A 56,308-nucleotide genomic window follows, 5' to 3' on the forward strand; every position below is an offset into this window, starting at 1 on the left:
GGCTGGGCCAGGCGCTCGGAAGCGCCGGCGTGGCGCTGCTGGACGGCGCGCCTGCCTGGCGCGTCGCGGCCGCCTCCGGCGCGCCCGGCGGCCTGCCCGGCGCGGCGGACGGGCCGGCGGCGCTGGTCCCGCTGGCCGAGGGCAAGGCGCTCGTCGCCTGGCGCGACACGCCGGCCGACGATGACGAACTCGCCCTGCTCGCTGCCCTCGGCCCCTCGCTGTCCGGCCTGCAGGAGGAAGCGGCGCGGCAGCAGGCGCTCGACCAGGCCGCGCGCACCGACCCCCTGACCGGCCTGCTCAACCGCCGCGGCTTCGCCGAGGCGCTGCAGGACGGGCGCCTGCATCAGCCGGAGGGCGTGCTCGCCTATCTCGACATGGACGGGCTGAAGCGGCTGAACGACCGGCACGGGCACCAGGCCGGCGACGGCGCCATCCGCGCCATGGCGGCGCGCCTCGCCGGCGTCGGCCATCCCGGCGCGCTGGCCGCGCGGCTCGGCGGCGACGAATTCGCGCTGTGGCTGCCGGGGCTCGACCAGGACACGGCCTGGCGGCTGGCCGCGCCGCTCGGCGCGCCGGCGCCGCTGCCCGGCCTGCCGGCGGCCGGGGAGACCGCGGTGGCCGCCAGCATCGGCCTGGCCGTCGCCTCCGCCACCGACGCGGACGACCAGCTTCTCTCCCGCGCCGATGTCGCGATGTACCGGCGCAAGACCGACCGGAGGGCGGCATGAGTGTCGCGCTGCGGGAATCGAGGCTCGGCGATGCCGCGTCGCGCGCGGCGCTCGCCGCGGACCAGGCGACCGCGCCGGAACTGCTGACCTGGCTCGCCGGCGACGCCGCGCCCGAGGTCCGCGCCGCCGTCGCCGCCAACCGCGCGACGCCGGCCCAGGCCGGGCTGCTGCTGGCGGAGGATGCCGACATCGCCGTGCGGGAGGCGCTGGCCAGGCGCGTCGGCCGGCTCGCGCCCGGGATCAGCGCGCCCGACCGCCTGGCCCGCATGACGCAGGCGACCATCGCCCGCCTGGTCGAGGACGCCGCGGTCGAGGTCCGCGCCGCGCTGTCGGCTGCCGTCGCCGGCCTGCCCGATGCGCCGCGCGACCTGATCCTGAAGCTCGCCGGCGACGCCGCCATCGCGGTGGCGGGCCCGGTGCTGCGCCTGTCGCCGCTGCTGACCGAGGCCGACCTGCTGGCCCTGGTCGCGGAGCCGCCGGGCCCGGGCACCCGCCGCGCGATCGCGGAGCGCGCGCAGCTGAACGAGATCGTCGCCGAGGCAGTCGCGGCCAGCGCCGACTCGCCCGCCATCGCCGCGCTGCTCGGCAACGGCTCCGCCGCGATCCGGGAGGCGACGCTGGACCGCCTGGTCGCCGGCGCCGCCGAGCAGCCGGCCTGGCAGGCCGCCCTGCTGCGCCGGCCGCGCCTGCCGCAGGGCGCGTCGCGGGCGCTGGCGCTGGTCGTCGCCGCCCATCTGCTGGAGGTGCTGGCCGCAAGGCCCGACCTGCCGGAGGACCTCTCGGCCACCGTCCAGGCCCGCATCGCCGCGCGGCTTGCCGCCGCCGAGCCCAGCGAGGCCGCGGCGAAGGAGGCCGCCGCGGCGGGCGACCGCCCTGCCCTGCTGTCGCTGCTGGCGGATGCGACGGGGCTCGAGACAGGGCGGCTCGAGGCCGCGCTGGCGCTGCGCAGCCCCCGCGTGATCGTCGCGCTGTGCTGGCGCGCGGGCTGGAGCGCGGCGCTGGCGGAGGAGGTGCAGCTCGCCCTGGGCGTGTCCCGCACGCGGCTGGTCAAGGCGAATATCGAGGGCAGCTGGACCCTGTCGGCCGGCGAGATGCAGTGGCAGATCGATCTGCTCGAGGAGTTGCCGGCCTGAGCGTCCGGGCCCCAGACCGGCGCGCCTGCCGCCGGTCCCGGTCCGGCGGCCGTGTCGTCACCCGCCCGTGAGCGCGGAGAACCCGGGCGGTCCCCCCGGCTTCGCCCCGGCGCGCGGCTTCGCTAGTCTGGCCGCCTGGGCAGGAGCCACGATGGCTGACGAAGACTGGAGCATCCCCGAGGAGTTGCGGCCCGACCCGGCCGACTACGACTTCGATCTTCCGCGCGCGCTCGGCAGCGTCGTCGCGCTGAAGTCGCGCGTGCCGTCGGACGCCTTCTCCGCCCGCACGCTCGGGACCGAGCGCGAGGGCAGCGGCGTGATCATCCGCGCCGATGGCCTGGTGCTGACCATCGGCTACCTCGTCGGGGAGTCCGAGAGCATCTGGATCACCACGGCGAGCGGCCGCGTCGTGCCCGGCCACGCGCTGGCCTATGATTTCGAGACCGGCTTCGGCCTGGTCCAGGCACTCGGCCGGCTGGAGGCGCCGGCGATGGAGCTCGGCGGCGAGATCTCGCCCGAGACCGGCGTGTCCACCGTGCTGGCCGCGGCGGCCGAGGATCCCGGCGGCGGCGCCATCGCCAATTCCGTCGTCGCGAAGGAGCCCTTCGCGGGCTACTGGGAATACCTGCTGGAGGAGGCGCTGTTCACCGCGCCCGCGCATCCGTCCTGGGGCGGCGCGGCGCTGATCGGGCCGGACGGGAAGCTGATCGGCATCGGCTCGCTGGTCCTGCAGCACCGCGACAAGCGCGGCCGACGGCTTGATCTCAACATGTGCGTGCCCATCACGCTGCTGCACCCCATCATGGGCGACCTGCTCAGCTATGGCCGGGTCAACAAGCCGGCGCGGCCCTGGCTCGGCCTTTATGCGGCGGACCAGGAGGAAGGGATCGTGGTCGCCTCCGTCGCGTCCAAGGGGCCGGCGGAGCGCGCGGGGCTGCGCGCGGGCGACCGCATCCTCGGCATCGACGGCAGCGAGGCGGCGGATCTGGCGGCGCTGTGGCGCAGCCTGTGGGCGCGCGGCAATGCGGGGGTGAAGGTGCAGGTCGCGGCCGAGCGCGACGGCCGCCGCTTCACCGTGCCGGTCGCGAGCGTGGACCGCGTCACCATGATGAAGGCGCCGCGGCTGCACTGAGCGCGCATGACGGTGTTCCACTGCCACATCGCGGTGTCGCTCGATGGCCGGATCGCGCGGCCCGACGGCGAGATCGATTGGCTGATGGACCAGGCGCCGCCCGAGGAATTCGGCGTGGACGCTTTCTACGCGGCCGTGGACGCCATCCTGATGGGCCGCGGCACCTATGACGCAGTGCGCGCGATGGGCGACTGGCCCTATCCCGGCAAGCCCGTCGTGGTGGTGACGAACCGTGCGCTGGACGATGCGCCCGACGGCGTGGAGGCGCGGTCGGGCGCCTTCGGCGCCATCGTCGCGGAACTCGAATCGCGCGGCTTCGCGCGGGTCTGGGTCGAGGGCGGCGGCGAGATCATCCGCCAGATGATCGCGATCGGGCGGCTCGACGTGCTAGAGATGGGCGTGATGCCGCGCGTGCTTGGCGCCGGGATCCCGCTCTTCCCGGAGGGCACGCCGGATACGCGCTGGCGGCTGGTGTCGAGTGCGGTGCGCAGCGGCGGCGCGCTGCATGTGGTCTACGAACGCGCGTAGCTCGACACGTTGAAGACGGGAGGCGGGCCCTTGCCGCCGCGGAGCTGCTCCGCGATCAGCTCCCCGATCACCGGCGCCAGCGTCCAACCGTTGAAGGTGACGGCGTGGAAGAGGCCCGGCACGCGCGGATCGGCGCCGAGGATCGGGCCCGGGATCAGCACGTTGATGCCCGTCCAGGCGCGGATGACGTGCAGCCCGTCGATCGCCGGCAGCACGCTGCGCGCGACGAAGAGGTTGCCTTCGATGCTGGCGCGCCGGTTGCGCGGGCGGCCCTGTACGTCGAGTTCGCCGGGCCAGGCGCCGCCCAGGATCAGGTGCCCGCCATCCCCCTGCTTCAGCGACAGATGGCGCGAGGCATGCAGCACCAGCGGGCGCAGCAGCTCGCGCGGCGCGGCCTCGGTCACGATGACCTGTTGGACGGTGGCGCGGACGGGGATCGGCGCGCCGAGCATCGCGGAGAGATTGGCCGACCACGGGCCGGCGGCGTTGACCACCCGCGCAGCGCGGATCGTGCCGCGCGGCGTCGTCGCAACGAAGCGCGCGCCATCGCGTTCGATGCGCTGCACCGGTTCGCGCGCGCGGATCTCGACGCTGGTTCTGCGGGCGAGGCGGAGCAGCGCGGAAAGGCCGCGCAGCGGGTCCATCTGGCCTTCCTCGGCGCAGAAGGCGGCTCCGGCGAAGCCCGGCGCGAGCCAGGGCGCGGCGGCGTAGAGCTCGTTGGCGCCGAGCAGCGAGGAGGTCACGCCGAAGTCGCGCTCCAGCGCGACCTTGTCGGCCAGCGCGCGAAGCTGGTCCGGCGTTTCCGCCAGCATGAGGCCGCCTTCCGTGCGGATCGCCAGCGCCTCGCCGGAATCGCGGGCGATGTCGCGCCACAACGAGATGGACCGCGGCCCGAGCGAGAGGATCTGCGCGGCTGCGCTGTCAGGCCCTTCCGCCGCGCCGGCGCTGTCATAGGCGTGGAGCTGGACGTGCAGGCTGCCCGCATTGGCGGTGGAGGCGCCCTGCCCGGGCTCGCCGCGATCGAGCAGGATGGTCGCGATGCCCTCGCGCGCCGCCGCGCGGGCGACGGCGACCCCGACCACGCCGCCGCCGATGACGAGGAGGTCGGTGTCGCACTTCGTAAAGTCGCGCGCCCTCCCCCGCTCCGCCGCCCCCTCCCCCGCAAGCGGGGGAGGGATGGGGTGGGGGTGCGAGAATGAGGGCGCGCTGCACGACGCACCCCCACCCCGCCCTCCCCCGCTTGCGGGGGAAAAACGAGTACGCGCGGGCTCGGGCAGATCCCACGCCTCCACCTCCGTCCACTCCGGCCGTTCCATCGCCAGCGCCATCGCCGGCACCGGCTTCACCGGCGCGCGCGGTGCGGCCCAGCCGTCGTCCTCCACCGCTCCGGCAAACCGCGCCACCGTCGCGCCGCACATCCGCCCCTGGCAGCGCCCCATCCCCGCGCGTGTCGCCTTCTTCAGCGCGCCGAGGCCCACAGCGCCGTCGGCCATCGCGGCGCGCAGCGCGCCCGCGGTCACTTCCTCGCAGCGGCAAATGACGGTCTCGTCGGCGACCTGCGTCACGTCGAAGCCCGGCACCTCGAACATCCGCCACAGCGCGTCCTGGAAAGCGATCGCGCGCGACAGCGCGCGGCGCGTCTGGGGCTCCTCCGGTGCGGCGCGGCCGAGATCGCGCGCCGCGGCGAGCCCCGCCAGGCGCCCGCGCGCGAAGGCGATGCGCGATCCGCCGATCTGCGCGCCGTCGCCGAGGGCGAAGACGCCCTCGACATCGGTGCGTCCATCGGCGTCGGTGATCGTCTCCAGCCGGCCGAGGCCGGCATCCACGAAGCGATGCGCGCAACCCAGCGCGCGGGCGAGCCCCGTCTCGGGCTGGAAGCCGAGGTTCAGCGCGACGCAGTCGGCGTCGAGGGCCAGCGCGCCGCGGGTCGTGGCGGCGTGCAGGGTCAGGCCCGCCTCCACGCGCTCCGGCACCGCGCCCCAGATCACGGGCACGCCGGCGCGGCGCAGCACCGCGAGATACCGCGCGCCGTCCCAGGCGAGGTCGGGCGCGCTCGCCGCAAGCCGCAGCGCGCTGCGCCACCGACGAAAGCCGGGCTTCGGCGCGGCCTCCAGCACCGCCGCGACCTCGGCGCCGCCCTCCACCAGTTCGCAGGCAAGCTGCAGGTTCAGCGGGCCGTTGCCCGCGATTACTACGCGCCGCCCCGGCGAGACTCGGTTGGCGCGCGCCAGCGTCTGCAGCGCGCCGGTCGTCATCACGCCGGGCAGCGTCCAGCCCGGGAGCGGCGCCGGCCGCTCATGCGCGCCAGGCGCCAGCACCAGGCGCTTCGGCCGCACCACGAGATTGCGCCCGTCCACCAGCGCCGCGATCTCGGTCGGGCCGAAGGCACCCCAGACCGTCGCGCCGTGGCGGAAGACGACGCCCGCGGCCTGTGCCCGCGCCTGCAGCGCGGCGGATTGCCGGAACTGCGCATCGGGCGCGGCGTGGGCGTGGCTCGCCGCGAGCGGCTTGAGATACTGCCCGCCCGGCGTGTCGCGCTCGTCCAGCACCAGCACGGCGCAGCCGGCCTCGGCCGCCGCGATGGCAGCCGACAGCCCGGCCGGGCCAGCGCCGACGACCAACACATCGGGCGCGATCTCCTCGGCCGCCGGCGCGGGCGGCGGCGCCAGCGGCGCGGCGCCGGGCGCGCTTTCCACGACCATGCCCGCCGCGACCTTCGCCAGGCAGGCCCGTTGGCTGGCGCGGCCGTCGATGGTCACCAGGCAGTCGAAGCACGCGCCCATGCCGCACCACAGGCCGCGCGGCGCGCCGCTCGCGGTCCTGCGGTAGGCCAGGATGCCGGCGGCCGAGAGGGCGGCGGCCACCGTCTCGCCCGGCAGCGCGGAAATGGGGCGGCCGTCGAAGCTGATGCCCACGGCTTCGGCAACGGGCCGGATGGCCTTGTGCGTCAGGCGCATGTCAGGGGGGTTGCCGGCATCATCGAATAACGGTCCGATGCTGCCACGAGAAAGGGACCCCGACCATGCCCGCCGAGCCATTCCGGGGCTGCTATACAGTCCTGATCACGCCCTTCACCGAAGACGGCGCCGCGGTCGACCTGAAGGCGCTGGAGCGCCTGGTCGAGTTCCAGATCCGCGAGGGCATCCGCGGCCTGATCCCGCTCGGCTCGACGGGCGAGTTCCTGTCCGTCTCGCCGGAGGAGCGCACCGCGATCGTCGAGACCGTCGTAAAGACCGCGCGCGGTCGCGTCCCCGTCCTGATCGGCACCGGAGCCGAGGACACGCGCGAGGTCGTGCGCACGTCCAAGGAAGCGGAATCGCTCGGCGCCGACGGCGTGATGATCATCCCGCCCTTCTATTCCGTGCCGACATTCGCCGAACTGGTGCATCACTACGACACGGTGGCCAAGGCGATCGGCATCCCGATCATGGTCTACAACAACCCCGCGACCGCCAACGTGGACATGACGCCGGCGATGCTGGCGGAGATCTCTCGCATCCCAAACTGCCGCTACGTCAAGGAAAGCACGCTGGAGGTGACGCGCGTGCGCGACATCGTCGCCCTGTGTGGCGACCGGATGGAGGTCTTCGCGGGCGTGCTGGGATACGAGAGCGCGTGGCTCGGCGCGATCGGCTGGGTCGCGGTGTGCAGCAATCTCGCGCCGAAGCTGTCCACCGAGATGTTCCACGCCGCCGCCTTCGACAAGGACATGGAAAGGGCGCTGGCACTGTACCGGAAGCTGGCGCCCCTGCTGCCCTGGGTGGGCGGGCCGCGCTACGTCTCCGGCACCAAGGCGGGGTTCCGGCTAATGGGGATGGCCATGGGCGACCCGCGCCCGCCGCGCCTGCCGCTGCCTGCCCAGGACGTCCCGGCGCTGGCCGGCGTGCTGCAATCGCTGGGCCTGCTGTCCGAAGGGGCGCGGCAGGCCGCCTGATCCAAGGAAGAGGGAGAACCACCATGCGTCGTCTTCTGCTGGCCGCCGTCGCGGCCCTGGTGCCGGGCATCGCACTCGCCCAGAACTGCCCCGCGCCGATCCCGGCGAGCGAGCTGGTCAAGCCCGGCACCCTTGTCATGTCCACCAATCCGACGCTGCCGCCGCTGCAGTTCGTCAACGCGCAGGGCCAGCTGCAGGGCATGCGCATCGAGCTCGGCAACGAGATCGCGAAGCGGCTCTGCCTGCAGCCCGAATATGTCCGCATCGAGTTCAGCGCGATGATCCCGGGCCTGGCGGCGCGCCGCTGGGACGTGATCAATACCGGCATTTTCTACACCGAAGAGCGCGCGCGGATGATGCAGATGATCCGCTACGAGAACAACGCGGTCGCGATCTCCGCCGCGCGCGGCAATCCGCTGAACATCCGCACGCAGGACGACCTGGCGGGCAAGACGGTCGGGGTCGAGCTCGGCGGCTTCGAGGAACGGACGCTGCGCAGCATGAGCCAGGCGCTGGTCGCCGCCGGCAAGCCCGCGATCGAGATCCGAACCTTCGACAACTTCGCCGTCGCCTTCCAGGCCCTGCGCGCGGGCCAGGTCCAGGCCGTGACGAGCATCGACGCGGTGGCCGCGGAATACGACCAGCGCGGCGACTTCCCACGCGTGCTGCACGGCATCAACGCGACGCCGGCGGCGCTGGCGATGCGCTCTCGCCCGCTGGCGGAGCAGGTGTCCTGGGCGCTGCAGCAGATGCTGGCGGATGGCTGGCTGACCAACCTGTTCACGCGATACGGCGTGGAGATCGCGGACCGGTCCTTCTCGATCGCCGGGCCGCAATAGTCTCCCCACGACAACGCTGCGCGTTGCCGCGGGGGCCCCGGTTGGCGCCAAGTCCTGCAAGGACGGCGCCGCCTTCCGCGGCACAGCCGCGGAAGGGCACCGGGGGGCGGCCACCGGCCAAGGCACGGCCGGGATGCGCGAAGTCGCACCGGCGGCAATAGAGAAACATGCACATCTGGTCCTGGTCGGGTTTCCTCGACTACCTCTTCAACCCCTTCCTGCTGGAAGGCGCGCTGGTCACGCTGTGGCTGACCGCGGCGTCGCTTGCCTGCGGGCTCGTGCTCGGCGTTGTGGTGGCGCTCATGCGACTGTCGGGCAACCGCGCGGTCTCCAGCATCGCGGCGACCTATTGCTGGCTGTTCCGCGGCACGCCGTTGCTGGTGCAGTTGCTGATCATCTACACGGGCCTGCCGCTCTTCGGCGTCCGCTTCAGCGTCTGGCAGGCCGCGCTGCTCGGCCTCTCGCTGAACGAGGCCGCGTACCTCAGCGAGATCGTGCGCGCCGGCATTCTCGCCGTGAACAAGGGGCAGAAGGAAGCCGGCATCGCGCTGGGTCTCTCCAAGGTCCAGGTCTTCCGCACCATCACCTGGCCGCAGGCGCTGCGCATCATCATCCCGCCGCTCGGCAATTCCGTGAACGGGCTTCTCAAGACGACCTCGGTCGCCTCCGTCATCTCGATGGAGGAGCTGCTTCGCCGGACGCAGATCCTGATCCAGGAACGCTTCATGGTGCTGGAGCTCTTCATCGCGGCCGCGATCTGGTACCTCGTCATGACGACGGCTTGGGAGTTCGTGCAGCGCCGGCTGGAGGAGCGCTACGGTCGCGGCTACGCGACGGACGCGGCCGATCACCGCTAGCATACAGGAGAGACACGATGCCCGACTACGATCTCGCGATCCGCGGCGGCCTGGTCGCCACCGGCTTCGGCGCGACGCGCTGCGACATCGGCGTCAGGGACGGCCGCATCGCCGCCATCGGCGAGGCGATCGCCGACGCCGCGCAGACGATCGACGCCGACGGCCTCTTCGTCCTGCCCGGCGGCGTGGACAGCCACTGCCACATCGAGGAGACCTCCCGCGGCGGCTACACCATGTCCGACGGCGAGCCGCAGGTCACGGTGAACGAGGAGAGCTTCGTCACTGCCTCGACCTCGGCCTTTGCGGGCGGCACGACCTCCGTCGTCTGCTTCATTCCGCAATGGAAGGGCTTCGGCATCTGGGAGCGCTACCAGGATGCGCGGAAGCGCGGCGAGACCGGCATGCTGGACTTCGCCTTCCACCAGATCATCAGCGACCCCTCGGACAAGGTGATGAACGAGGAAGTGCCGAAGGTCGTGGCGGAGGGCGTGCGCAGCCTCAAAGTCTTCCTGACCTACGAACCGCTGCACCTCAGCGACGCCGAATACATCAAGGTCCTGCTCGCGGCTCGCAAGCACGGCTGCCTGGTGACCGTGCATTGCGAGAATTACGACGCGATCGGCTGGCGGACGCAGGCGTTGCTGGCCGCCGGGATGACCGCGCCGAAGTACCACGCATGGTCGCGGCCACGCGTGGTGGAGCGGGAGGCGACGCACCGCGCCATCGCGCTGGCCGAGCTCGTGGACCAGCCGATCCAGGTCTTCCATGTCTCCTGCGAGGAAGCCGCCGAGGAGATCGCGCGCGCCCAGGCGCGGGGGCTGAAGGTATGGGGCGAGACCTGCCCGCAATACGTCGCGCTCACCGCGGCCGACATGGACCGGCCGGGCTTCGAGGGCGCGAAGTTCATGTGCAGCCCCTCGCCGCGCGACAACGCCGAACATCTCAGGATCTGGGAGATGATTCGCCGCGGCACGCTCGACGTCGTGTCGTCGGATCACTGCGGCTTCAGCTACGAGGGCGACCGCGGCAAAGCCGTCTCCGGCCGCGACGCGAGCTTCGAGAGGATCCCGAACGGCATCCCCGGGCTCGCCGCCCGCCTGCCAATCGTCTTCAGCGAGGGCGTGTCGAAGGGCCGCATCGGGCTCGAGGAGTTCGTAAGACTCACCGCGACCAACCCCGCGCGGATCATGGGGCTTTATCCCAGGAAGGGCGTGATCCTGCCCGGCAGCGACGCCGACATCGTGCTGTGGGATCCCACGAAGAAGGTCACCATCACGAACAAGCTGATGCAGCACGCCATCGACTACACGCCCTATGAGGGGCTCGAGGTCACGGGCTGGCCGGTCGCCAGCATCCGCCGCGGCGATGTCGTGATGCGCGACGGCACGGTGCAGGCGGAGCCCGGCACGGGACGCTTCCTGCCCCGCGGGCCTTATGACCTGGTCAAGCCTCGCGGCATCACGCCGGAGGGGTTCGGTGCCTAGCGCCGGATCCGCGAAGGCGGAACGCCGGAGCGGTGAATCAATCGCTCAAGCAATGCTTCAGCGCGGCCGCAGGCCGCGGAGCAGCGCTGCGAGGCCCGGCTCCGCGACCAGCGCGGCCGCGGCTTCGGGCCTGAAGAGCCGGCGCGTGCGTTCACGCCGCTCCGGCCAGTCGTGCAGAAGCCTCGCCACACGCAGGCGGAAGACAAGCACCTCCGTCGTCTGCACGACGCCACCTGCCAGGCGCTTCGGATAGAGATAGGAACCGAGCGGCTCGGCGTCGGCTTCGCCCTGGATCCCGGCTTCCTCGGCCGCCTCGCGCGCGGCCGAGCGGTGCGGCGGCTCCTGCGGCTCGATCCAGCCTTTCGGCACAACCCAGCGTCGCGTCTCGCGGCTGGTGATCAGCACGACACGCAGCGCGGCACCCGCGCCGATGACCGGCAGGGCCGCGCTTTGGCGGCGCAGGCTATTCCTTGGCAGCGGCTCCCCGGCCTGGCCGTCGGGCATTCCCGGCTTTGCACTCCGCCTCGCGCACCAAGGCGCCGGCAGACGCATCAGCGGCACGCGAGTCATGCCACGGGATTAGGAGACGCGGCCGCGCCGGAACAAGGAAAAAATCGATGCACACGCCGACAGAGCGCCGACAAATCAAGGATTTGTCGAGAAACGTCGTCGCGGCCGGCCGGCGTCAGAACCTGAGCCCCATGGCGCGGACCATCGCGCTGTCCTCCTCGTAGAACTCGCGGGCATAGGCGGCATAGGCCGCGCCGTCCGCATACATCAGCGGCATGTCGAAGCGTTCCAGCACGGCGAGATGCGCGGGGTCGTTCAGCGCGGCGCGGAAGGCGTCGTGCAGGATGCGCACGACGTCCGGGTCCATGCCGCGTGGGCCGGCCAGGCCGTAAGGCGAGGAGTTGACGATGTCCACGCCGGCCTCGCGCAATGTCGGCGCATCGGGGAAGCGCGGCGCCCGGCGCTCGCCCCAGGTCGCGAGCAGGCGCAGGCGGCCGTCGCGCACCAGCTCGGCCCAGACGCTGCTCTCGGCCGAGACGTTGATCTGGCCCGCGAGCAGCGCCTGGATGTTATCGGCGCCGCCGCGGAACGGGACGTGCACCCATTGGATGCCGCCCGACAGCTGCGCCATGCGCTCCATCGTGACGTCGAGCGTGGCCACGCCGGGCGAGCCATAGGTGATCCTGCCGGGATTGGCGCGCGCATCGGCCAGCAAATCCTGCAGCGTGCGCCAGGGCGCGTCGGCGCGCACGACGACGCCGAAGGTGTAGCCCACCAGGCGGATGATCCAGGTGAAGTCCGTCATAGGGTCGTAGGGCGGGCGCGCCATCATCACCGGCACGCGGAAGACGGAGTTCGGCATCACCGACAGCGTGTAGCCGTCGGGCCGCGTGCCGCTGGCGATGGCGGTGGCGCCGAGCGTCCCGCCGGCGCCTGCGCGGTTCTCGATCACGATGGGCTGGCCGAGCCGGCGCCCGGCGCCCTCGGCGAGCGCGCGCATCTGCAGGTCAGTCGTGCCGCCCGGCGGGAAGGGCAGGAAGACCCGGATCGGATGGTCCGGGAAGCGGGTCTGGCCGAGCGCGGGCCGCGCCAGCAGTCCGGCCCCGACAGCAAGCGTCATGCGGCGCGGGATCGGCATCGTTGTTCTCCCGTTCGTTGCGGACCCAGTCTAGTCGGGCAGGCCGCCCGCTGCCACCACCCGCCGGAGGTGATGATCCACGTCGCCGAACAGCACGCCGATCATGGAGAGCCGCTTGAAGTAGTGGCCCGCCTTGTATTCCTCGGTCATGGCGATGCCGCCATGCAGCTGGATCGCCTCCTTGCCGAGCTGGTCCGACAGCTTCCCGACCAGCGCCTTTGCCGCCGAGAGCGCGGTGGCGCGCGCCGCAGGATCGGGATCCTGCACCATCATCGCGGCGTACATCGTCATGCTGCGCGCCTGCTCGGTCGCCACGAGCATGTCGGCGGCGCGGTGCTGCAGAGCCTGGAACTCGCCGATCGCGCGGCCGAATTGCTGGCGGGTCTTGAGGTAGTCCACGGTGAGGTCACGCAGCGTCTCCATCGCGCCGACGGCCTCGGCACAGAGCGCGGCGATCGCCTCGTCCGCAACGAGTTCGATCAGCGGCAGGGCGTTGGCCGAGAGCAGCGTCGCGCGCGCGCCTTCCAGCACGACCTCCGCGCCGCGCAGCCCGTCCTGGGTGGCGTAGCCGCGGCGCGCGACGCCAGGTGCAGCGGGGTCGAGGAGGAAGAGGCCGATGCCGTCGCGCTCGCGCCGGCCGCCTGACAGCCGCGCGGAGACGATCAGCCGGTCCGCGCTGTCGCCGCTCAGCACGACGCCCTTGGCACCGTCGAGGAGCCACGTGTCGCCATCGACGCGTGCGGTCGTCGCGACGTCGTGCCAATCATGGCGAGCCTGGCGTTCCTGATGCGCGAAGGCCAAGGCGACCTCGCCGGCCGCGACCTGCGCCAGCAGATCGTCCTGCCCCGGCACGCGGCGAAGCAGGCCGAGGCCGAGCACGACGGTCGCGAAGAAGGGCTCCAGCACCAGGCCACGGCCCAGCGCCTCCATGACGATCATCGTCTCGACGGGGCCGCCGCCGAAGCCGCCCTGCTCTTCGCTCAGCGGCAGGGCAAGCAGCCCGAGCTCGGCCATCGTCGCCCAGTTCGCGTCGGCGTAGCCGCGCGGTCCCGCGCGGTAGGCCTTCCGCTTCTCGAAGTCGCCGTAGCGGTCGGTGACGAAGCGATTGACGCTGTCGGCGAGCAGGCGCTGGTCGTCGGAGAGATCGAAATCCATGACGCGTCAGAGCCCCAGGAACGCCTTGGCGATGATGTTGCGCTGGATCTCGTTCGAGCCGCCGTAGATCGAGACCTTGCGGTAGTTGAAGAAGAGCGGCGCTGCCGCGTCCGCCCATTCCGGCCCGACGGAGGGCAGGTTCAGCCCGTCCTCGTCGCGGTCGGGACGAGGCATGGCGTAGGGGCCGGCGACCTCCACCAGCAGCTGCGTGGCCTGTTGCTGCAGCTCGCTGCCCTTGATCTTGAGGATGGAGCTCGACGGGTCGGGCTTGTCGGCCGCGCGCGTGCGCTGCGCCGCGACGACGCGCATCTGGGTAATCTCGAGCGCCTTGAGTTCGATTTCGCTCCACGCCAGGCGCCGACGGAAATCCGGGTCGTCCCAGACCATGCCCTCGCCCGCCGGCGTCTCCTGCGCCAGGCGCTTCACGCGCGCCAAGCGTTCCTTCGTCAGGCCGATGCGGGCGATGCCGATGCGCTCGTTGGACAGCAGGAACTTCGCGTAGTCCCAGCCCTTGTTGAGCTCGCCGACGAGGTTCTCGGCCGGCACCTTCACCTCGTCGAAGAAGACTTCGTTCACCTCGTGCCCGCCATCGATGGTGATGATCGGGCGAATGGTGATGCCGGGCGTCTTCATGTCGATCAGCAGGAAGGAGATGCCCATCTGCTTCTTCGCCGCGGGGTCCGTCCGCACCAGGCAGAAGATCCAGTCCGCGTATTGCCCGAGCGTCGTCCAGGTCTTCTGGCCGTTGACGATGAAATGTTCGCCCTCGCGCCGCGCCGTGGCCTTGAGGCTGGCGAGGTCGCTGCCCGCCCCGGGCTCGGAGAATCCCTGGGCCCACCAGATGTCGAGACTGGCCGTCGGCGGCAGGAAGCGCTGCTTCTGTGCCTCGCTGCCGAAGGTCGCGATGACCGGGCCCACCATGTTGACGTTGAACGACAGCGGCTGCGGGACGGCCGCGGCCTGGATCTCCTCGCTGAAGATGTAGCGCTGGACGGGCGTCCAGTCCTTGCCGCCCCATTCGACGGGCCAGTTTGGCACTGACAGCCCATGCGCGTGCAGCACGCGCTGCGTGGTCACGATGTCCTCGCGCGAGAGCTTGCGGCCCTCGCTGACCTTGCGGCGTATCTCGGCCGGGATCTCGCGGCGGAAGAAGGCGCGGAGCTCGTCGCGGAAGGCGATCTCGTCCGGGGTGTAGCGGAGGTCCATCAGGCGGCTCCTTCGATTTCTGCGCGCAGCGCCGAGGCCAGCAGCTTGCCTGCGGGACTTTTCGGCAGCGCGTCGCGAATTTCCAGCGCCGCCGGCATCTCGTGCTTCCCGAGCCTGTCGGCCAGGAACAGCCGCAGCTCCTCCAGCGTGAAGCCGCGCGCGCCGGGTTTCAGCGCGACATAGGCCTTGGCGGCCTGGCCGCGATAGGCGTCGGAGATGCCGATGACGATGCATTCCGCGACGTCGGGGTGTTCGTAGATCGCGCCCTCGACCTGCGCGGGATACACGTTGAAGCCGCCGGACAGGATCATGTTCTTGCGGCGATCCACCAGCGTGAAATAGCCGTCCCCGTCCATCCAGCCCATGTCGCCGGTCAGGAACCAGCCATCCGCGAAGGCGCGCGCGTTCTCGGCAGGCCGATTCCAATAGCCCTGGAAGACGTTGGGGCCGCGCACCGCAATCTCGCCGGTCTCGCCCGGCGGCAGCGCGCGGGTCGGCGCGTCGGGATCGACGATGCGGAGTTCGACCCGCGGCAGCGGCAGGCCAACCTGGCCCGCGCGCCGCGGCGCGTGGGGCGGGATGCGCGTGCCGGCGGGGCAGGTCTCGGTCATGCCCCAGCCGCCGCCGATGCGGATGCCGATCAGCGCCTCCAGCTTCTGCTGGACGTCGAAGGGCATGGGCGCGCCGCCGGAGCTTGCGATTCGGAGTGAGGCGAAGCTTTCCCGCTTAACGCCGGGCAGGTTCAGGATGCCGATCCACATGGTCGGCACGCCGTTGAGATGGGTGATGCGCAGGTGCTCGATGTCGCGCACCGCCTCGGCGGCGTCGAAGCGCAGGCGCAGGTGGCAGGTATTGCCCTCGGCCAGGTTGCGCAGCAGCACCGTGGTCAGCGCGAAGATGTGGAACAGCGGCAGGACGAGCAGCACGCGCCCTTCGCCGTCCGGCACGGTCCCGCTGTCGCGCCAGGCGCGGTAGATGGCGACCGCGGAGGTCAGGTTGCCGTGGCTCAGCATCGCGCCCTTGGGCGTGCCCGTCGTGCCGCCGGTGTATTGCAGCAGCGCGATGTCCGCTGGCGCGACGGGCGGCCAGGACGCCGGCGGCTCGGCTTCCGGCAGCGGCGCGAAGCCGTGCGCGGCGTCCTCCCCACCCCATTCGGCATCGGGCGCGAGCAACACGCGCGTCACCGCGCCCCCCTTCACCAACCATTCGGCATTGGCGACGAGCGAGCCGAGCCCGGTCGTGACCAGCAGCGTCGCGCCGGCGTCGCGCATCTTGTGCGCAAGCTCGCGCTTCGCATCGAGCGCCGAGAGCATGACCACCCGCGCCCCGCAACGCAGCGCGGCGAAGAGGCAGATCGGATGCCACATGGTATTCGGGAGATAGAGCGCGACGCAGTCGCCCGGGGCCACGCCCGTCGCCATCAACCCCGCGGCGACGCGGTCCGCGCGCGCCTTCAGTGCCGCGAAGGACAGCACGCGGCCGCGGTATTCCAACGCCGGCCTGTCGCCGTGGCGCACCGCGATGTCATCCAGCAGGGAAGGCAGCGTCCCCTGCGCGATGGGCACGTCCCACCGGCATTCCTTGGGGTAGCTGGCCTCCCAGGGGCGCATCAGGCTAGCCTGAGGCCCGCGAAGGTCCCGCCCTCAGCCGCGAGGCGCGCCAGCAGCGGCGCAGGCGCCAGGCTCTCGTCGCCGGTCGCCTTCGCGTAACCCGCCAGGCGGTCGGCGATGGCGCCGAGCCCCTGCGCATCCGCCCAGTGAATCGGGCCTCCGGTGAAGGCGGGCCAGTTGTAGCCATGCAGCCAGACCACGTCGATGTCGCCGGCGCGCGCGGCGATGCCTTCGTCCAGGATGCGCGCGCCCTCGTTCACCATGGGCAGCAGCAGGCGGTCGAGGATCTCCGCCTGGCCGATCGGGCGGCGCGCGACGCCGTGCTGCGCGGAAAGCCCCTCGATCAGTGCCGCGACTGCGGCGTCCGGCACGCCGGCGCGCGCGCCTTCGGGATAGAGATAATAGCCCTTGCCCGTCTTCTGGCCGAGGCGCCCGGCCTCCACCAGCGCGTCCGCCACCGGCGCCTTCTTCCCCGTGGCCTGGCGGATGCGCCAGCCGATGTCGAGGCCCGCCAGGTCGCCCATCGCGCAGGGCCCCATGCGGAAGCCGAAATCGGTCAGCGCCTTGTCCACCTGATCCGGCAGCGCGCCTTCCAGCAGCAGCGCCTCGACCTGCGCGGTGCGCTTCGCGAGCATGCGGTTGCCCACGAAGCCGAAGCAGACGCCGACCACGACCGGCACCTTGCCGAGCCTGCGGCCGATCTCGGCGGCGGTCGCCAGCGCGTCCGGCGTGGTGTGCTTCGCGCGCACGACCTCCAGCAGCTTCATCACGTTGGCCGGCGAGAAGAAATGCATGCCCAGCACGTCGCCGGGCCGCGATGTCGCGGCGGCCATCTCGTCGATGTCCAGATAGGAGGTGTTGGAGGCGATGACCGCGCCGGGCCTGGCCACGCGATCCAGCGTGCCGAAGACCTGCTTCTTCAGGCCCATCTCCTCGAAGACGGCCTCGACGATGATGTCGGCCTCGTTGGCGGCTTCCAGGCCGACGGCGCCCTCGATCAGCGCCATGCGCGCGTCGCGCTTCTCGGGGGTCAGGCTGCCGCGCTTCACGCTCGCGTCGTAGGTGCCGCGGATGCGCTCGATGCCGCGCTGCATCGCGGCCTCGTCGGTCTCGATGACGCGGACGGGGATGCCGGCATTGGCGAAGCACATGGCGATGCCGGCGCCCATGGTCCCGGCGCCGAGCACGGCGGCGCGCCTGACCTCGCGCGGCCTGGTGCCGGCGGGGACGCCCGCGATCTTCGCGGCCTCTCGCTCCGCGAAGAAGACGTGGCGCAGCGCCTTGCTGCGGGGGTCCTCCAGCAGCGAGAGGAAGGCCCTGCGTTCCTTCGCCAGCGCCTGGTCGAAGGGCAGGTCGAAGCAGTCGCGCACGCTCTCGATCATGGCGGCGACCTGCGGCTCGGTCGCCGCGCGCTTCGCCAGTGCCGCGGCCTCCTTCTCGAAGGCCTCGCGGTCGCCGAGGCGGTCCTTGCGCTGCGACACCGGCGTGGGCAGCGGGCCCGCGGCCCTGGCGCGTGCGGCGGCGATCACGTCGTCGGCGACCTCGTCCACCAGCCCCGCAGCCAGCGCGGCCTTCGCGTCCAGGGGATCGCCGCCCGCCATCAGCTTCAGCGCCGCGGCCGCGCCCATCAGCCGCGGCGCGCGCTGCGTGCCGCCCGACCCCGGCAGCAGGCCGAGCTTCACCTCCGGCAGGCCGAGCTTCGCCCCGGGTACAGCGACGCGCGCAGCACAGGCCATCGCGACCTCGAGCCCCCCGCCCAGCGCCGCCGCGTGGATCGCGGCCACCACCGGCTTCGTCGCGCCGTCGATCAGCGCGATCAGTTCCGCCAGCGTCGGCGAAACCGGCGGCTTGCCGAATTCCGAGATGTCGGCGCCGGCGATCCAGGTCCGGCCCTCCGCCGCGATGACGATCCCGCGCACGGCGGCGTCGGCCATCCCGGCCTTCACCGCGTCCGCCAGGCCGCCGCGCATGGCGGCCGACAGCGCGTTCACCGGCGGGTTCGCGATGGTGGCGACGGCGATGCCGTCCACGACGTCGTACCGCACCGGCCCGGCCATGCGCCTGTCCCTCCCTCGACTTCCCTCTCCTTCGCCCAGCCCCCCAGGCCGGTCAAGGCGCACGGCATGGACGGCGCCGCGCCCGGGCGGCATCTTCCGACCGCCCCATCAGCCGGACCCGTCCATGGCGCTGCCGCCCGTCCTGTCCTCCCTCGCGCTGCCCGTGATCGCGGCGCCGATGTTCATCGTCTCCAACCCCGATCTCGTGATCGCGCAATGCAAGGGCGGGGTCGTCGGGTCCTTCCCCGCGCTGAACGCGCGCCCGAAGGAGGAGCTGGATGGCTGGCTGTCGCGCATCGGCGAGGCGCTGAGACCGGGCGACGCGCCCTTCGCGGTCAACCAGATCGTCCATCACACCAACGACCGGCTCGACCACGACCTGCAGGCCTGCGAGCGCCATCGCGTCCCGATGATTATCACCTCGCTGCGCGCGCCGGGTGAGGTCGTGGACGCCGTCCACGCCTGGGGCGGCATCGTCTTCCACGACGTGACCAACATCCGCCACGCCGCCAAGGCGCTGGAAGCCGGGGTGGACGGGCTGATCCTGGTCGCGGCCGGGGCCGGCGGGCATGCCGGCATGCTGTCCCCCTTCGCCCTCGTGGCCGAGGTCCGGAAGATCTGGGACGGCCCGATCGCGCTCTCGGGAGCGATCACCCGCGGCAGCCAGGTGCTCGCCGCGCAGGCCATGGGCGCTGACTTCGCCTATGTCGGCACGCGATTCATCGCGACCGCCGAGGCCAACGCGGCCGAGGGCTACAAGCGGATGATCGTCGAGGCCAGCGCGGCCGACGTCGTCTACACCCCCTACTTCACCGGCGTGCACGGCAACTACCTCAAGCCCTCGATCGCCGCGCAGGGGCTGGACCCCGACAACCTTCCCGCGGCCGACAAGACCAAGATGAGCTTCGGCTCCGGCCATGTCCGGGCCTGGCGCGACATCTGGGGCTCGGGCCAGGGCGTCGGCTCGATCGAGGACGCGCCGCCGGCAGCCGAGGTCATCGCGCGCCTCAAGCGCGAATACGCCGAGGCCAAGACAATGCTTTGCGCGCCTCCGGCGCGACGTTGACCCGCGGCGCGTCGCACGCGTAGCGTTTCCCCCAGGGGCACCAGAACCCAGGAGGAAGCGCATGCACCGTCGTTCGTTCATGGCCGGCACCGCCGGCCTGGCCGCCGCGCCTTTCGCGCCGGCCATCGCGCAGCCCGCGCGGGCCGCCACGCTGCGCTTCGTGCCGCAGGCCAACCTCACCGCGCTCGATCCCATCTGGACGACGGCGATCGTCACCCAGATGCATGGCTACCACGTCTGCGACACGCTCTATGCGCTGGACAGCAACCTCCGGCCGCAGCCACAGATGGCGCAGGGGCACGAGGTCACGCCGGACGGCCGGACCTGGAAGATCACGCTGCGCGAGTCCTTACGCTTCCACGACGGCGAGCCCGTCCGCGCGCGGGACTGCACGGCCTCGCTCTCGCGCTGGGCGAAGCGCGATCCGTTCGGCCAGATCCTGGCCGCGGTCGTGGACGACTGGGGCGCGCCGTCCGACCGCGTCATCGAGATCAAGCTGAAGCGCCCCTTCCCACTGATGCTCGATGCGCTCGCCAAGCCGGACGCCAACGTCCCCTTCATCATGCCCGAACGCCTGGCGCGCACCGACGCCAATACCCAGGTCAGCGAGGTCGTCGGCAGCGGCCCGTATCGCTTCGTGCCCGGCGAGTTCGTCTCGGGCAGCCGCGTCGTCTACGTCAAGAACGACGCCTATGTCCCGCGCGGCGAGCCCGCGAGCGGCGCGGCGGGCGGAAAGGTCGCAAACTTCCCGCGGATTGAGTGGCACATCCTGCCCGACCCCGCGACCGCGGCCGCTGCGCTGCAGGCCGGCGAGGTGGACTGGCTGGAGCAGCCGCTGTCCGACCTGATCCCGACGTTGCAGCGCAACCGCAACATCGAGATCGGCGTGCTGAACGAGCCCGGCATCATGTCGATCATGCGGCTCAACCACCTCCAGGCGCCCTTCAACAACCCGAAGGTCCGCCAGGCCGTCGCCCTCGCGGTGGACCAGGACGAGTACATGCGGGCCACGCTCGGCGACGACCGCAGCGTCTGGCGGCAGTGCCGGAGCCTCTTTCCCTGCGGCACGCCGCTCGGCACCGAGGATCTGTCGGAGCTCAACGCCCCGCCGCGCAGCCTGGACCGCGCGCGGGCCGCGCTCGCCGCCAGCGGCTACAACAACGAGAAGGTCGTCATCATCAACCCCACGGACTTCCCGCTGATCGGCCCGCACGGCCAGATCACCGCGGACCGGCTGCGGCGCATCGGCTTCAACGTGGAGCTCGCCGAGACGGACTGGGGCACGGTGGTGCAGCGCCGCGTGCGGACCGAGCCCACGGACCGCGGCGGCTGGTCCATCTTCCACACCTTCGGCTCCTCGCTCGCCTACCTGAACCCGGCCGTCAGCAGCCTGGTGAAGGGGCCGGGCGCGGTCGGCTGGTTCGGCTGGTACGACAGCCCGCGCGCGCAGGAACTCGTCCAGGCCTGGCTCGATTCGACCGACGCGGCCCAGCAGCTGCGGCTGGCGAACGAGCTCAACAAGCTCGCCCAGGACGACGTGGCGACCATCCCGCTCGGCCAGTTCCAGATCCGCAACGCCTGGCGGCGCAGCATCACGGGGCTGCTGAAGGGGTCGATGCCCTATCCCTGGGGCGTCAGGCCGGCTTGACGAAGGCTTCGCGCAACTATCCGCGCGGTGAAGAGTAGGACAGGGGCGGGGTAAGGCCGAGACAGGCCGCCCGCAGCCTCGTTACGAAAGGGCTGTCATGGAAACGTCCAAGCCCGGCCTGGCGGCGTCCGCCGCCCACCCCCCCTGGTGGAAGCACCTCTATGTCCAGGTGCTGATCGCGATCAGCATCGGCATCCTGCTCGGCCATTTCTACCCGAGCTACGCGGTGGAGATGCGCCCCTTCGGCGACGCCTTCATCAAGCTGATCAAGATGCTGATCGCGCCGATCATCTTCTGCACGGTCGTGCACGGCATCGCGTCGATGTCGGACATGAAGAAGGTCGGCCGCGTCGGGCTGAAGGCGCTGATCTACTTCGAGGTCATGACGACGGTCGCGCTGATCATCGGCCTGATCGTGGTGAACGTCATGCAGCCCGGCCATGCGATGCATGTGGATGCGGCCTCCATCGACACCCGCGGCATCCAGACCTTCACCCAGCGCGCCGCCCAGCAATCCGTGGTCGGACAGCTCATGCACATCATCCCGGATACCGTCGTCGGCGCCTTCGCCGAGGGCGAGATCCTGCAGGTGCTGCTGATCGCCGTGCTCTTCGCCTTCGCCCTGCATGCGCTGGGCACACGCGGCGAGCCGCTGCTGCACATAATCGACAGCGTGGCCCATGTCTTCTTCAAGATCGTGGGCTATGTGATGCGGCTTGCGCCGCTCGGCGCCTTCGGCGCGATGGCCTTCACCATCGGCCGCTACGGGCTGGCCACGCTGCTTTCGCTCGCGCAGCTCATGCTGTCGTTCTACGCGACCTGCCTGATCTTCGTCTTCGTGGTGCTCGGCGCGGTCGCCTGGTGGTCCGGCTTCTCGATCTTCAAGTTCGTCCGCTACATCAAGGAGGAGCTGCTGATCGTGCTTGGCACCTCCTCCTCGGAATCCGTGCTGCCGCGGATGCTGGCGAAGATGGAGAATCTCGGCGCCGACAAGTCGGTGGTCGGGCTGGTCATCCCGACCGGCTATTCCTTCAACCTGGACGGCACCTGCATCTACCTCACCATGGCCGCGGTGTTCCTGGCGCAGGCCACCGACACGCCGCTGAGCTTCGGGCAGCAGCTTGGCCTGATCGGCGTGCTGCTGCTGACGTCGAAGGGCGCGGCGGGCGTCACGGGATCGGGCTTCATCGTGCTGGCGGCAACGCTGGCCTCGGTAGGGTCGGTGCCGGTCGCGTCCATCGCGCTGATCCTCGGCGTGGACCGCTTCATGTCGGAAGCCCGCGCGCTGACCAACCTGGTCGGCAACGGCGTCGCGACCGTCGTCGTCGCGAAGTGGGAAGGGGCGCTCGACGTCGTGCGGATGCGGGCGCTTCTCGACGGCGAGACCGTCGAGGAAGCGGACGCGCCCGAGGATCTGCTGGTGCGCGAGGAGGAGGCGGTCGCGAGCCGCGAGATGCGGCCGGCCGAGTAGGTCAGCCCCGGCGGGCGATCACCGCGACGGGCCCGCCGCCGTCGGGGCCCTGGTGCTCGGCGCCGCCGCTGACGAAGAGGTCAGTGCGGCCGACCGCCGCGGCGATCACGCCGCCGACCAGCGCGCGGGCGTGGCGGGTCGCGTTGATGTCGCTATCGTCCCACATGATGTGGCGGCGGCCGCGGATGACGCCGGAGGAGGACGGCTCCGCCTTCGCCAGCACGGCGACCACGCGGTCGCGATCGGCTTCGGCAAGCTGGCCTCCGTTCGGATCGAGGCCGGCGGCGCGCAGCGCGGCGTGCACAGCGGGGAGGTCGATGGCATCCGCCATGACGTCGTGCGCGATCACAAGGTCGCCCGTCCAGTCGCGGCTGTTGCCCATCACCACGATCTCGTTGCGCAGCAGCTCGACGCCGGCCGAGCAGCTCGCGCGGCCGGAGAAGAGCGACCAGTCGGCGCCGACCGCGGCGTCCGACAGCGCGGCCTCGTCCACCTCGCCCAGCGCCAGCGCGACGCCGAGCGCGGAGGCCCCGCGCGAGAGGCCCATGGAGTGGTAGGTGTCGTCCGTCGCGACCGTCTTGCCGCGCCGCCTCGCCGCCGCAATGCGCTCGCTGGTCAGCAGCGGGCATTTCACCTGGACGTAGTGCACGTCGGCGGGGTCCGCGATGCCGGCCTCGCGCATGGCCTGGCGCACCGCATCCGCCGTGGCGCGCACCTGCGCCAGGCGCCCCAGCTCCTCCGGCGCGAAATCCGCGGTGAAGGCGGTGCCGAGCGCGAGCGCCGGCGGGCCCGCGGGCGCGGCCTCCTCGCGCACGGCGAAGACGAGGAAATGCGGGGACAGGCCGCCCTCCGTCCCGCCCGACATCACCATCGCAACGCGCGCCGCGACGGCCTCTGCCGTCGAGCCCGTCCGCGCGGCGAGCATGTGGCTGAGCGCCTCGACGGCATAGGCGCGGGTGAAGTCGTTGACGCAGCCATTGCCCTCGGTCTTGCCGAGGATGGCGACGACCTCCTCCGGCTTCAGTGCGCCTGAATCGAACAGGGCGGCGACGGCGGCGGCGTCGCCGGGGTGGCGCGCGGCGACGCGGTGGACCAGGGCACGGCGGGGCATCCCGGTTCCTTCAGTCCATCCGCTCGGGCTTGCGCCAGGCCCGCAGCATCACGAGGCCCACGGCCAGCAGCACCGGCCCGATGAAGAGGCCGAGGAAGCCGAAGGCGACGAAGCCGCCGAAGACGCCGATGATGACGATGCTGAGCGGCATGTCCACGCCGCGCCTGATCAGCAGCGGCCGCAGCAGGTTGTCGCTGGACGAGATGGCGCCAACCCCCCACAGCCCCATGAAGATCGCCCATCCCAGGCTGCCCTGGTCGTAGAGCCACCAGGCCGCGCCGCCCCACAGCACCACGATCAACGGCGAGAGCACCTGGCTGATCGAGAAGACGAAGGTCAGGAAGCCCAGCAGCGGCGCCGCCGGGATGCCCGCGATCGCGTAGCCGATCGCCGCCATCACCCCCTGCCAGATCGAGGTCCCGACCACGCCATAGGCCACGCTGCGCACGGCTCCCCCGGCGGTTTCGAGGGATTCCACCCCGGTCGGGCCGCCGAGCCTGGCCGCGGCGTCGCGCAGGCTGTCGGCGATCTCCTCGCCCGTGGTCCAGAACATCGCGGCGACGACCAGCGCCAGCAGCATCTGAAGCAGGCTGTCGGCCAGGCCGCTGGCGACGTTCAGCAGGATGGTCTGGAAACGCGCGAGGTAGGGCGTTGCCAGCGAGGCAAGATTGCCGCGGGCATTCGCGACATGCGTCCAGGCCGCGGCGGCGGGTTCGCCGACCAGCGGCAAGGTGGCGATCCAGTCGGGCGCGGTGGCCGGCGCGCTGGCGATGGCCTGCTGGGCCCGGGCCGTGCCGGCATTGATCGCCTCGATCAGGCCCGGCGCGACGGCGATGGTGGGCAGGACGATGGCCGCGACCACGAGGATGCTCAGCAGCGTGGCCGCGAGCGCCGGGCGGATGCCCTTCCCCACCATCCAGTCCCGCACGGGCCAGAGCGCGATGGCCAGGATCGCGCCGAACATGATGGCGGTGGCGAAGGGCTGCAGCGTTGCGAGGATGCCGAGCAGCACCACGCCCACCGCGACCAGCGCCATGCCGCGCTCGATCAGGTGCCTGAGGCCGGGCTCCGCCGGTTGCTGGTCCATCGCGAATCGCAGGCCCCAAGAAGCTACCGGGCGACGATACCGCGACAGGCGCGTCAGCCCAGCAGCTTCTTCACCACCTCGTTCACCAGGGCCGGATTTCCCTTGCCCTGCATGGCCTTCATCGTCTGGCCGACGAAGAAGCCGAAGAGCTTGTCCTTGCCGGAGCGGTATTCCGCGACCTTGTCGGCGTTCTTCGCGAGGACGTCGGCGACCGCGGCCTCGATCGCGCCGGTGTCGGTGACCTGCTTCAGGCCGCGCTCCTCCACGATCGCGCCGGGGGCCTTGCCCGTCTCGATCATGATCTCGAAGACGTCTTTCCCGAGTTTCCCGCTGAGTGTTCCGTCAGCGATGAGGTCGAGCAGCGCACCCAGGCTCTCCGCCGTCACCGGCGGGTCGGCGATATCGCGCTTGAGCCGGTTCAGCGCGGCGAAGAAGTCGCCGGTCACCCAGTTCGCGGCGAGCTTGGCGTCGCGGCCCTTGGCGACGGTCTCGTAGAAGGCGGCGGTCTCCTTCTCCAGCGTCAGGACATGCGCGTCATATGGCGTGAGGCCCATCGCGACGTAGCGCGCGCGGCGGACGTCCGGCAGTTCGGGCAGCGAGGCCTTCAGCTGCTCCACCCAGTTCGGCTCCAGCACCAGCGGGGGCAGGTCGGGCTCGGGGAAGTAGCGGTAGTCATGCGCGTCTTCCTTGCTGCGCATGGACCTGGTCGTGCCGCGCTGCGTGTCGAAGAGCCGCGTCTCCTGCTCCACCGTGCCGCCGCTCTCCCAGACCTCGATCTGGCGGCGCGCCTCGGCCTCGACGGCCTGCATGACGAACTTCACGGAGTTGACGTTCTTCACCTCGCAGCGCGTGCGGTAGCCCTCGCCGGCCTTGCGGACGGAGACGTTGACGTCGGCACGCATGCTGCCCTCGTCCATGTTGCCGTCGCAGGTGCCGAGGTAGCGCAGGATCTGGCGCAGCTTGGTGAGGTACGCGCCCGCTTCCTCGGGGGAGCGCATGTCGGGTTCCGACACGATCTCCATCAGCGCGACGCCGCTGCGGTTGAGGTCGATAAGGGACTTGGTGGGGTGCTGGTCGTGCATCGACTTGCCGGCATCCTGCTCGAGGTGTAGGCGCGTGATGCCGATGGTCTTCTTCGATCCGTCCGCCAGCTCGATCCCGATCTCGCCCTTGCCGACGATGGGGTGCGCGTACTGGCTGATCTGATAGCCCTGCGGCAGGTCGGCGTAGAAGTAGTTCTTCCGGTCGAAGCGGGACCACAGGTTGATCTCGGCATGCAGCCCGAGTCCCGTGCGCACGGCCTGCGCCACGCATTCCTGGTTGATCACCGGCAGCATGCCGGGGAAGCCCGCGTCGATGAAGGACACCTGGCTGTTCGGCTCCGCGCCGAAGGCGGTGGCGGCGCCGGAAAACAGCTTGGAGTTCGAGATGACCTGGGCATGGACTTCCAGCCCGATCACCAGCTCCCAGGGGCCGGTGTTGCCTTCAATGGTGTAGCTCATGGCCTCGTTCCTTCTCGGCCCAGTCGAAGACTTTCTGCTGCTCGTCGCGGAGGAAGGCGACGGGATCTCTCACGCGCACGCCAAGGCGCACCACCATGGCCGTGAAGCCGGCGAGCGTGCGGCCTTCCATGCGCCCCGACGCCACCAGGTGCTTGTTGACCACGATCGCCGAGAGCAGCGGCCCGCCGCGCTCCAGCGACCAGGCGCAGATCGCGAAGAGATGCGGGTCCATGCGCGGACGTGCAGCGTTCCAGGGCAGGAAGCTGGCCGCGGCCACGTCGCTGTAGGAAAGGCAGCGGCGCTGCTCCGCCGCGGCGCGGATGGCCGCGAGGCTGCGGCCGAAGTCGAGGCGGCCCGCGTCAACGGTGGCGCCCAGGGGGTCGGGTGAACCTCTCTCCCCCTGCGCGTCCAAACCCGCTCCCCCTCGCAAGCGGACAGGGATGGGTGAGGGGGTATCAGCCGCCGCAATCATCGCCGACAAGCGTTTCGCGCTTCTCCCCTCGCCCGCTCCGCCTGGGCGCTGCGCGCCAAGGCTGCGCGACCCTCTCTCCCCACCGGGGGGCGAGGGTGCGAAAGAGGACGCGCTGCGGTCGATCGTCACGCCCTGATCCGCGGCTGCGCCGTGAAACCGGCGGCGCGCTCGATCGCCGCGCCGACGCTGAAGCAGGTCTCCTCGTCGAACGGCTTCCCGATGACCTGCAGGCCGAGCGGCAGGCCCTGCGCGTCGAGCCCCGCCGGCACGGCGATGCCCGGCAGCCCCGCCAGGTTGGCCGTGACGGTGAAGACGTCGTTGAGGTACATCGTCACGGGATCGTCCTGCTTCTCGTCCATGCCGAACGCTGCCGAGGGCGTCGCGGGCGTGACGATCGCGTCCACCTTCCCCCAGGCCTGCTCGAAGTCGCGGCGGATCAGCGCGCGGACCTTCTGCGCCTTGAGGTAGTAGGCGTCATAGTAGCCGGCGCTCAGCACGTAGGTGCCGATCATGATGCGCCGGCGGACCTCCTGCCCGAAGCCCTTGGCCCGCGTGCGTTCATAGAGGTCGCGGAGGTCGCTGCCCGGCGCCGTCTCGCGCAGGCCGAAGCGCACGCCGTCGTAGCGCGCCAGGTTGGACGAGGCCTCGGCCGGCGCGACGACGTAGTAGGTCGGCAGCGCGTATTTCGTGTGGGGCAGCGAGATCTCGACCATCTCCGCGCCCTGCTGCTTCAGCCAGTCCAGGCCCTGCTGCCACAGCGCCTCGATCTCCGGCGCCATGCCGTCGAGCCGGTATTCCCTGGGCACGCCGATGCGCAGGCCCTTCACCGGGCGCGCGCAGGCCGCTGCGAAGTTCGGCACCGGCAGGTCGGCGCTGGTCGCGTCGCGCGGGTCGAAGCCCGCCATCGATCTCAACAGGATCGCGCAATCCTCGACGGTGCGCGCGACCGGGCCGGCCTGGTCCAGCGACGACGCGAAGGCCACGATCCCGAAGCGCGAGCAGCGGCCATAGGTCGGCTTGATCCCCGCGATGCCGCAGAAGGCCGCGGGCTGGCGGATCGACCCGCCGGTGTCGGTCGCCGTCGCGCCGAGCGCCAGATGCGCCGCCACCGCCGTGGCCGAGCCGCCCGACGACCCGCCCGGCACCAGTCGCGTGTCGGGATCGTTGGCGCGCGACCACGGGTTCTCCACCGCGCCATACGCGCTGGTCTTGTTCGACGAGCCCATGGCGAATTCGTCGAGGTTGACCTTGCCCAGGAACACCGCGCCGTCGCGCAGCAGGTTCGCCGTCACGGTGGATTCATAGGGCGGCTTGAACCCGCCGAGGATCCGGCTGCCGGCCGTGGTCTGCACGCCCTCGGTGCAGAACAGGTCCTTGATCGCGATCGGCGCGCCTTCCAGCGGGCCCGCCTGGCCCGCCGCGCGCTTCGCGTCGGACGCCTTCGCCGCCTCCAGCGCCTGGTCGGCCATCACCGTGACGAAGGCGTTGAGCCGCGGGTTGAGCTTCGCGATGCCCTCCAGGAAGGCCTCGGTCAGCGCAACCGAGGTCGTCTCGCCGGCATCCAGCGCATCCAGCGCGGAGCGCAGCGTATGGTCGGTCAGGCGCATCACTCCACCACCTTCGGCACGCCGAAGTAGTCGCCCATGCGGTCGGGCGCGTTCGCCAGCACCTTGTCCGCGATGCCGCCATCCGTGACGGCGTCGGCGCGCATGCGCATCGCCGGCTGGCCCTCCGGCGCGCCGCCGGCCATGGGCTCCACCCCTTCCGTGTCCACGGCCTGCAGCTGCTCGATCCAGCCCAGGATGCCGTTGAGCTCGGCCTGCATCCGGCCGACCTCCTCGTCTTCCAGGCGGATGCGGGCCAGCGAGGCGATACGCCTCACCGTGGCGGCGTCGAGTGACATGCGGCGGCAACGTCCAGGGCGTCAGGGATGCCCGGCAGGAAGCGCCCAGGGCCCCGGAAGTCAAGTCCGAGCCGGCCCCATCGACCCGAAGCGCATGCAACACGCGCGAAACGCCCGTGAAACCAGATTCGGCTGAACGCGACATCGCGGCGAAACGCGGGTCGTGCAGAACCCGGGGCCATGCCGCCCCGGAGCCCGACGATGCCGTCCGACCTCTCCCCGCGCCTCGGCCGCCGCGGCCTGATGCTGCTTGCCGCCGCCCTGGGCGCGGCCGGCGCAACCGCGTCCACGACCAGGCCGGAGGGCGCCTGCGCCACGACCTGCGGCGACCTCGTGACGGAATGGAGCCTGGCTGCCCGACACGCCCTGGCGGCCGAGCGCATCGGCCCTCTTGCCGCCGGCCGGATTCTCGCGATCGCCCATCTCGCCATGCACGACGCGGCCAATGCCGCGCTGCCGCGCTTCGCGCCCTATGCCGCGGGCCCGCGCGACCCCGGCGCCGATCCCTCGGTTGCGGCCGCCGCGGCGGCTCATGAGGCGCTGACCACGCTGCTGCCCGGCCAGGCCGAGCGCTTCGACGCGCTGCTGGCGCCCCTGCTGGACGACGCCGGCCCCGGCGCGGCGCGCGCCCGGGCGCTGGGCGTGGCGGCCGCGCAGGCGGTGCTCGCGACGCGCGAGGCGGACGGGGCGGAGACCGCCGTGGCCTACCACCCTTCCGGCCATGTCGGGGCCTATCGCTTCACCGACGCCGCGCCGGCGCTGGAGGCGCCGCATTGGGGGCAGTTGCGCCCCTTCGCCCTCCGCAGCGCCGCCGCCTTCCGGGTGCCCCCGCCGCCGGCTGCCGAGAGCGCGGCCTATGCGCGCGCTTTCGCCGAGGTGAAGGCGCTGGGCGGCCGGGACTCAGCCCTGCGGACGGAAGCCCAGACGCGCAGTGCCCATTTCTGGGCCGAGCCCTCCATCGGCGCCTGGAACCGCATCGCGCGGGAGGTCGTGCGGGACCGCGCGCCCGACCTCTGGGATGCCGCGCGGCTCTTCGCGCTGCTCAACATGGCGCTGGCCGATGCGGCGATCGCGACCCGGGATTCCAAGCGGCTGCACGATGCCTGGCGCCCGGAGACGGCGATCCGGCTCGCTGGCGGCGACTTCAACCCCGCGACGACGGCCGATCCGGACTGGCGGCCCCTGCTGCCGACGCCGGCATCGCAGGGACACCCTTCGGACCAGGCGGCGCAGGCGGCCGCGGCGGCGCTCGTGCTGGGCCGGCTGCTGGGCGAGGCGACGCCCTTCGCGTTTCGCTCGGCCACCGCCCTGCCGGATGAGCCGGAGCGAAACTTCCCCAGTTTCGCCGCCGCCGCGCAGGAAGCGGCCGAGAGCCGGATCCTGGCCGGCGCGCAGTTCCGCTACGGCGTTGATGACGGGCTCGACCTCGGCGAGCGGGTCGGGCGGGCGGTGCTCCGGGCGCGGCTGGCGCCTGTCCAGCCGCGCTACGGCGCTTGACCCGGCGCGGGGGATCGGGTGGGGGTGGGACATGCCCGCCCTGCCGCTCCGCGACCTCCGCGCCGCCCTGTCCCGCGACGCGCGTCTGATCGGCCTCGATCCCGGGGCGCGGGTGATCGGGGTCGCTCTGTCCGACGTGTCGCTGACGCTGGCCTCGCCCTATGGCGCGATCGCGCGGGGGAAGCTGAAGGCGAATGCGGCCGAGATCGCGGCGATCGCGCGGAAGGAAGGCGCGGGCGGGCTGGTGGTCGGGCTGCCGCTCGGCCTGGACGGCTCCTTCGGCCCCGCCGCCCAGGCGGCCAAGGACTGGGGGATGGCGGTGGGCGAGGCGACCGGCCTGCCCGTCGCGCTCTGGGACGAGCGGCTGTCCTCGGCCGCGGTGAACCGGGCGATGATCGAGGCCGACCTGACCCGCGCCAAGCGGGCCGCGCGGGTGGACGCCGCGGCGGCCGCCTGGATGCTGCAGGCCGCGCTGGACGCGACACGGGCATGATCCCTTAGGATCGGGCCATGACCTTGCGCAACGACACGGCGCTGTTCGGCTGGTGGTTCCTGGCGCTCTGGTGGGTGGGCGTCGCGACCTTCACCTGGATCGGCCTGCGTGACGGCGTGCCGGAGGGAGAGTCGCCCACCCAATTCTATCTCTTCCTGGGCGCCTTCTGGGTCGGCGGCGGCATCTGCACCCTCTTCGCCATGCGCGACCGCCGCGTGCGGCTGGATGTCATGCCGGACGGGACCGCGCGGCTCGAGGAGAGCGGGCTGTTCGGCCGGCGCAGCCAGCTCCTCGCCGGCCCGGATATCCTCGCTGTCGGGGTCGAGGAGACGAGGGACAGCGATGGGGCTCCGTACTTCGAGTGCCGGCTGACGCTGCGCGACGGACGCGAGGTGAAGGTCGCGGAAGGGCATCGGCGGGCCGCCGTGGCGGAAAAGGCCGCCCGGTTGCAGGAGGCGCTGCGGCGCTGACGCGAAGGTGGGGCGTCTCTGGCCGAATCCCCGCGCCGTCCCGTATCCTGAGGCCGTGCCCTACCCCCACCGCCATCTCCTCGCCGTCGAGGGCCTCGAGCCGCCCTATATCGCGGAACTCCTCGACCTCGCGGAGAGCTACGCGCTGCTGAACCGGCAGGGGAAGACGCAGCGCGACCTGCTGAAGGGGCGGACGCTGATCAACCTCTTCTTCGAGGACAGCACGCGCACCCGCACGAGCTTCGAGCTCGCGGGCAAGCGGCTCGGCGCCGATATCGTGAACATGTCGGTGTCCACCTCCTCCGTGAACAAGGGCGAGACGCTTCTGGATACCGCGGCGACGCTGAACGCGATGCAGACCGACCTGCTGGTGGTGCGCCATGGCCAGTCCGGGGCGCCGGCGCTGCTGGCGCAGAAGGTGGACGCGGCGGTGATCAACGCCGGCGACGGCACGCATGAGCACCCGACCCAGGCGCTGCTCGACGCGCTGACCATCAAGCGGCGGAAGGGCCGGCTGGAGGGGCTGGTCGTCGCGATCTGCGGCGACGTCCTGCATTCCCGCGTCGCGCGGTCCAACATCCACCTGCTGCTGACCATGAACGCCCGCGTGCGCATCGTCGGCCCGCCGACCCTGATCCCGGCCGAGGCCGCGCGGCTCGGCGTCGAGGTGCATCATTCCATGAAGACCGGCCTGGACGGCGCCGACGTCGTGATGATGCTGCGCCTGCAGAAGGAGAGGATGACCGGCGGCCTGGTGCCCTCCGCGCGCGAGTTCTTCCGCTTCTACGGGCTGGACGCCGAGAAGCTGGCCGTCGCGAAGCCCGACGCCATCGTCATGCATCCCGGCCCGATGAACCGCGGCGTCGAGATCGACAGCGCGGTCGCCGACGACCCCGTGCGGTCCGTGATCGGCGAGCAGGTGGAGATGGGGGTCGCGGTGCGCATGGCCGTGCTCGACGTGCTGGCGCGGAACCTGCGGCGGAACAGCTGAGCGCATCGCCCCGCGTTCAGCGGCGTGTGCTGATAGCCGTCGCCGCCGTCATGCTGGCCGTCTCGGCCGTCGTCACCTTCATGACCGCGGTCGAGGTCGATATCCGCCTGCGCGGCGTCCCCGCCGTCGCGACGATCGAGGAGGTCGGCGCGGCTCAGCGGTCCAAGCAGGGCATGCGCTATCCCGTGCGGCTGCGCGTGGACGGGACCGTCGCCTGGGGCGAGCGGGCCATGCTGGTCACCAGCAGCTGGGAAGGCGGCCCGCGGCGGCCTCAGCCGGGCCAGGGGGTTGAGGTTCTGGTCGTCCCGGACGATCCGCCTCGGCTGGTGCCGATCGGCGCGCTGGACAGCATGTGGGAGAGGCTCGCCTCGGTCGCAGCGGCCTGGCTGATCGCCGGCGGCGCGCTGCTGGCGCTGCGCCGGACGCCCCGGGGCTGAGCGACTTGTGCCGCGGTGACGCGGCGCGTCCGTGCGGTCATGCCAAACGGGCAGCCGCGCCCGGTCCGAGCGGGCGCCGAAGCGATATCGCGATCCATGCAGGCGTCGGCGGAGTAGGCGCGAGCATCGAGGGCTAACCTTCTGACGCGTGACCCCATCGCACGCGCTGCGGCGATCATCAGGCGACGCGCTTACCCCCACCCGCCTCGCTCCGCACCAGCCTGCGCGTCGTCGGCTGAAGTCGACCGCTTCGGCCTTGCGGCAGCGCCGCAAGCCCCCGCAGGCGGGAGAGGGTTCACCGGCGCCACCGCTCCCTCTCCCGCTTGCGGGGGAGGGTTCGGGGGGGGTCGGCGGAGCAACGGCAAAGCTGCCAAGCGTCCAGCGTGACTCGTCGCGCCCGCGCGGCATGGCGGGACTCGCCGCACGGGCTATAAGGGCGCCGATGGCCGAGACGCTGTTCACCAACGCCCGCCTGCTGGACGCCGCCAGCAGCCTCGATGCCCCGGGCGCGCTGCTCGTCCGCGACGGCGTCATCCTGGACCACGGCGCCAATCTGGGTACGCCTGAGGGCGCGACCGTCGTGGACGCCGCCGGCGCCTGCCTCGCCCCGGGCCTTGTGGACCTACGCGCCTTCCTCGGCGAGCCAGGCACCGAGCACCGCGAGACCATCGCGTCGGCCGCCCAGGCTGCGGTCGCCGGCGGCATCACTACGCTCTGCGCCCTGCCCGACACCGACCCGCCGCTCGACGATCCCGCGCTGATCCAGTTCGTGATCCGCCGCGGCGAGCTGACGGGCTGCGTGACGATCCTGCCCTACGGCGCCGCCACCGCGCGCTGCGCGGGCCAGGAGATCAGCGAGTTCGGCCTGCTGAAGGAAGCCGGCGCCATCGCCTTCACCGATGGCCGCCACGCCATCGGCAATGCGCGCACCATGCGCCTCGCGCTGTCCTATGCGCGGGCCTTCGGCAGCTTCATCGTCCAGCACCCGGAGGAACCCGCGCTGGCCAATGGCGGCGCCGCCACGGAAGGCGAGCGCGCGACGCGCATGGGCCTGCCCAGCATCCCCGTCGCCGCCGAGGCGATGATGGTCGCGCGCGACATCGCATTGGCGCGCATCACCAGGGGCCACGTCCACTTCGCCCATGTCTCGACATCGGCCGCGCTCGAGTTGATCCGCGCGGCCAAGGCCGAGGGCCTGCCCGTGACCTGCGACACCGCGCCGCCCTATTTCGACCTGAACGAGACGGCAATCGGGGAATACCGGACCTACGCCAAGCTCTCGCCCCCCCTGCGCGACGAAGCCGACCGCCAGGCCGTCATCGCCGCGCTGAACGACGGGACGATCGATGCGGTGGCCTCCGACCACCAGCCCCGCGACGCCGACGACAAGCGCCTGCCCTTCGCCCAGGCCGAGGCCGGCGGGGCGGGGCTCGCGACGCTGCTCGCGGTCACCCTCGCGCGCGTCCATGGCGGCGACCTGACCCTGCTGCAGGCGCTGGACCTGCTGACCGCGCGCCCCGCGAAGCTCCTCGGCATCGAGGCCGGCACGCTGCGCAAGGGCGCGCCCGCCGACCTCGTGCTGTTCCAACCCGAGCGCGGCTGGCGCGTGGAGGCCGGGAAGCTGCCGGGCAAGGCGCAGAACACCCCCTTCGACGGCCGCGCGCTGGAAGGCAAGGTCGTAGGGACCTGGAAGGCGGGGAGGCGCGTCTTCGGATGACGCTGATCCTCGCTGCTGTCCTGGGATACCTCATGGGCTCCGTGCCCTACGGCCTGGTGCTGACCAAGGCGGCGGGCCTCGGGGACATACGCAGCATCGGGTCGGGCAACATCGGCGCGACCAATGTGCTGCGCACCGGCAACAAGGGCCTGGCCGCGGCGACGCTCGCGCTGGATGCGCTCAAGGGGCTAGTCGCGCTGGTCATCGCCCGCTGGCTCTGGGGCGAGGACGCGGCGCTGGTGGCCGGCGTCGCCGCCATGGCGGGCCACGCCTTCCCCGTCTGGCTCGGCTTTCGGGGCGGCAAGGGCGTCGCGACCGGCGCGGGCGTGATGCTGGGCGCCGCGCCCTGGCTCGGGCTGACGGCGCTGGTCGTCTGGGTCGCGGTCTTCGCGGCGACACGGATCTCCTCGGCCGCCGCGCTCGCGGCCTGCGCGGCGGCGCCGATCGCGGCACTGGTCTTTGGCGACCTCAAACTCGCGCTGCTCGCGCTCGGCCTCGCCGCGCTGATCACCTGGCGGCACAAGGCCAACATCGCGCGGCTGCTCGCGGGCACCGAGCCGAAGTTCGGGAAGAACTAGCCTCCACTTCCGGTTGCGTTCCCACCACCGGACGTGGTGGGCTTCGCTCCGTGCAGGCATCACGCGACAGGACGGAGCAGGCGGAGTCGCTCGCGCGCCTGCGCCTGGCGCGCAGCGAGGGCGTCGGGCCCGCGACCTTCCGCCGGCTGCTAGAGCGCCACGGCAGCGCCCGCACGGCGCTGGCTGCCCTGCCCCGCCTCGCCGCCGCCTCCGGCCGGCCCCTGGCGGCCTGCAGCGAGGAGGACGCGCTCCGTGAAGCCGAGGCGCTGGCGCGGATGGGCGGCCGCTTCGTCCATCTCGGCGACCCCGACTACCCGCCCCTGCTCGCGCTGATCGAGGATGCGCCGCCGGTGCTCTCTGTTCTTGGCGACGCCACCGTCCTGAAGCGCCCGCAGGCCGGGGTGGTCGGCGCGCGCTCGGCCTCCGCGGCCGGGCGGCGCGTGGCCGAGGAGCTCTCGGCCGGGCTGACCATGGGCGGCATTGCCGTCACCTCGGGCCTCGCGCGCGGCATCGACGCCGCGGCGCATCTCGGCGCGCTGAACGCCCATGGCCGCACCATTGCCGTCGTCGCGGGCGGCCTCGACGAGCCCTACCCCGCGGAGAACGCCGCGCTGCAGGCCCGCATCGCGGCCGAGGGCGGCGCGGTGGTCGCCGAGGCGCCGCTCGGCACCGCGCCGCTGGCGCGCCACTTCCCGCGCCGTAACCGGATCGTCGCCGGCCTGGTGCTGGGGCTCGTGGTGGTGGAGGCCGCGCATCGCTCGGGCAGCCTGATCACCGCCCGCTTGGCGCTGGAGGCCGGGCGCGAGGTCTTCGCGGTTCCCGGCAGCCCGCTCGACCCCCGTTCACGGGGGTCCAACGACCTGATCCGCCAGGGCGCACACCTCGTGGAGACGGCCGAGGACGTGCTCGCCCACCTCCCCCAGGCCCCGCGGGAGGCGCCTCTGTTCCGAGTCCGGTCCGAGCCGGAAGCCGAGCCTGCGGTGTCGGAAGACCCTCCGGCCCCCACCGACGCCTCCGGTCAACTCCTTGAATTGATTGGACCGACACCCGTAGCCGTTGACGATCTGGCCCGGCGCTGCCACCTCTCGGCGCCTGCCGTCAGGGCGATGCTGCTGGACCTGGAGCTTTCCGGGCTGGTGGAACCGCTGCCCGGCGACAGGGTTGCGCGCTCCGCCCGGTAGCTCCGCCGCGGATCGAAACAGGGCGAATATCACCGATATGACCGACGTCGTCGTGGTCGAAAGCCCCGCCAAGGCCAAGACCATCAACAAGTATCTCGGGCGCGACTTCCACGTCCTCGCCTCCTTCGGCCACGTCCGCGACCTGCCCCCCAAGGACGGCAGCGTCCGGCCGGAGGAGGACTTCGCCATGGACTGGGAGGCCGACGGCCGCGGCGAGAAGCAGGTCGGCGAGATCGCCAAGGCCCTGAAGGGCGCGCGCCGCCTGTTCCTGGCGACCGACCCGGACCGAGAGGGCGAGGCGATCTCCTGGCATGTGAAGGACATGCTGGCCCGGCGCGGCGCGCTGAAGGGCGTCGAGGTCAGCCGCATCACCTTCAACGAGATCACCAAGCGCGCAATCCAGACCGCGCTGAAGGCCCCGCGCGACCTGGATACGCCGCTGATCGAGGCCTACCTGGCGCGCCGCGCGCTGGACTACCTGGTCGGCTTCAACCTCTCGCCGGTGCTGTGGCGCAAGCTGCCGGGGTCGAAGTCGGCCGGCCGCGTGCAGTCCGTCGCGCTCCGCCTGATCTGCGAGCGCGAGGCCGAGATCGAGGCCTTTCGGGCGCGCGAATACTGGACAGTCGAGGCGCGCTTCCAGACGCCGGCCGGTGCCCCGTTCACCGCGCGGCTGACCCATCACGAGGGGAAGAAGCTCGAGCAGTTCGACCTGCCGAACGAGGCGGCGGCGCTCGCCGCCAAGCGGGCCGTAGAGGCCGGGCGCTTCTCCGTCGTCTCCGTCGAGAAGAAGCGCGTCCGGCGCAACCCGCCACCGCCCTTCACGACCTCGACCCTGCAGATGGAAGCGTCCCGCAAGCTCGGCATGGGCGCGCAGCAGGCGATGCGCACGGCCCAGCAACTCTATGAAGGTGTGGACATCGGCGGCGACACCGTCGGCCTCATCACCTACATGCGCACCGACGGCGTCCAGATGGCGCGCGAGGCGATCTTCGAAATCCGCGACCACGTGAAGCAGGCATTCGGCGCGGACTACGTCCCCGGCGCGCCGCGCGAATACCAGACCAAGGCGAAGAACGCGCAGGAAGCGCATGAGGCGATCCGGCCGACCGACGTCTCCCGCACGCCGGAGTCCGTCGCCCGCTACCTCGATGACCGCCAGCGCCGGCTCTACGAGCTCGTCTGGAAACGCGCCGTCGCGTCGCAGATGCAATCCGCCGAGCTCGACCAGACGACGGTCGAGATCGCCGACGAGACCGGCCGGACGCGGCTGCGCGCCACCGGCTCCGTCATCGCCTTCGACGGCTTCCTGCGCCTGTATCGAGAGGACGAGGACGACCGCGCCGCGGATGCCCGCGCCGGCATCGCGCCTTCCGCCGCGACGGAGGACGACGAGGACCGCACCCTGCCGCCGATGCGCGACAGGGATCCGCTGAAGACCGGCGCCGTCGCCGCGAACCAGCACTTCACCCAGCCGCCGCCGCGCTTCTCCGAGGCGACGCTGGTCAAGCGGCTGGAGGAGCTCGGCATCGGCCGGCCCTCGACCTATGCCTCGATCCTGCAGACGCTGCAGGACCGCGACTACGTGCGCCTCGACAAGCGCCGCTTCGTCCCCGAGGACCGCGGCCGTCTCGTCACCGCCTTCCTCGTCGCCTTCTTCGAGAAATACGTGGACACCGGCTTCACCGCCGGGCTCGAGGAGAAGCTCGACGACATCTCCGGCGGCCGGCTCGACTGGCGCCAGGTCATGCGCGACTTCTGGGAGGACTTTTCCCGCGCGCTGGGGGCGACCACCGACCTCAAGATCAGCGACGTCATCGACGAGCTCGACAAGGAGCTCGGCCCGCATTTCTTCCCCGAGCGCGAGGGCGCCGGCGATCCCCGCGCCTGCCCGTCCTGCGGGAACGGGCGGCTTGGCCTCAGGCTCGGGCGGACGGGCGCCTTCATCGGCTGCTCCAACTACCCGGAATGCCGCTACACCCGCCCGCTGGTCGCGCCCGGCGCGGATGGCGAGAACGTCTCGGGCGGGTTCGAGGGGCAGCGCGAGCTCGGCGCCGATCCCGCGAGCGGCCAGAAGGTCACGCTGAAGCGCGGGCCCTATGGCCTCTATGTCCAGCTCGGCGAGGCCGGCACGGACGAGAAGGGCAAGCCGACCAAGCCGCGCCGCGCCAGCCTGACGAAGGACATGAACCCCGAGACGCTCGATCTCGACGCCGCGCTCGGGCTGCTGTCGCTGCCGCGCGCGATCGGCCGCGATCCCGAGACCGGCGAGGAGATCAGCGCGGGCATCGGCCGCTTCGGGCCCTATGTGCGGCTCGGCAACACCTACCAATCGCTCGAGCCGGGCGACGACGTGCTGGCGCTCGGCATGAACCGCGCGATGGAACTCCTGGCCAAGGCGCGCGCCAAGGTTCGTCTGGTGGGGACGCATCCGAAGGACGGCACACCGGTGGAGATCCGCAAGGGCCGCTTCGGACCCTATGTCCTGCACGGCAAGACGATCGCCAACCTGCCGCGCGACCTCGGCATGGAGGATGCGACGCTGGAGCAGGCGGTGCAGCTGCTGGCGGAGAAGGGCAAGGAACTGCCGCCGCGCGGGGGCGCGAAGGGCAAGGCACGGAAGGCGCCGGCGCGGACGGTGGCGAACGGAGCTGCGGAGGTGGCGCCGGCGAAGAAGGCCGCGCCTCGGAAGGCGGCGCTCAAGCCCGCCGCGAAGAAGCCGGCAGCGAAGAAGAAGCCCGCGGCCAAGGCGCCGGCGCGCAAATCAGCGGCCGCGAAGGCGCGCTGAGGTGGTCCGGCGCGGACCGCCGAAGAAGGGGCATGCGGCGCGGAAGCGGACGGGGCGGGACCTGCCCCCTCCCAACCCTCCCCCGCAACCGCGGGGGAGGGCCAAGGCCTCTCCCGCTGCGCGTTCTTCCCCCTCCCCCGCAGGTGCGGGGGGCCGACGCGCCGCGTCGGCGCCGGAGCGGTCGGCTTCAGCCGACAACGCGCAGGCTGGTCGGGGAGGCGGCCATCCAAACCTACCCACCCTCGCCGACCTCCGCGCCTTCCTCCGCGCCTCCCCCGGCCGCCGCGTGTCCAAGACCGACATCGCGCGCCATTTCGGCCTGACCACCGACCAGCGCCCCGCGCTTCGCGACCTGCTTCGCCAGCTCAAGGATAGCGGGCAGGCCGCGCCCGTCGGCCGCCGCGGCCTCGCCGCCCCCGACCGCCTGCCCGAGATGACCGTGGTCGAGATCGTCGGCACCGACGCCGATGGTGACGCCATCGCGCGGCCCGTGCAGTGGGACAAGGCCCTCGGCCCGCCGCCCGCGGTCTTCATGGCCCCCGAACGCCGCGGCCATCCCGCGCTGGCGCCCGGTGAACGGGTCCTCGCCCGGCTGCGCCACATCGGCGGCACGAAATACGAAGGCCGCACCTTCAAGCGCCTGGCCTCGGCCGATCGCCCCGCCCGCATCCTCGGCGTCTTCGAGGAAGGCCGCATCATCCCGACCGACCGCCGCTCGCGCGCCGAATGGTTCGTCCCGCCCGAACACCGCGGCGAGGCGAAGCCCGGCGACATCGTGCTCGCCGAACCCCTGCCCCAGCACCGCCCCATGGGCGCCCGCCCCGCTGCCGTCGTCGAGGTGCTGGGCCGCATGGGCGAGCCTAGATCGGTCTCGCTGGTCTGCATCCACGCCCATGGCATCCCCGACATCTTCCCCGCCGAGGCCGTGCAGGAAGCCGAGCGCGCCAGGGCCGTCACCAAGCGTGGCCGCGAGGACCTGACGGCGGTTCCCCTCGTCACCATCGACGGCGAGGATGCGCGGGACTTCGATGACGCCGTCTTCGCCGAGCCGCATGAAGGGGGCTGGCGCGTCCTCGTCGCCATTGCCGACGTCGCCCACTACGTGAAGCCCGGCAGCGCGCTCGACCGCGAGGCCTGGGCGCGCGGCAATTCCGTCTATTTTCCCGACCGCGTCGTGCCGATGCTGCCGGAGGCGCTGTCCAACGGCTGGTGCAGCCTGCGCCCGAACGAGAATCGCGGCTGCCTTTTCGTCGAGATGCTCTTCGACAGGTCGGGCACCAAGACCGGCCACCGTTTCGGGCGCGGCCTGATGCGCTCCTGGGCGCGGCTGACCTACGAGAAGGTGCAGGCCGCGCATGACGAGAGCCGCGACCTGGAAGACCTGCCCGAAGGTCATCTCATTAACCTCTACGGCGCCTTCCGCGCCCTGCTCGCCGCGCGGGAACGCCGCGGCACGCTGGACCTGGATGTGCCGGAGCGCCGCGTCGTGCTCGATCCCCACGGCAAGGTGCTGGAGGTCGTGCCGCGCTCCCGCCTCGACAGCCATCGGCTCATCGAGGAGTTCATGGTCGCCGCCAACGTCGCGGCGGCGGAGGAGCTCGAGAAGCGCCGCGCGCCCTGCATGTACCGCGTGCACGACCGGCCGTCGGACGAGAAGCTGGAAGGGCTGCGCCAGTTCCTCCAGCAATTCGGCATCAAGCTCGCGCCGCGCGACCGCATCCACCCCCGCGACTTCTCCCACGTGCTGGAGATCGTGAAGGACCGCCCCGAGGCGCGGATGGTCAACGAGGCCGTGCTGCGCGGCCAGTCCCAGGCCGCCTACTCCCCCGACAACATCGGCCATTTCGGCCTGGCGCTGGCGAAGTACGCGCATTTCACCAGCCCGATCCGCCGCTACGCCGACCTCCTCGTCCACCGCGCGCTGACCAACAGCCTGCCGGACGAGGAAGCCGCCCGCTTCCCCGACACCGCCGAGCACATCACCCAGACCGAACGCCGCGCCGCCATGGCGGAGCGCGACGCCGTGGACCGGTACCTCGCTGCCTTCATGGCAACACGCGAGGGAGAATTGTTCGAGGCGCGCATTAGTGGGGTGACACGTTTCGGTCTCTTCGTGACAGTGGAGTCGAACGGCGCGAGCGGAATCGTTCCTCTCGCGACCCTGCCGGACGACAGATGGCAGTTGGACGAGACCGGTCACGGGATGACCGGCCGCAGCACAGGGCTGAGCTTCGCCCTCGGCCAGCCGGTCGAGGTGCAGCTGGTCTCGGCGACGCCGCGCACCGGCGGGATGGTGTTCCGGCTGATGCAGGGCGATCCCCGCGCGGGGCAGCGCCGTCCGGCCCTCCGCGGCGGTGCGAGACCCGCGGGCAAGCCGCGTGGACGGCCCTTGTCGCGGCGGCGCTGACCCTCCTGCTACTGGCGCCCGTCCGGGCGCAGCATCCCGACGCATTCCCCTTCCCCCGCCAGCAGGCGGAGGAGGTGCTGTCCCAGTCCTTCGCTCTGATCCTCGACCGCCACATCGAGCGCGCGGCGCCGGCCGACATGGCGCTGTGGTCGCTGCGCGGCCTCTCGGCGCTCGACCCGCGGCTCGACGCGGTGCGCGCGGGGGCGGAGCTGCGGCTTATGCTGGACGAGCGCGCGGTCGGCGCCGCGCCGGTCGCGTCGCTCGCGGCCTCGCGCGATGCGGCGCGGATCGCCGCGGCGATCGCGGCGCTGATCGCCCCGCTCTACGACGCGGCCTGGCGCGCCTCGGCGCCGCTGCGCCGGGCGGGGGCGGAGCGCGTCATCGCCTCGGGCTTCGAGGAGGTGTTCAACCACCTCGACCCCTACAGCCGCTACGTCACCCCCGCCGAGGCCCGCGCCGCGCGCGAGCGCCGCGTCGGCCAGTCGGGCCTCGGGCTGCGCGTCGCCGTGCAGGGGGATGCGCTGGCCGTCGTCGCGATCGCGCCGGCGGGCCCGGCCGAGCGGGCTGGCATCCGTCCGGGGGACCGGCTGATCGCGGTGGATGGCCGGCCGCTGACGGGCAGGGAACCCGACCTCGCGGCGAGCCTGATGGAGGGGCCGGAGGGCAGCCCCGTCGTGCTGAGTCTGTCCCGCGCCGGCCGCCGGCGCGACGTGTCGCTGGTGCGCGAGGTCGTGGTGCCGGAGACCGTCTCGGTGGACCGGCGCGACGAGATCCTCTGGATCCGCGTGACCGGCTTCACCGTGATGACGGAGCGCCGCATCGCCGCGGTGCTGTCCGACATCTCCCAGGGGGGATTGCGCGGCGTGGTGCTCGACCTCCGCGGCAACCGCGGCGGGCTGCTGGGCCAGGCCGTGGGCGTCGCCGATCTCTTCCTGGAGGCCGGGGAGGTCGCGCGCACCGCCGGTCGGCACCCCGATGCGGTCCGCCGCTACGATTCGACCGGTCGCGACATGACGGGCGGCGTGCCGCTGGTGGTGCTGGTGGATGGCCGCACCGCCTCCGCCGCCGAGATCCTTGCCATGGCGCTGGCCGAGCGGGGCCGGGCCGTCGTGGTAGGCAGCACGACCATGGGCAAGGGCCTGATCCAGCTGGTCGCGCCGCTGCCCAACGAGGCGGAAATCCTGATCACCTGGTCGCAGGTCGTAGCCCCCTCGGGCTGGCCGGTGCAGGGGATGGGGGTGCTGCCCGCCCTCTGCACGAGCCTCGGGCCCGAGGATGTCGCAGCCGCCCTCGCCCGGCTGCGGGCGGGCGAGGCGCCGATGGCGCGCGCCCTGGCCCGGCAGCGCGCGGCCCGGCCGCCGGTGCCGCCGGCCGACCTCGCCGCGATCCGCGGGGCCTGCCCGCCGGCGGAGGGCCGGCCGGCGGACCTGGCCGCGGCCCGCGCCCTGATCGAGAACCCCGCGGCCTATCGCACGGCTTTGCGGGCCGAGACGCGCTGAAGGGCCCCTTCCCGCTTTGCGCTTGACCTGCGGGCGCGCCTGACTATGGTGCCGCGCTCCGCCGTGCCGCCCCCGGGTGTGCGCGGGCCCCGACTTCGACCGCTGGAACCCCTGAGATGGCCAAGGCCAACACCGTCCTGATCAAGCTCGTGAGCTCGGCCGAGACCGGCTACTTCTACGTCACGAAGAAGAATACCCGTAATGCCACGGGCAAGCTCGAGCTCAAGAAGTACGACCCCGTCGCGCGCAAGCACGTCGTCTTCCGCGAAGCGAAGATCAAGTAATCGCGGCGGGCGTCGCGCCCGCCGTTTCTGACGGAGTTCTGCAAGGGCCCGGCGGAAACGCCGGGCCTTTCGCGTCAGCGGCGTGCCGGCGCCTCGACGCCCGCCGCGGCCTCGACGCGGTTCCGCCCGGCATTCTTGGCGCGGTAGAGCGCGCTGTCCGCCGCCGCGACCAGCGCTTCCACCGACGCCCCGGCCTCGGCCGCCGCCACGCCGACCGAGGCCGTGATGGACAGCCGATCGCTCCCCGCCTCCACCGGCGTGCCGGCGATCGCGCCGCGCAGGCGCTCGCCCACGATCACGGCCTCCTCCTGGCCGGTGGCGGACATCACCACCAGGAATTCCTCGCCGCCGTAGCGCGCGACGACGTCGGAGGCGCGGATGTTGGCGCGCACGCGATCCGCGACCTCCTTCAGCACGGCGTCGCCCGCGGCGTGGCCATGCGTGTCGTTCACCGCCTTGAACCGGTCCACGTCCAGCACCAGCACGGCCGCCCCGCTGGTGCGCAGCACGCCTTCCAGGTGGCGGCGGACGTAGCGCCGGTTGCGCAGCCCCGTGAGCGGGTCCGTCACCGCCATCTCGAGCGAGCGGTCGAGGTCGGCGCGCAGCCTTTCCTGGTAGCGCTTGCGGCGGATCTGGTTGCGCACCCGCGCGCGCAACTCGTTCGGGTCCACCGGCCGCAGCACATGGTCGTTGGCGCCGAGGTCGAAGCCGCGCAGCACCAGCCCCTTCTGCGCGGCGTCGCCGACCAGCAGCAGCGGGATGTCGCGCGTCGTCGCCTCCGCCCGCAGGCGCGACGCCAGCCGGAGCGCATCCGGCCCGCCGAGCGACAGGCTCAGCAGCACCACATCCTGCTCGCCGGTCTGCAGCGCGTCCCAGGCGCTGGCGGGATCGGCGCAGGACGTGACCATCAGCCCGTCAAGGCTCAGCACGGCCGCCAACGCCGCGGCCCCCGACGCCTCGGGGTCCACCACCAGCGCGCACGCGCCGGTCAGGTCCGGGGAGGGATCGTCCTCGGGCTCGACGCCGAGGTCGCGCGCCGTCTCGGCCCGCAGGCGCCAGGCGTCCATCACCTGCTTGACGCGCAGCAGCGCCCGCAGCCGCGCAAAGAGCGTCGCGTCGTCCACGGGCTTGGACAGGAAATCGTCCGCCCCGGCCTCCAGGCCACGCACGCGCTCCGCCTGGTCGGTCAGCGCGGTGACCATGACGACGGGGATATGGGCGGTTGCGGATTGCGCCTTCAGCCGGCGGCAGACCTCGTAGCCGTCCATCCCCGGCATCATGACGTCGAGCAGCACGACATCGGGCAGCCAGTCCCGGACCGCGGCCAGCGCCTCCTCGCCCGAGGCGGCGACGCCGACCTCGTAGTATTCGGCCAGCAGCTTCGCCTCGAGCAGGCGCAAATTGGCGGCGATGTCGTCCACGACCAGCACGCGGGCGGTCATGGCCGCCCCCTCGCGGAAGGGCGCTGTCGCACGAAGCCGGTCGTCATCGACGGGTCAGGGGAATTGCGGAGCCCACCGCCATCGCATCGCATGCCAAGGTGAAGAATACGTCGCCGCGCCGTCGCCCCGGCGCGGCCTGGCGGCCGGCCGGCGCCGGGCGATCCCTGCGCCCGCGGTGATCCTGGACAGCCAGGCGGCATCCCTGCCCTTCCCTCGCGCGGCGGCTGCACCCCGCCGGGCCGTCAAGGCGACGGCGCCCGGCAGACTAGCAGAGGCGACCGCCGAGGGCCACGCCGCGCGAGGCACCGCCGCATTTTCCAACCCTGGGTTGGCTCACCCGCTTGTCAGCACCGCTTCCTTGCCGTCGGCACGGGTGAAGCGCGCGAGCAGCCGCGAATGCGGGCTTCGGCGCAGCCGCAGCGCTTCGTCGAGGCCGCGCTGCGCAAGGGCGTTGCGCAGGGCATCCACCTCCGGGTGCTCGGCTTCGAGCGCAGTCAGCCGGACATGGGAGTCGTGCAGCCGTGGCGCGGCGCCCTTCCCGTCGTCCCACTGGATCAACGCGGGGATCAGGTTCCCCATGTCCTGGTTCTGCGGCGGCATCGCCATCCGCCAGGACAGCTTGCCGCGGTTCATCGGCCGGATCTCGCCGGCATGGTGCACGCCGAGCCGCGTAACGACGGCGTCCAGCACCGGCGTGCGCGCGACCCAGGCGACGAGCCGCGGCCCGGCTTCCAGCATCTGCACCATGGACGGGTCGTCGAGGTCGAAGGGACGGGTATGCGCGGGCTCGGGCTGGGCGGGGTCCTTCGCGATCACCTCGAGGTAGCACTGGGAGCCGAGGCCGAGCAGCATGTTGTGGGTGCCGACGCCGTCGTGCCTGCCGCCGGCCTGCGGGCGCACGCCGAGATGCGCCTCCACATAGGCTGCACCTTCCTCGAGGGTGCGGGCGCCGATGACGATGTGGTCGATCTCGGCCATGGTTCTTCATTTCCTGGCGTGACTGGGACGGAACGGTCCCCACCGTGCCGAGCATGGCCCGCGCCGCGCCCGCGCGTCCAGCCCGCCGCCCCTGGACGCGGCGCGCGGAAAGGGTGTCACTTTCCACGGGCGCAGGGGGCGCCGGAGGACAGGGCATGGGCCGCAACATCGGCAGCCTCGACCAGACCATCCGCATCGGGATCGGCACCGCGATGGTGATGATGTGGATCTTCGGCCCGCTGGGCTGGTGGGGGATCCTGGGCTTCCTCCCGCTGATCACCGGCATCACGGGGGCCTGCCCGATCTATCCTCTCTTCGGCATCTCGACCTGGCGGTCGCCCACGCCGCCCGAGCCGACGCCGCCCGCCGCCTGAGGACCCGCATGCTTTCGATTCTGCAGATCTCCGACGCGCACCTGTCGCCGCGTAACACCCTCTTCCGCGGCAATGTCGAGCGCGTGCGCCAGGCTGTGGCGGACGCCGCGCCCGACCTGGTCGTGGCGACCGGCGACCTGTCGCTGGACGGCGCGGACCGCGACCCCGACCTGGCGCTCGCCGCCGAGATGCACCGCGCCTTCCCGGGGCGGCTGATGGCTCTGCCCGGCAACCACGACATAGGCAGCGATCCCCGGCTGATGGCGAAGCAGCCCGTGGACGACGAGCGCCTGGCGCGCTGGAGGAGGCACCTCGGCCCCGGGCGGGAAGTGCTGGACCTGCCGGGCTGGCGGATCATCGGCCTCAACACCGAGGTGATGGCGACCGGCCATGCCGAGGAAGCCGTCCAGGCCGCCTTCATCCGCGACAGCCTGTCCAGCCTCGGCGAGCGGCGCATCGCGCTGTTCCTGCACCGCCCGCCCTACCTCGAACGCCCCGACGAGCCCTATGGCCCCTGGGTGATCGGGCCGGAGGGGCGCGGGGCGATGGCGCCGGTGCTGGACCACCCCGCGCTGCGCCTCGTGGCGTCGGGCCACCTGCACCTGCACCACGAAATCACCCGCGGCGCCGCGCGGCATGTCTGGGCACCGGCGCTGTCCTTCTACTGCCCGGAGAAGGACCAGGAAGGGATCCCCGGCAGCCGCCGGCCCGGCGCCTTGCTCCACCGGCTGCATGCCGACCACGTCGAGACGGTCCTGATCGCGCCCGAGGGGCTCGAGGCCGTGAACATCGCCGACGTGCAGGAGCAGACCTACCCCCGCTGGTAAGGGGGGGGCGGCCGCCCCCTTGCGCTCCCGCCCGCCGCCGATATGGTCCGCGGCCCTTGGCGCCGATCCGCGGAGGCGTTCACGCCGGAGCGGTGGATCGGTCGCCCCAACCAGACCCGATGCGCGATCCACAGGTGGATCACGCATCGGCGCGGAGACGTCCCATGGCCCGCTTCACGACCGTGTCGCAGCTTCTCGAGGTCGGCGAGGCGTCGCGTTCCGCCATCCGCGCGACGGAAGGCCGCGCCGGCCTGACCTATGCCGCGCTGCGCGATCTCGCCGCGCGCACCGTCGCCGCGCTGAACGGCAAGGGGATCGGGCGCAACGACCGCGTCGCCATCGTGTTACCGAACGGGCCGGAGATGGCGACCGCCTTCGTCGCCATCGCCTGCGGTGCGACGACCGCCCCGCTCAACCCGGCGTATCGGGAAGACGAGTTCGCCTTCTACATCGAGGACCTCAAGGCCAAGGCGCTGGTGGTGGCCAGGGGCGTCGAGACACCGGCCCGCGCCGCCGCGGCCAAGCTCGGCGTGCCGGTCCTGGAGCTCGTGCCGGGCGCCGCCGCCGGCGACTTCACGCTGGAGGGCGGCGCGCCCGGCACGGCGGCGAGCCCGGGCCTCGCGCAGGAGGACGACGTCGCGCTGGTGCTGCACACCTCCGGCACCACGGCGCGGCCGAAGATCGTGCCGCTCTCCCACGGCAACGTCACGGCGAGCGCGCGGCACATCGGGGCGTCGCTGGCGCTGTCCCCCGGCGATGCCTGCCTCAACGTCATGCCGCTGTTCCACATCCACGGGCTGATCGCGGCGGTGTTGAGCTCGCTCGGCGCCGGCGGCGCGGTGTGCTGCACGCCCGGCTTCGACGCGCTGCGCTTCTTCCGCTGGATGGACGAGGAGAAGCCGACCTGGTTCACCGCGGTGCCGACCATGCACCAGGCGATCCTGTCCCGCGCCGAGCGCAACCGGGAGATCATCGCGCGCGTGCCGCTCCGCTTCATCCGCTCGTCCAGCGCGTCGCTGCCGGGCCCGGTGATGGAGCAGATCGAGGCGACCTTCGGCTGCCCGCTGGTCGAGAGCTACGGCATGACGGAAGCCAGCCACCAGATGTGCTCCAACCCGCTGGAGGGCCCGCGCAAGCCCGGGCTCGTCGGTCGCGCCGCGGGGCCCGAGGTCGCCATCATGGCGGACGACGGCACCATCCTGCCGCAGGGCGGGATCGGCGAAGTCGTGATCCGCGGCCCCAATGTCACCAGGGGCTACGAGGCGAACCCGGAAGCGAACGCGAAAGCCTTCACCAATGGCTGGTTCCGCACGGGCGACCAGGGGATGTTCGACGCGGACGGCTTCCTGATGCTGACGGGGCGCCTCAAGGAACTCATCAACCGCGGCGGCGAGAAGGTGTCGCCGCTTGAGGTGGACGGGATCCTGTCCGGCCACCCCGCGGTCGCGCAGGTGCTGTGCTTCGCCATCCCGCATCCGAAGCTCGGCGAGGAGGTCGGCGCGGCGGTGGTGCTGCGCGACGGCATGGCCTGTACCGAGCGCGAGCTCAGGGATTTCGCGGCGAAGTCGCTGGCCGACTTCAAGGTGCCCAAGAAGGTGGTCTTCGTGCCGGAGATCCCGAAGGGTGCCACGGGCAAGCTGATGCGCATCGGCCTGGCCGAGAAGCTCGGCATCACGGCGTGAAGCCGAGGTCCGCCATCGCACAGCTGCGCACGACGGACCTGGCGCGCACGATCCGGTTCTACACGGAGATCCTCGGCTTGGAGCTCGTCTTCCAGTACGAGGATTTCTACGCCGGCCTGCGGGCGGGAGGGCAGATGATCCATCTCAAGCTGGTGGACGCGCCCGATCCCTCCATCGCGTATGTCGCGGCTGGCGACCACCTGCACCTCTACCTCGAGACCGACGACGCCGCGGCGCTGGCGGCCGCGGTCGAGGCCAGGGGCGGCAGCCTGGCGAAGCCGGTGCACGACACGCCATGGGGCACGCGGGAATTCGTCCTGCGCGACGACCAGGGCCATACGATCCATTGCGGACAGCAGGTGTGAGATGAAGCTCTGCGTCTTCGGGGCCGGCGCGATCGGCGGGCTGATGGCGGCGAAGCTCGCCGCGAAGGGCGAGGCCGAGGTCACGGTGATCGCGCGCGGCCCTCATCTGGAAGCCATGCAGGCCAGGGGCCTGACGCTGCGGAGCGAAAGCGCGGAGAGCCTGGTGAAGCTCCGCGCCGTTGCGTCGGCCGCCGAGGCGGGGCCGCAAGACTATGTCGTGGTCACGCTCAAGGCGCATTCGCTGCCGGGTGCGGCGAAGCAGATGCAGCCGCTGCTGGGGCCGGAGACCGCCGTTGTCTCCGCCGTCAACGGCATCCCCTGGTGGTATTTCCACAAGCTTGCGGGCCCCTATGAAGGCCGTCGCGTGGAAAGCGTGGACCCCGGCGGCGTCGTTTCCGAACTCCTGCCGCCCGAGCGCGCCATCGGCTGCATCGTCTATCCCGCGGCCGAGGTCCCCGAGCCCGGCGTGATCGAGCACACCTATGGCGACCGCTTCACGCTGGGCGAGCCCGACGGCAGCCGCAGCGCACGCGTCAACGCGCTGTCCGAGGCGCTGATATCAGCCGGCTTCAAGGCCCCGGTTCGGCCCAAGATCCGCGACGAGCTCTGGGTCAAGCTCTGGGGCAACATGGCGTTCAACCCGATCTCCGCGCTCACCACCGTCACCCTCGACGTGCTGATCGCCGATGACGGGCAGCGCGCCGTCGCGCGGCAGATGATGCTCGAAGGCCAGGCGGTGGCCGAGAAGCTCGGCGTGCGCTTCGCGATCGACGTGGGCAAGCGCATCGCAGGCGGCGCGGAGGTCGGCGCGCACAAGACCTCCATGCTGCAGGACCTGGAGCGCGGGCGCCCGATGGAGATAGACGCGCTGCTCGGCGCGGTGGTGGAGCTGGCGGAACTGGTGGAGGTGGAGGTGCCGACCTGCCGCACCGTCCTGGCGCTGGTCCGCGCGCGCGGCCGCGCGGCGGGGTGCTACTGATGCATGTCGGGCTGATCGTCGGGATCGGCCCCGCCGCGGCGGACTACTACTACCGCCGCATCCTGGACGCGGTCGGCGAGCGCGGCGCCGCGCTCGATCTGACGATGGCGCATGCCGACATCCGCACGCTGCTGCGCAACCTCGCGGCCGACGACAAGCCGGCGCAGGCCGCGATCTACAGGCGCCTGACTGACCGCCTGGCCCGCGCGGGGGCCGAGGCCGTCGCCGTGACATCCATCGGCGGCTCCTTCTGCATCGACGCCTTCAAGCCGGTCTCGCCCCTTCCGGTCATCGACCTGCTGGAGGAGGTGGAGCGCGGCGTCGCGGCGGCGGGCTACCGCAGGGTCGGCGTCATCGGCACCAACGTCGCGATGCGGACACGGCTCTACGGCGCGGTGCGGTCGGCGGCGCTGCTGGTGCCTGAAGGCGAGATGCTGGACCGCGTGCACGACGCCTACACCGCGATGGCGCTGGCCGGCGCCGCGACCGAGGTGCAGCGCTCGACCTTCTTCGAAGCCGGCCACCACCTCATGGCGCGCGGGGCGGAAGCGGTGATGCTCGGCGGCACCGACCTCGCGCTCGCCTTCACCGGCGACCCGCCCTTCCCGCTGTTCGACTGCGCGGGTGTGCATGCCGCCGCAATCGCGCGCGCGGCGCTGCCGTAGCGTTCTCGTCGCACCGCCGCGCTGCTATGCTTCCCACTGCGATATCGAAGGAGCCCGCCATGCGACCGACTCTCCTTGCTGCTCTTGCCGCCGTGGCGATCGTCGGCGTCGCCGAGGCGCAGAAGGGCGGGCCCGCGCCCGCCCCGTCGCGCTTCCCCCCGAAGGAGACCGCCGCCGAGGTCGCGCCGCCGGATTGGCGGGCCGAGCCGCGCTACGCCACGCTGAACCTGCAGGTCGGCTTCGAGCCAGACCCGCGAGAGGTCGCGGTGGACGCCGGCGGCAGCCGCGACGCCGGCAGCTTCAACACGGAATGCGCGGGCTGGATCGACTTCAGCCGACCCGACGTGGACCTCAACTACTCGCCGGGCCAGGGCCAGTTCCCGCTCTACATCTCCGCGGTGTCGCAGGCCGACACGACGATCGTGATCAACGACCCCCAGGGCAATTGGCACTGCAACGACGACCTCGACGGGCTGAACCCGGGCGTCGTCTTCCAGCAGCCGCTGCACGGCAACTACAACATCTGGGTCGGCACGCTGGACCGCGGCCCGACACGCCCCGCGACGGTCCGCATCTCCGAGGTGCCGCCGCGGCGCTGACGATGTCGGGGCATGCCGATTGAGACCTCCGCGCCTGCGGCGCTTCGGTCATCGGAATGCCTCACGCCGGCGCGAACACGTTCCGCAGCGTGCCGATGCCCTCGATCGTGACCTCTACCGTCATGCCCGGGCGCATCGGCAGCGCGCCGACGCTCGTGCCGCAGGCCACGACGTCCCCGGCATCCAGCGTCATCTCGCGCGAGATCAGCGACACGATCCGCGCGGGAGGGATGATCATGTCTGCCGTTGGGTAGTCCTGCCGCACGCGGCCGTTCAGCGCGACCTGCACGCGCAGGGCGGACCAGTCGAGGCCCGTGGCGATTGCCGGCCCTATGGGTCCGAAGCTGTCGCAGCCCTTCGCCCGCGCCCACTGCGCGAAGGACGGGTCGGCGTTGAGCGTGTCCAGCGCGGTGACGTCGTTGACGCAGGTCAGGCCGAAGATGGCTGCTGCGGCCTCCTCCTCGTCGGCGTTCGACACGCGGCGGCCGATCACCAGGCCGAGCTCGCCTTCGTAGATCACGCGGCCGGCATAGCCCGCGGGCGGGGCGATCGCCGCGCCGGGCCCGACCACGCTGCGCGGCGACTTGAGGAAAAAGAGCGGCGTATCGGGGATCGCCAGGTTCTGCTTCGCCGCGGCGTCCCGGAAGTTGTTCCAGAGCCCGACGAAGACCGCCGGCCTCGTAGGCGCCAGCAGCGCGACGTCGGAGAGCGCGACGCTCTCGCCGGTCGGCACGGCGCCGGCGAAGAGGTCGCCGCGATGCACATGGATGGCCTCGCCTTCCAGCGTGCCGAAGCCATCCGCGCGGTCGCGGCCGAAGCGGACCCAGAGCGCCATGCGCCAACTCCCCGATGCCGTGCGACACGGACCATCCGCGGGCGCCGAGGTCCAGCCCCCGAGGTCCGACCCCTGGCGGCCTTTACTTGATTTTCTTTGATTTACAGAGCTTTCCGCCGCAATCCCGCCCGAACGCAACGTCCATCATGGCGTTGCGACACGGCAAATGCGCGCCTTGCAGAACGACCGGGAGATCGACATGCCGCACTCGACGACGCGTCGCCACTTGATGCTGGGACTGGGTGGTCTGGCCGGCGCCGTCGCCTTGGCTCGCCCTGGACTGGCCCAGCGTGGCTGGGAGCCGAACCGTCCGGTCCAGTTCATCGTCCCGGCCGGCACCGGCGGCGGCGCCGACCAGATGGCGCGCGTCATCCAGGGCATCGTCTCGAAATACGGTCTGATGCGGCAGCCCATGGTGGTCGTGAACAAGGCCGGCGGCGCCGGCGCCGAGGGCTTCCTGGAAGCCAAGGGCGCGCGGGCCAACCCGCACGTCCTGGTCGTCACCCTGTCCAACCTCTTCACGACGCCGCTCGCGACCGGGGTGCCGTTCTCCTGGCGCGACCTGACGCCGATCTCGATGATGGCGCTGGACGAGTTCGTGCTGTGGGTGAATGCGGAAGCGCCCTTTGGAACCGCGCAGGACTTGATCGCGGCAGCGAAGCAGAACCGGCTGCGGATGGGCGGCACGGGGTCGAAGCAGGAAGACCAGATCATTACCGCCGCGATCACGCGCGCGACGGGCGCGCAGTTCGCCTATGTCCCCTTCCGCGGCGGCGGAGAGGTCGCGGTGCAGCTCGTCGGCAAGCACATCGACAGCACCGTCAACAACCCCATCGAGGCCGTGACGCATTGGCGTTCCGGCGCGCTGCGCCCGCTCTGCGTCTTCGACAGCCAGCGCCTTTCCGGCGCCGAGAGGATGACGGAGACCATGGCCTGGCGGGACATCCCGACGGCGAAGGAATCCGGCCTCGACGTGGAATACCTCATGCTGCGCGGCATCATGGGCGCGCCCGGCCTGAACGCCGCCCAGATCGCCTTCTACGTGGACCTGCTGGCGAAGGTGCGCGACACCCAGGAATGGCGCGACCTCATGGCGCAGGGCGCCTTCAACACCACGACAATGACCGGCGACGCCTTCCGCAGCTGGCTCGAGGCCGAGGAGACGCGGCACCGGTCGCTGATGCAGGAAGCCGGCTTCCTGGCGGGCCAGGCCTCCTGATGCTGCAGCAGATGACGGGCCGCGAGACGCAGGACGCGCCGCGCGCGCCGGAAGGCCTGACGGCAACAGCCGAGGCCTTCGTCGCGGAGCGCCGCGACGTCGCGGGGGTCTCCACCCGCACGATGGAGATCGCGACCTCCCTTGCCTTCGCGATGGTCGGCGCGGCGGCGATCCGGGACAGCGCCCGGATCGGCGCGGGCTGGGGCACGGACGGGCCGCAATCCGGCTACTTCCCCTTCTGGATCGGGCTGTTCCTGGTGGTGGCCTCGGCGGTCAACCTGGCTGCCGTCGCGCGCAGGGCCGCGCCGCGGGACGCCGAGGGCGGGATGTTCCTGACAACCGTGCAGGCGCGCACCGTCGCGACCGTCTTCATCCCGACGGTTATCTACGTCGCGGCGATCCCCTTCACCGGGATCTATGCCGCGTCCGCCGTGCTCGTCGCCTGGTTCATGGCCCGCATGGGCGGCTTCCGCCTGACCCGCGCCATCCCCGCGGGCATCGCCACGGCGGTCGTCACCTTCGTGGTGTTCGAGATCTGGTTCCTCGTCGCCCTGCCCAAGGGTCCGATCGAAGAGTGGCTGGGCTTCTGACGCAGGCGACCGGACGATGATGGAAAATCTCGGCCTGCTGATGCAGGGCTTCGCGGTCGCGCTCGAGCCGCACAACATGGTGCTGATGATGGTCGGCATCATCCTCGGCGTGCTGATCGGGGTGCTTCCGGGACTTGGCGGAGCCAATGGCATCGCGATCCTGCTGCCGCTGACGTTCTCGATGTCCCCGGTCTCGGCGGTGATCATGCTGTCCTGCATCTACTGGGGCGCGCTGTTCGGCGGCGCCATCACCTCGATCCTGTTCAACATCCCGGGCGAGCCCTGGAGCGTGGCCACCACCTTCGACGGCTACCCCATGGCGCAGCAGGGCAAGGCGGGCGAGGCGCTGACGGCGGCCTTCACCTCGTCCTTCGTCGGCGCCTTCGTGGCCGTGGTGATGATCACCTTCGTCGCGCCCATCGTCGCGGGCTTCGCGCTGCGCTTCGGCCCGCCCGAATTCTTCGCCGTGATGTTCCTGTCCTTCGCCGCCTTCGTCGGCATGGGGCGCGGCAGCCCGCTCAAGACCGTCATGGCGATGATGCTGGGCTTCCTGCTGGCCGCGGTCGGCATGGACACCATGACCGGCCAGTTGCGGATGACCTTCGGCCAGACCGAGATGATCCGCGGCTTCGACTTCCTCGTCGCGGTGATCGGCCTGTTCGGCATCAGCGAGATCCTGTCCTCGATCGAGGATGGGCTGCGCTTCAAGGGCCAGAAGGCCAGGATCGACATGCAGGTCGTGCTGCGCACCTGGAAGGAGCTGCCGAAGCACTGGGTGATCAGCCTTCGCTCGTCGCTGGTGGGCTGCTGGATGGGCATCACGCCGGCCGGCGCGACGCCGGCGAGCTTCATGAGCTATGGCATAGCGCGGCGGATGTCGAAGCATGGACGCGATTTCGGCAAGGGCCGGATCGAGGGCGTGGTCGCGCCGGAAACCGCTGCCCATGCCGCCGGCACCTCCGCGCTGCTGCCGATGCTGACGCTGGGCGTGCCGGGGTCGCCGACGGCCGCCGTGCTGCTGGGCGGCCTCATCATGTGGGGGCTGCAGCCGGGTCCGATGCTCTTCGTGGAGCAGAAGGATTTCGTCTGGGGTCTGATCGCGTCGATGTATCTCGGCAATGTCGCGGGGCTGCTGATCGTGCTGGTGGCGGTGCCCTGGTTCGCCGCGATCCTGCGCGTGCCTTTCAGCATCATCGCGGCGCTGATCCTGGTGGTCTGCGCGATCGGCGCCTACACCGTCAGCAACGCCGAGTTCGATATCGTGCTGATGCTGGTCTTCGGCGTGATCGGCTATGTCCTGAAGAAGCTCGACTATCCGCTCGCACCGCTCGTCCTCGCGCTGGTGCTGGGCGACCGGACGGAAGAGGCCTTTCGCCAGTCCCTGCTGATCAGCCAGGGCGACCTGTCCATCTTCTTTCACAACTGGCTCTCGGGCGGGATCATGGCGGCGGGCATCATGCTGCTGGCCTGGCCGCTGATCGCCTCCATCTGGCCGCGACGGTCGCAGCCGGCCGTCGCCTGACCTACCAGCCGGCGGCGCGCATCGCCCCGACAAGCGCGGCCTCGTCCTGATCCACTAGGATGTGGCCGCGCTTCCTGACCACGCCATCCACGATCACGTCGCGGACGCTGCGCGGCGAGGCGCTGTAGAGGACATTCGCCGCCGGGTCATGCGCCGGCGCCATCTCCAGCCGGTCGAGGTCGAGCACGACGAGGTCGGCGCGCTTGCCGACCTCCACGCTGCCGACGAGGTGGTCCATGCCAAGCACCCGCGCGCCCTCGATGGTGAGCATCCGGATCATGGTCCGCACCGGCAGCGCGGTCGGATCACCCGCGTTCATCTTGCCGACCAGCGCCGCGAGCCGCGCTTCCCAGATCATGTCCATGCTGTTGTCGGACGCCGTCCAGTCCGTGCCGAGCCCGACCGGCACGCGCCCGGCGTAGCGGTGCAGCGGGATGGTGCGCGCCTCGATCTTCAGGTTGCTCGCGGGGCAATGCGCGATGGCGGTGCCGTCGGCGATCCAGCCCTCGATCTCCTCCTCATCCAGGTAGATCGCATGCGCGGCGACGACGTCCGGCCCGGTCACTCCGGCGCGGCGCAGGCATTCCAGCGCGCCGGAGTGACCGCGCGCACGCACCGCCGCGACCTCCGGCGCGGATTGCGCGACATGGAGGAAGACCCGCGCACCCGCGGCCCTCGCCCGCGTCGCGCATTCCGCGAGCAACTCGTCGGAGCAGGAATCCAGCGCATGCGGCGCCACGCCCGCCGTCACGCGCGACCGCGCGGGGTCGGCGCCGTAGCGGTCGAGCAGCCGCTCCGTCTCGCCCCAGGCTTCCGCCGCGCGCTTCTCCGTGATGGTGGAGCCGACCACCGCGCGGATCCCGCTCGCCTCGATGACCGGCGCGAGCCGATCCATTGCGGCCAGGCGATCCGCGATGCAGGTCACGCCATTCGCCAGGAACTCCGCGCACGCCGCACGCAGCGAAAGCGCGTAGTCCGCGGGGCCGAAGCGCTCCTCGCCCGGCACCTTGTAGGCGCCGGCCCAGAACTCGCGCGGCAGATCCTCGGCCAGGCCGCGGAACAGCGCGGTCGCGGCATGGGTGTGGACGTTGACGAAGCCCGGCATCACCAAGCCGCGAGAACAGTCCATCACCTCGTCGCCCGGCCGGACCAGGCGGGGACCGATCGCGGCGATGGAGTCGCCCTCCACCCGCACATCCACCGCCCGCAGCAGGCGGTCCGCGGCATCCACGGTCAGCACCGTCGCGTCCCGAAGCACCAGCGCCATGCGCGCCTCCAACCGCTTGAACGCGATTGCGTTCGAAGATTTCGCACGCGAACG

50 protein-coding genes are annotated in these 56,308 nt (G+C 71.7%); 33 read left to right on the top strand and 17 right to left on the bottom strand.

The annotated features are described in order from the left end of the window. The 4 genes from ACLF3M_RS23560 to ACLF3M_RS23575 all read left to right on the top strand — a co-directional run. On the top strand, positions 1–728 hold a 728-nt coding region (locus tag ACLF3M_RS23560), incomplete at its 5' end, for a GGDEF domain-containing protein (RefSeq protein WP_430659432.1). Continuing rightward, positions 725–1,861 (top strand): DUF2336 domain-containing protein, encoded by a 1,137-nt coding sequence (locus ACLF3M_RS23565; protein WP_430659433.1) that lies wholly within the window; start codon positions 725–727, stop codon positions 1,859–1,861. The genes ACLF3M_RS23560 and ACLF3M_RS23565, both read left to right, overlap by 4 nt. A gap of 151 nt (positions 1,862–2,012) precedes the next feature. After that, positions 2,013–2,993: a S1C family serine protease gene (locus ACLF3M_RS23570; protein ID WP_430659434.1), complete on the top strand. Its 981-nt coding sequence runs from the start codon at positions 2,013–2,015 to the stop codon at positions 2,991–2,993. A 6-nt stretch (positions 2,994–2,999) separates the two neighbouring features. Continuing rightward, entirely contained in the window at positions 3,000–3,521 is a 522-nt protein-coding gene (locus tag ACLF3M_RS23575; protein ID WP_430659435.1) for a dihydrofolate reductase family protein, read from the top strand. Here the strand turns inward: ACLF3M_RS23575 and ACLF3M_RS23580 are convergent. Beyond that, positions 3,506–6,478 carry an FAD-dependent oxidoreductase gene (locus tag ACLF3M_RS23580; RefSeq protein ID WP_430659436.1) on the bottom strand — a complete coding sequence of 991 codons (2,973 nt, stop codon included), beginning with the start codon at positions 6,476–6,478 and terminating at the stop codon, positions 3,506–3,508. The two genes, ACLF3M_RS23575 and ACLF3M_RS23580, sit on opposite strands and share 16 nt — an antisense overlap. Positions 6,479–6,543: 65 nt before the next feature. On the opposite strand from ACLF3M_RS23580, the gene ACLF3M_RS23585 reads away from it, so the two are divergent. From ACLF3M_RS23585 to hydA, 4 genes are all read left to right on the top strand, one after another. Then, positions 6,544–7,455, top strand: coding sequence for a dihydrodipicolinate synthase family protein (locus ACLF3M_RS23585; protein ID WP_430659437.1), 912 nt, complete (start codon positions 6,544–6,546; stop codon positions 7,453–7,455). A gap of 23 nt (positions 7,456–7,478) precedes the next feature. Further along, positions 7,479–8,294 (top strand): ABC transporter substrate-binding protein, encoded by an 816-nt coding sequence (locus tag ACLF3M_RS23590; RefSeq protein WP_430659438.1) that lies wholly within the window; start codon positions 7,479–7,481, stop codon positions 8,292–8,294. A gap of 167 nt (positions 8,295–8,461) precedes the next feature. Beyond that, entirely contained in the window at positions 8,462–9,151 is a 690-nt protein-coding gene (locus tag ACLF3M_RS23595; RefSeq protein WP_430659439.1) for an amino acid ABC transporter permease, read from the top strand. A 17-nt stretch (positions 9,152–9,168) separates the two neighbouring features. Next, positions 9,169–10,635, top strand: coding sequence for a dihydropyrimidinase (gene hydA / locus ACLF3M_RS23600; protein WP_430659440.1), 1,467 nt, complete (start codon positions 9,169–9,171; stop codon positions 10,633–10,635). A 57-nt stretch (positions 10,636–10,692) separates the two neighbouring features. Here the strand turns inward: hydA and ACLF3M_RS23605 are convergent, their stop codons facing one another. The 6 genes from ACLF3M_RS23605 to ACLF3M_RS23630 form a co-directional block, all read right to left on the bottom strand. After that, a complete protein-coding gene (locus tag ACLF3M_RS23605; protein ID WP_430659441.1) occupies positions 10,693–11,139 on the bottom strand; it encodes an NUDIX hydrolase in 447 nt (148 codons plus the stop codon). Positions 11,140–11,320: 181 nt separating this feature from the next. Beyond that, positions 11,321–12,283 (bottom strand): tripartite tricarboxylate transporter substrate binding protein, encoded by a 963-nt coding sequence (locus ACLF3M_RS23610; protein WP_430659442.1) that lies wholly within the window; start codon positions 12,281–12,283, stop codon positions 11,321–11,323. Between the two features lie 30 nt (positions 12,284–12,313). Continuing rightward, on the bottom strand, positions 12,314–13,438 hold the full coding sequence (locus tag ACLF3M_RS23615; protein ID WP_430659443.1) for an acyl-CoA dehydrogenase family protein: 1,125 nt from the start codon (positions 13,436–13,438) through the stop codon (positions 12,314–12,316). 6 nt (positions 13,439–13,444) lie between these two features. Then, positions 13,445–14,644 (bottom strand): acyl-CoA dehydrogenase family protein, encoded by a 1,200-nt coding sequence (locus ACLF3M_RS23620; protein ID WP_430659444.1) that lies wholly within the window; start codon positions 14,642–14,644, stop codon positions 13,445–13,447. Further along, positions 14,644–16,254, bottom strand: coding sequence for an AMP-binding protein (locus ACLF3M_RS23625; protein ID WP_430659445.1), 1,611 nt, complete (start codon positions 16,252–16,254; stop codon positions 14,644–14,646). Before ACLF3M_RS23625 ends, ACLF3M_RS23620 begins: the two co-directional genes overlap by 1 nt. Then, positions 16,254–18,311 carry a 3-hydroxyacyl-CoA dehydrogenase NAD-binding domain-containing protein gene (locus ACLF3M_RS23630; protein ID WP_430659446.1) on the bottom strand — a complete coding sequence of 686 codons (2,058 nt, stop codon included), beginning with the start codon at positions 18,309–18,311 and terminating at the stop codon, positions 16,254–16,256. The genes ACLF3M_RS23625 and ACLF3M_RS23630 overlap by 1 nt, the downstream gene beginning before the upstream one ends. Positions 18,312–18,435: 124 nt before the next feature. Between ACLF3M_RS23630 and ACLF3M_RS23635 the strand changes: the two genes are divergently transcribed. From ACLF3M_RS23635 to ACLF3M_RS23645, 3 genes are all read left to right on the top strand, one after another. Next, complete coding sequence (locus ACLF3M_RS23635) at positions 18,436–19,377, top strand: NAD(P)H-dependent flavin oxidoreductase (protein WP_430659447.1); 942 nt, start codon at positions 18,436–18,438, stop codon at positions 19,375–19,377. Positions 19,378–19,438: 61 nt separating this feature from the next. Next, complete coding sequence (locus tag ACLF3M_RS23640) at positions 19,439–21,025, top strand: ABC transporter substrate-binding protein (RefSeq protein WP_430659448.1); 1,587 nt, start codon at positions 19,439–19,441, stop codon at positions 21,023–21,025. Between the two features lie 97 nt (positions 21,026–21,122). Continuing rightward, a complete protein-coding gene (locus ACLF3M_RS23645; RefSeq protein ID WP_430659449.1) occupies positions 21,123–22,496 on the top strand; it encodes a dicarboxylate/amino acid:cation symporter in 1,374 nt (457 codons plus the stop codon). 1 nt (position 22,497) lies between these two features. On the opposite strand, the gene ACLF3M_RS23650 is transcribed toward ACLF3M_RS23645, so the two are convergent. The 6 genes from ACLF3M_RS23650 to gatC form a co-directional block, all read right to left on the bottom strand. Further along, positions 22,498–23,607 (bottom strand): ring-opening amidohydrolase, encoded by a 1,110-nt coding sequence (locus ACLF3M_RS23650; RefSeq protein WP_430659450.1) that lies wholly within the window; start codon positions 23,605–23,607, stop codon positions 22,498–22,500. A gap of 10 nt (positions 23,608–23,617) precedes the next feature. Next, complete coding sequence (locus ACLF3M_RS23655) at positions 23,618–24,694, bottom strand: AI-2E family transporter (RefSeq protein WP_430659451.1); 1,077 nt, start codon at positions 24,692–24,694, stop codon at positions 23,618–23,620. A 53-nt stretch (positions 24,695–24,747) separates the two neighbouring features. Beyond that, positions 24,748–26,196 (bottom strand): Asp-tRNA(Asn)/Glu-tRNA(Gln) amidotransferase subunit GatB, encoded by a 1,449-nt coding sequence (gene gatB / locus ACLF3M_RS23660; protein ID WP_430659452.1) that lies wholly within the window; start codon positions 26,194–26,196, stop codon positions 24,748–24,750. Continuing rightward, the gene (locus ACLF3M_RS23665; protein ID WP_430659453.1) at positions 26,180–26,608 is read right to left on the bottom strand and encodes a hypothetical protein; all 429 of its coding nucleotides are present in this window, start codon (positions 26,606–26,608) and stop codon (positions 26,180–26,182) included. The genes gatB and ACLF3M_RS23665 overlap by 17 nt, the downstream gene beginning before the upstream one ends. Positions 26,609–26,793: 185 nt before the next feature. After that, positions 26,794–28,275 carry an Asp-tRNA(Asn)/Glu-tRNA(Gln) amidotransferase subunit GatA gene (gene gatA / locus ACLF3M_RS23670; protein ID WP_430659454.1) on the bottom strand — a complete coding sequence of 494 codons (1,482 nt, stop codon included), beginning with the start codon at positions 28,273–28,275 and terminating at the stop codon, positions 26,794–26,796. Continuing rightward, on the bottom strand, positions 28,275–28,571 hold the full coding sequence (gene gatC / locus ACLF3M_RS23675) for an Asp-tRNA(Asn)/Glu-tRNA(Gln) amidotransferase subunit GatC (RefSeq protein ID WP_430659455.1): 297 nt from the start codon (positions 28,569–28,571) through the stop codon (positions 28,275–28,277). Before gatC ends, gatA begins: the two co-directional genes overlap by 1 nt. Before the next feature lie 201 nt (positions 28,572–28,772). On the opposite strand from gatC, the gene ACLF3M_RS23680 reads away from it, so the two are divergent. The 12 genes from ACLF3M_RS23680 to rpmG all read left to right on the top strand — a co-directional run bounded on the left by ACLF3M_RS23680 (position 28,773) and on the right by rpmG (position 42,910). After that, positions 28,773–30,068, top strand: coding sequence for a vanadium-dependent haloperoxidase (locus tag ACLF3M_RS23680; RefSeq protein WP_430659456.1), 1,296 nt, complete (start codon positions 28,773–28,775; stop codon positions 30,066–30,068). A gap of 31 nt (positions 30,069–30,099) precedes the next feature. After that, positions 30,100–30,561 carry a Holliday junction resolvase RuvX gene (gene ruvX, locus ACLF3M_RS23685; RefSeq protein ID WP_430659457.1) on the top strand — a complete coding sequence of 154 codons (462 nt, stop codon included), beginning with the start codon at positions 30,100–30,102 and terminating at the stop codon, positions 30,559–30,561. 17 nt (positions 30,562–30,578) lie between these two features. Next, the gene (locus tag ACLF3M_RS23690) at positions 30,579–31,031 is read left to right on the top strand and encodes a hypothetical protein (protein ID WP_430659458.1); all 453 of its coding nucleotides are present in this window, start codon (positions 30,579–30,581) and stop codon (positions 31,029–31,031) included. A 55-nt stretch (positions 31,032–31,086) separates the two neighbouring features. Then, complete coding sequence (locus ACLF3M_RS23695) at positions 31,087–32,022, top strand: aspartate carbamoyltransferase catalytic subunit (protein WP_430659459.1); 936 nt, start codon at positions 31,087–31,089, stop codon at positions 32,020–32,022. A gap of 26 nt (positions 32,023–32,048) precedes the next feature. Further along, positions 32,049–32,459 carry a hypothetical protein gene (locus ACLF3M_RS23700; protein WP_430659460.1) on the top strand — a complete coding sequence of 137 codons (411 nt, stop codon included), beginning with the start codon at positions 32,049–32,051 and terminating at the stop codon, positions 32,457–32,459. A gap of 442 nt (positions 32,460–32,901) precedes the next feature. Then, entirely contained in the window at positions 32,902–34,176 is a 1,275-nt protein-coding gene (locus ACLF3M_RS23705; RefSeq protein WP_430659461.1) for a dihydroorotase, read from the top strand. Continuing rightward, positions 34,173–34,754, top strand: a complete 582-nt coding sequence (gene plsY / locus ACLF3M_RS23710) for a glycerol-3-phosphate 1-O-acyltransferase PlsY (protein ID WP_430659462.1) — start codon at positions 34,173–34,175, stop codon at positions 34,752–34,754. Before ACLF3M_RS23705 ends, plsY begins: the two co-directional genes overlap by 4 nt. Before the next feature lie 50 nt (positions 34,755–34,804). Next, positions 34,805–35,935, top strand: a complete 1,131-nt coding sequence (gene dprA, locus ACLF3M_RS23715; protein WP_430659463.1) for a DNA-processing protein DprA — start codon at positions 34,805–34,807, stop codon at positions 35,933–35,935. 37 nt (positions 35,936–35,972) lie between these two features. Continuing rightward, the gene (topA, locus tag ACLF3M_RS23720; protein WP_430659464.1) at positions 35,973–38,720 is read left to right on the top strand and encodes a type I DNA topoisomerase; all 2,748 of its coding nucleotides are present in this window, start codon (positions 35,973–35,975) and stop codon (positions 38,718–38,720) included. 61 nt (positions 38,721–38,781) lie between these two features. Continuing rightward, positions 38,782–41,127 (top strand): ribonuclease R, encoded by a 2,346-nt coding sequence (rnr, locus tag ACLF3M_RS23725; protein ID WP_430659533.1) that lies wholly within the window; start codon positions 38,782–38,784, stop codon positions 41,125–41,127. A gap of 74 nt (positions 41,128–41,201) precedes the next feature. Then, positions 41,202–42,626: a S41 family peptidase gene (locus tag ACLF3M_RS23730; RefSeq protein WP_430659465.1), complete on the top strand. Its 1,425-nt coding sequence runs from the start codon at positions 41,202–41,204 to the stop codon at positions 42,624–42,626. Between the two features lie 116 nt (positions 42,627–42,742). Beyond that, positions 42,743–42,910: a 50S ribosomal protein L33 gene (gene rpmG / locus ACLF3M_RS23735; RefSeq protein WP_430659466.1), complete on the top strand. Its 168-nt coding sequence runs from the start codon at positions 42,743–42,745 to the stop codon at positions 42,908–42,910. Between the two features lie 74 nt (positions 42,911–42,984). Here rpmG and ACLF3M_RS23740 read toward each other — a convergent pair whose 3' ends face one another. Then, positions 42,985–44,352 (bottom strand): PleD family two-component system response regulator, encoded by a 1,368-nt coding sequence (locus ACLF3M_RS23740; protein ID WP_430659467.1) that lies wholly within the window; start codon positions 44,350–44,352, stop codon positions 42,985–42,987. Positions 44,353–44,685: 333 nt separating this feature from the next. After that, on the bottom strand, positions 44,686–45,330 hold the full coding sequence (locus ACLF3M_RS23745; protein WP_430659468.1) for a VOC family protein: 645 nt from the start codon (positions 45,328–45,330) through the stop codon (positions 44,686–44,688). Between the two features lie 155 nt (positions 45,331–45,485). Here ACLF3M_RS23745 and ACLF3M_RS23750 point away from each other — a divergent pair, with 155 nt between their 5' ends. From ACLF3M_RS23750 to ACLF3M_RS23780, 7 genes are all read left to right on the top strand, one after another. After that, positions 45,486–45,704, top strand: coding sequence for a YgaP family membrane protein (locus tag ACLF3M_RS23750; protein WP_430659469.1), 219 nt, complete (start codon positions 45,486–45,488; stop codon positions 45,702–45,704). 8 nt (positions 45,705–45,712) lie between these two features. Continuing rightward, the gene (locus tag ACLF3M_RS23755) at positions 45,713–46,531 is read left to right on the top strand and encodes a metallophosphoesterase family protein (RefSeq protein ID WP_430659470.1); all 819 of its coding nucleotides are present in this window, start codon (positions 45,713–45,715) and stop codon (positions 46,529–46,531) included. 164 nt (positions 46,532–46,695) lie between these two features. Then, on the top strand, positions 46,696–48,213 hold the full coding sequence (locus ACLF3M_RS23760) for an acyl--CoA ligase (RefSeq protein WP_430659471.1): 1,518 nt from the start codon (positions 46,696–46,698) through the stop codon (positions 48,211–48,213). Next, entirely contained in the window at positions 48,210–48,578 is a 369-nt protein-coding gene (locus ACLF3M_RS23765) for a VOC family protein (RefSeq protein WP_430659472.1), read from the top strand. Before ACLF3M_RS23760 ends, ACLF3M_RS23765 begins: the two co-directional genes overlap by 4 nt. A gap of 1 nt (position 48,579) precedes the next feature. Then, complete coding sequence (locus ACLF3M_RS23770) at positions 48,580–49,557, top strand: 2-dehydropantoate 2-reductase (protein ID WP_430659473.1); 978 nt, start codon at positions 48,580–48,582, stop codon at positions 49,555–49,557. Then, positions 49,557–50,222, top strand: a complete 666-nt coding sequence (locus ACLF3M_RS23775; RefSeq protein ID WP_430659474.1) for an aspartate/glutamate racemase family protein — start codon at positions 49,557–49,559, stop codon at positions 50,220–50,222. The genes ACLF3M_RS23770 and ACLF3M_RS23775 overlap by 1 nt, the downstream gene beginning before the upstream one ends. 59 nt (positions 50,223–50,281) lie before the next feature. Continuing rightward, positions 50,282–50,821: a hypothetical protein gene (locus ACLF3M_RS23780; protein ID WP_430659475.1), complete on the top strand. Its 540-nt coding sequence runs from the start codon at positions 50,282–50,284 to the stop codon at positions 50,819–50,821. Positions 50,822–50,882: 61 nt separating this feature from the next. On the opposite strand, the gene ACLF3M_RS23785 is transcribed toward ACLF3M_RS23780, so the two are convergent. Beyond that, positions 50,883–51,656: a fumarylacetoacetate hydrolase family protein gene (locus ACLF3M_RS23785; protein WP_430659476.1), complete on the bottom strand. Its 774-nt coding sequence runs from the start codon at positions 51,654–51,656 to the stop codon at positions 50,883–50,885. Between the two features lie 166 nt (positions 51,657–51,822). On the opposite strand from ACLF3M_RS23785, the gene ACLF3M_RS23790 reads away from it, so the two are divergent. From ACLF3M_RS23790 to ACLF3M_RS23800, 3 genes are read left to right on the top strand one after another with little or no spacing between them, the layout of a single operon-like run. Further along, complete coding sequence (locus ACLF3M_RS23790; protein ID WP_430659477.1) at positions 51,823–52,875, top strand: Bug family tripartite tricarboxylate transporter substrate binding protein; 1,053 nt, start codon at positions 51,823–51,825, stop codon at positions 52,873–52,875. A gap of 11 nt (positions 52,876–52,886) precedes the next feature. Beyond that, on the top strand, positions 52,887–53,465 hold the full coding sequence (locus ACLF3M_RS23795; protein WP_430659478.1) for a tripartite tricarboxylate transporter TctB family protein: 579 nt from the start codon (positions 52,887–52,889) through the stop codon (positions 53,463–53,465). A gap of 16 nt (positions 53,466–53,481) precedes the next feature. Further along, positions 53,482–54,987 carry a tripartite tricarboxylate transporter permease gene (locus tag ACLF3M_RS23800; RefSeq protein WP_430659479.1) on the top strand — a complete coding sequence of 502 codons (1,506 nt, stop codon included), beginning with the start codon at positions 53,482–53,484 and terminating at the stop codon, positions 54,985–54,987. 1 nt (position 54,988) lies between these two features. On the opposite strand, the gene ACLF3M_RS23805 is transcribed toward ACLF3M_RS23800, so the two are convergent. Continuing rightward, positions 54,989–56,254, bottom strand: coding sequence for an amidohydrolase family protein (locus tag ACLF3M_RS23805; protein ID WP_430659480.1), 1,266 nt, complete (start codon positions 56,252–56,254; stop codon positions 54,989–54,991). Between the last annotated feature and the right edge of the window lie 54 nt (positions 56,255–56,308).

This window comes from Falsiroseomonas sp. HW251 (genome assembly GCF_050563545.1).
Classification (GTDB): Bacteria; Pseudomonadota; Alphaproteobacteria; order Acetobacterales; family Acetobacteraceae; genus Falsiroseomonas.

What these genes read in the sequence shown, in the direction of transcription:
- ACLF3M_RS23565 (WP_430659433.1), top strand. Translation starts at nt 725, where the DNA reads ATGAGTGTCGCGCTGCGGGAATCGAGGCTCGGCGATGCCGCGTCGCGC.
- ACLF3M_RS23570 (WP_430659434.1), top strand. Translation starts at nt 2,013, where the DNA reads ATGGCTGACGAAGACTGGAGCATCCCCGAGGAGTTGCGGCCCGACCCG.
- ACLF3M_RS23575 (WP_430659435.1), top strand. Translation starts at nt 3,000, where the DNA reads ATGACGGTGTTCCACTGCCACATCGCGGTGTCGCTCGATGGCCGGATC.
- ACLF3M_RS23580 (WP_430659436.1), bottom strand. Translation starts at nt 6,478, where the DNA reads ATGCGCCTGACGCACAAGGCCATCCGGCCCGTTGCCGAAGCCGTGGGC.
- ACLF3M_RS23585 (WP_430659437.1), top strand. Translation starts at nt 6,544, where the DNA reads ATGCCCGCCGAGCCATTCCGGGGCTGCTATACAGTCCTGATCACGCCC.
- ACLF3M_RS23590 (WP_430659438.1), top strand. Translation starts at nt 7,479, where the DNA reads ATGCGTCGTCTTCTGCTGGCCGCCGTCGCGGCCCTGGTGCCGGGCATC.
- ACLF3M_RS23595 (WP_430659439.1), top strand. Translation starts at nt 8,462, where the DNA reads ATGCACATCTGGTCCTGGTCGGGTTTCCTCGACTACCTCTTCAACCCC.
- hydA (WP_430659440.1), top strand. Translation starts at nt 9,169, where the DNA reads ATGCCCGACTACGATCTCGCGATCCGCGGCGGCCTGGTCGCCACCGGC.
- ACLF3M_RS23605 (WP_430659441.1), bottom strand. Translation starts at nt 11,139, where the DNA reads ATGCCCGACGGCCAGGCCGGGGAGCCGCTGCCAAGGAATAGCCTGCGC.
- ACLF3M_RS23610 (WP_430659442.1), bottom strand. Translation starts at nt 12,283, where the DNA reads ATGCCGATCCCGCGCCGCATGACGCTTGCTGTCGGGGCCGGACTGCTG.
- ACLF3M_RS23615 (WP_430659443.1), bottom strand. Translation starts at nt 13,438, where the DNA reads ATGGATTTCGATCTCTCCGACGACCAGCGCCTGCTCGCCGACAGCGTC.
- ACLF3M_RS23620 (WP_430659444.1), bottom strand. Translation starts at nt 14,644, where the DNA reads ATGGACCTCCGCTACACCCCGGACGAGATCGCCTTCCGCGACGAGCTC.
- ACLF3M_RS23625 (WP_430659445.1), bottom strand. Translation starts at nt 16,254, where the DNA reads ATGCGCCCCTGGGAGGCCAGCTACCCCAAGGAATGCCGGTGGGACGTG.
- ACLF3M_RS23630 (WP_430659446.1), bottom strand. Translation starts at nt 18,311, where the DNA reads ATGGCCGGGCCGGTGCGGTACGACGTCGTGGACGGCATCGCCGTCGCC.
- ACLF3M_RS23635 (WP_430659447.1), top strand. Translation starts at nt 18,436, where the DNA reads ATGGCGCTGCCGCCCGTCCTGTCCTCCCTCGCGCTGCCCGTGATCGCG.
- ACLF3M_RS23640 (WP_430659448.1), top strand. Translation starts at nt 19,439, where the DNA reads ATGCACCGTCGTTCGTTCATGGCCGGCACCGCCGGCCTGGCCGCCGCG.
- ACLF3M_RS23645 (WP_430659449.1), top strand. Translation starts at nt 21,123, where the DNA reads ATGGAAACGTCCAAGCCCGGCCTGGCGGCGTCCGCCGCCCACCCCCCC.
- ACLF3M_RS23650 (WP_430659450.1), bottom strand. Translation starts at nt 23,607, where the DNA reads ATGCCCCGCCGTGCCCTGGTCCACCGCGTCGCCGCGCGCCACCCCGGC.
- ACLF3M_RS23655 (WP_430659451.1), bottom strand. Translation starts at nt 24,694, where the DNA reads ATGGACCAGCAACCGGCGGAGCCCGGCCTCAGGCACCTGATCGAGCGC.
- gatB (WP_430659452.1), bottom strand. Translation starts at nt 26,196, where the DNA reads ATGAGCTACACCATTGAAGGCAACACCGGCCCCTGGGAGCTGGTGATC.
- gatA (WP_430659454.1), bottom strand. Translation starts at nt 28,275, where the DNA reads ATGCGCCTGACCGACCATACGCTGCGCTCCGCGCTGGATGCGCTGGAT.
- gatC (WP_430659455.1), bottom strand. Translation starts at nt 28,571, where the DNA reads ATGTCACTCGACGCCGCCACGGTGAGGCGTATCGCCTCGCTGGCCCGC.
- ACLF3M_RS23680 (WP_430659456.1), top strand. Translation starts at nt 28,773, where the DNA reads ATGCCGTCCGACCTCTCCCCGCGCCTCGGCCGCCGCGGCCTGATGCTG.
- ruvX (WP_430659457.1), top strand. Translation starts at nt 30,100, where the DNA reads ATGCCCGCCCTGCCGCTCCGCGACCTCCGCGCCGCCCTGTCCCGCGAC.
- ACLF3M_RS23690 (WP_430659458.1), top strand. Translation starts at nt 30,579, where the DNA reads ATGACCTTGCGCAACGACACGGCGCTGTTCGGCTGGTGGTTCCTGGCG.
- ACLF3M_RS23705 (WP_430659461.1), top strand. Translation starts at nt 32,902, where the DNA reads ATGGCCGAGACGCTGTTCACCAACGCCCGCCTGCTGGACGCCGCCAGC.
- plsY (WP_430659462.1), top strand. Translation starts at nt 34,173, where the DNA reads ATGACGCTGATCCTCGCTGCTGTCCTGGGATACCTCATGGGCTCCGTG.
- topA (WP_430659464.1), top strand. Translation starts at nt 35,973, where the DNA reads ATGACCGACGTCGTCGTGGTCGAAAGCCCCGCCAAGGCCAAGACCATC.
- rpmG (WP_430659466.1), top strand. Translation starts at nt 42,743, where the DNA reads ATGGCCAAGGCCAACACCGTCCTGATCAAGCTCGTGAGCTCGGCCGAG.
- ACLF3M_RS23740 (WP_430659467.1), bottom strand. Translation starts at nt 44,352, where the DNA reads ATGACCGCCCGCGTGCTGGTCGTGGACGACATCGCCGCCAATTTGCGC.
- ACLF3M_RS23745 (WP_430659468.1), bottom strand. Translation starts at nt 45,330, where the DNA reads ATGGCCGAGATCGACCACATCGTCATCGGCGCCCGCACCCTCGAGGAA.
- ACLF3M_RS23750 (WP_430659469.1), top strand. Translation starts at nt 45,486, where the DNA reads ATGGGCCGCAACATCGGCAGCCTCGACCAGACCATCCGCATCGGGATC.
- ACLF3M_RS23755 (WP_430659470.1), top strand. Translation starts at nt 45,713, where the DNA reads ATGCTTTCGATTCTGCAGATCTCCGACGCGCACCTGTCGCCGCGTAAC.
- ACLF3M_RS23760 (WP_430659471.1), top strand. Translation starts at nt 46,696, where the DNA reads ATGGCCCGCTTCACGACCGTGTCGCAGCTTCTCGAGGTCGGCGAGGCG.
- ACLF3M_RS23770 (WP_430659473.1), top strand. Translation starts at nt 48,580, where the DNA reads ATGAAGCTCTGCGTCTTCGGGGCCGGCGCGATCGGCGGGCTGATGGCG.
- ACLF3M_RS23775 (WP_430659474.1), top strand. Translation starts at nt 49,557, where the DNA reads ATGCATGTCGGGCTGATCGTCGGGATCGGCCCCGCCGCGGCGGACTAC.
- ACLF3M_RS23780 (WP_430659475.1), top strand. Translation starts at nt 50,282, where the DNA reads ATGCGACCGACTCTCCTTGCTGCTCTTGCCGCCGTGGCGATCGTCGGC.
- ACLF3M_RS23785 (WP_430659476.1), bottom strand. Translation starts at nt 51,656, where the DNA reads ATGGCGCTCTGGGTCCGCTTCGGCCGCGACCGCGCGGATGGCTTCGGC.
- ACLF3M_RS23790 (WP_430659477.1), top strand. Translation starts at nt 51,823, where the DNA reads ATGCGCGCCTTGCAGAACGACCGGGAGATCGACATGCCGCACTCGACG.
- ACLF3M_RS23795 (WP_430659478.1), top strand. Translation starts at nt 52,887, where the DNA reads ATGACGGGCCGCGAGACGCAGGACGCGCCGCGCGCGCCGGAAGGCCTG.
- ACLF3M_RS23800 (WP_430659479.1), top strand. Translation starts at nt 53,482, where the DNA reads ATGATGGAAAATCTCGGCCTGCTGATGCAGGGCTTCGCGGTCGCGCTC.
- ACLF3M_RS23805 (WP_430659480.1), bottom strand. Translation starts at nt 56,254, where the DNA reads ATGGCGCTGGTGCTTCGGGACGCGACGGTGCTGACCGTGGATGCCGCG.